The sequence below is a fragment of the Vibrio sp. 2096 genome, assembly GCF_033339595.1.
GTDB classification, from domain to species: Bacteria; Pseudomonadota; Gammaproteobacteria; order Enterobacterales; family Vibrionaceae; genus Vibrio; species Vibrio alginolyticus.
In genome coordinates, this window is the sequence record NZ_JAWOUX010000007.1 from 115344 (window position 1) to 171267 (window position 55924).

Annotated in this window: 62 protein-coding genes (2 of these 62 only partly in view); 40 read left to right on the forward strand and 22 right to left on the reverse strand. The window is 44.7% G+C overall.

Going from position 1 to position 55924, the window contains the following annotated elements; all coding sequences use genetic code 11:
- From R7Q41_RS14785 to R7Q41_RS14795, 3 genes are all read left to right on the forward strand, one after another.
- Positions 1-187: the 3' end of a M14-type cytosolic carboxypeptidase gene (locus tag R7Q41_RS14785; protein ID WP_017819760.1), read on the forward strand. 938 nt of this gene lie to the left of the window's left edge; 187 of the gene's 1125 nt are visible here — the last part of the coding sequence; the start codon falls outside the window, past its left edge; the stop codon is at positions 185-187.
- A gap of 454 nt (positions 188-641) precedes the next feature.
- Positions 642-1622 carry an OmpA family protein gene (locus R7Q41_RS14790; RefSeq protein ID WP_065275126.1) on the forward strand — a complete coding sequence of 327 codons (981 nt, stop codon included), beginning with the start codon at positions 642-644 and terminating at the stop codon, positions 1620-1622.
- Between the two features lie 200 nt (positions 1623-1822).
- On the forward strand, positions 1823-2692 hold the full coding sequence (locus R7Q41_RS14795; protein ID WP_138939764.1) for a LysR substrate-binding domain-containing protein: 870 nt from the start codon (positions 1823-1825) through the stop codon (positions 2690-2692).
- A gap of 68 nt (positions 2693-2760) precedes the next feature.
- On the opposite strand, the gene R7Q41_RS14800 is transcribed toward R7Q41_RS14795, so the two are convergent.
- On the reverse strand, positions 2761-3636 hold the full coding sequence (locus tag R7Q41_RS14800) for a LysR family transcriptional regulator (RefSeq protein WP_047102796.1): 876 nt from the start codon (positions 3634-3636) through the stop codon (positions 2761-2763).
- A 248-nt stretch (positions 3637-3884) separates the two neighbouring features.
- Between R7Q41_RS14800 and R7Q41_RS14805 the strand changes: the two genes are divergently transcribed.
- The gene (locus R7Q41_RS14805; RefSeq protein WP_005374030.1) at positions 3885-4121 is read left to right on the forward strand and encodes a hypothetical protein; all 237 of its coding nucleotides are present in this window, start codon (positions 3885-3887) and stop codon (positions 4119-4121) included.
- Between the two features lie 121 nt (positions 4122-4242).
- Here the strand turns inward: R7Q41_RS14805 and R7Q41_RS14810 are convergent, their stop codons facing one another.
- Positions 4243-5613: an L-serine ammonia-lyase gene (locus R7Q41_RS14810; protein WP_017819764.1), complete on the reverse strand. Its 1371-nt coding sequence runs from the start codon at positions 5611-5613 to the stop codon at positions 4243-4245.
- 131 nt (positions 5614-5744) lie between these two features.
- Between R7Q41_RS14810 and R7Q41_RS14815 the strand changes: the two genes are divergently transcribed.
- Entirely contained in the window at positions 5745-6587 is an 843-nt protein-coding gene (locus R7Q41_RS14815) for a YdcF family protein (protein ID WP_171342658.1), read from the forward strand.
- Here the strand turns inward: R7Q41_RS14815 and R7Q41_RS14820 are convergent.
- Both R7Q41_RS14820 and R7Q41_RS14825 read right to left on the reverse strand, forming a co-directional pair.
- Positions 6577-7233 carry a hypothetical protein gene (locus tag R7Q41_RS14820; RefSeq protein ID WP_005374025.1) on the reverse strand — a complete coding sequence of 219 codons (657 nt, stop codon included), beginning with the start codon at positions 7231-7233 and terminating at the stop codon, positions 6577-6579. The two genes, R7Q41_RS14815 and R7Q41_RS14820, sit on opposite strands and share 11 nt — an antisense overlap.
- 249 nt (positions 7234-7482) lie before the next feature.
- Positions 7483-7749, reverse strand: a complete 267-nt coding sequence (locus tag R7Q41_RS14825) for a DUF333 domain-containing protein (RefSeq protein ID WP_005374023.1) — start codon at positions 7747-7749, stop codon at positions 7483-7485.
- A gap of 277 nt (positions 7750-8026) precedes the next feature.
- On the opposite strand from R7Q41_RS14825, the gene R7Q41_RS14830 reads away from it, so the two are divergent.
- Positions 8027-8545, forward strand: a complete 519-nt coding sequence (locus tag R7Q41_RS14830) for an NUDIX hydrolase (RefSeq protein ID WP_005374021.1) — start codon at positions 8027-8029, stop codon at positions 8543-8545.
- A 435-nt stretch (positions 8546-8980) separates the two neighbouring features.
- On the opposite strand, the gene R7Q41_RS14835 is transcribed toward R7Q41_RS14830, so the two are convergent.
- From R7Q41_RS14835 to flgA, 4 genes are all read right to left on the reverse strand, one after another.
- Complete coding sequence (locus tag R7Q41_RS14835) at positions 8981-9727, reverse strand: lytic transglycosylase domain-containing protein (protein WP_042523341.1); 747 nt, start codon at positions 9725-9727, stop codon at positions 8981-8983.
- Positions 9708-10145, reverse strand: a complete 438-nt coding sequence (flgN, locus tag R7Q41_RS14840; RefSeq protein WP_005374018.1) for a flagellar export chaperone FlgN — start codon at positions 10143-10145, stop codon at positions 9708-9710. The genes R7Q41_RS14835 and flgN overlap by 20 nt, the downstream gene beginning before the upstream one ends.
- A gap of 20 nt (positions 10146-10165) precedes the next feature.
- Positions 10166-10447, reverse strand: a complete 282-nt coding sequence (gene flgM, locus R7Q41_RS14845; protein WP_005374016.1) for a flagellar biosynthesis anti-sigma factor FlgM — start codon at positions 10445-10447, stop codon at positions 10166-10168.
- A gap of 136 nt (positions 10448-10583) precedes the next feature.
- Positions 10584-11381, reverse strand: coding sequence for a flagellar basal body P-ring formation chaperone FlgA (gene flgA, locus R7Q41_RS14850; RefSeq protein WP_238972344.1), 798 nt, complete (start codon positions 11379-11381; stop codon positions 10584-10586).
- Positions 11382-11458: 77 nt separating this feature from the next.
- Between flgA and flgB the strand changes: the two genes are divergently transcribed.
- Genes flgB through R7Q41_RS14910 form a run of 12 tightly spaced genes read left to right on the forward strand, consistent with a single transcriptional unit; the run spans position 11459 to position 21449 of the window.
- Positions 11459-11821: a flagellar basal body rod protein FlgB gene (flgB, locus tag R7Q41_RS14855; protein WP_005374013.1), complete on the forward strand. Its 363-nt coding sequence runs from the start codon at positions 11459-11461 to the stop codon at positions 11819-11821.
- A 2-nt stretch (positions 11822-11823) separates the two neighbouring features.
- Positions 11824-12258, forward strand: coding sequence for a flagellar basal body rod protein FlgC (gene flgC, locus R7Q41_RS14860; RefSeq protein WP_005374012.1), 435 nt, complete (start codon positions 11824-11826; stop codon positions 12256-12258).
- Entirely contained in the window at positions 12258-12941 is a 684-nt protein-coding gene (flgD, locus tag R7Q41_RS14865; protein WP_005384410.1) for a flagellar hook assembly protein FlgD, read from the forward strand. The genes flgC and flgD overlap by 1 nt, the downstream gene beginning before the upstream one ends.
- Before the next feature lie 27 nt (positions 12942-12968).
- The gene (gene flgE / locus R7Q41_RS14870; protein WP_017635110.1) at positions 12969-14165 is read left to right on the forward strand and encodes a flagellar hook protein FlgE; all 1197 of its coding nucleotides are present in this window, start codon (positions 12969-12971) and stop codon (positions 14163-14165) included.
- Between the two features lie 12 nt (positions 14166-14177).
- The gene (flgF, locus tag R7Q41_RS14875) at positions 14178-14909 is read left to right on the forward strand and encodes a flagellar basal-body rod protein FlgF (protein ID WP_213870241.1); all 732 of its coding nucleotides are present in this window, start codon (positions 14178-14180) and stop codon (positions 14907-14909) included.
- Positions 14910-14933: 24 nt separating this feature from the next.
- Complete coding sequence (flgG, locus tag R7Q41_RS14880; protein ID WP_005374008.1) at positions 14934-15719, forward strand: flagellar basal-body rod protein FlgG; 786 nt, start codon at positions 14934-14936, stop codon at positions 15717-15719.
- Positions 15720-15751: 32 nt separating this feature from the next.
- Positions 15752-16423, forward strand: coding sequence for a flagellar basal body L-ring protein FlgH (gene flgH / locus R7Q41_RS14885; RefSeq protein ID WP_017635111.1), 672 nt, complete (start codon positions 15752-15754; stop codon positions 16421-16423).
- The gene (locus tag R7Q41_RS14890) at positions 16408-17544 is read left to right on the forward strand and encodes a flagellar basal body P-ring protein FlgI (RefSeq protein WP_411979066.1); all 1137 of its coding nucleotides are present in this window, start codon (positions 16408-16410) and stop codon (positions 17542-17544) included. Before flgH ends, R7Q41_RS14890 begins: the two co-directional genes overlap by 16 nt.
- A gap of 10 nt (positions 17545-17554) precedes the next feature.
- Entirely contained in the window at positions 17555-18103 is a 549-nt protein-coding gene (locus R7Q41_RS14895; RefSeq protein ID WP_005384422.1) for a rod-binding protein, read from the forward strand.
- Entirely contained in the window at positions 18104-19477 is a 1374-nt protein-coding gene (gene flgK, locus R7Q41_RS14900) for a flagellar hook-associated protein FlgK (protein ID WP_005374000.1), read from the forward strand.
- Between the two features lie 13 nt (positions 19478-19490).
- Positions 19491-20390 (forward strand): flagellar hook-associated protein FlgL, encoded by a 900-nt coding sequence (flgL, locus tag R7Q41_RS14905; protein WP_005373998.1) that lies wholly within the window; start codon positions 19491-19493, stop codon positions 20388-20390.
- Positions 20391-20408: 18 nt separating this feature from the next.
- Complete coding sequence (locus R7Q41_RS14910) at positions 20409-21449, forward strand: flagellin (RefSeq protein WP_171344263.1); 1041 nt, start codon at positions 20409-20411, stop codon at positions 21447-21449.
- 88 nt (positions 21450-21537) lie between these two features.
- On the opposite strand, the gene R7Q41_RS14915 is transcribed toward R7Q41_RS14910, so the two are convergent.
- A complete protein-coding gene (locus tag R7Q41_RS14915) occupies positions 21538-24201 on the reverse strand; it encodes a DUF2339 domain-containing protein (protein ID WP_411978719.1) in 2664 nt (887 codons plus the stop codon).
- A 441-nt stretch (positions 24202-24642) separates the two neighbouring features.
- Here R7Q41_RS14915 and R7Q41_RS14920 point away from each other — a divergent pair, with 441 nt between their 5' ends.
- The 4 genes from R7Q41_RS14920 (at position 24643) to R7Q41_RS14935 (ending at position 28809) form a co-directional block, all read left to right on the forward strand.
- Positions 24643-26442 carry a cation:proton antiporter gene (locus R7Q41_RS14920; protein ID WP_170890218.1) on the forward strand — a complete coding sequence of 600 codons (1800 nt, stop codon included), beginning with the start codon at positions 24643-24645 and terminating at the stop codon, positions 26440-26442.
- A 238-nt stretch (positions 26443-26680) separates the two neighbouring features.
- Entirely contained in the window at positions 26681-27700 is a 1020-nt protein-coding gene (fni, locus tag R7Q41_RS14925) for a type 2 isopentenyl-diphosphate Delta-isomerase (protein ID WP_005388695.1), read from the forward strand.
- Positions 27701-27894: 194 nt separating this feature from the next.
- Entirely contained in the window at positions 27895-28158 is a 264-nt protein-coding gene (locus R7Q41_RS14930; protein WP_005373992.1) for a DUF3012 domain-containing protein, read from the forward strand.
- Positions 28159-28410: 252 nt separating this feature from the next.
- A complete protein-coding gene (locus tag R7Q41_RS14935; protein ID WP_005388696.1) occupies positions 28411-28809 on the forward strand; it encodes a GFA family protein in 399 nt (132 codons plus the stop codon).
- Positions 28810-28902: 93 nt separating this feature from the next.
- Here the strand turns inward: R7Q41_RS14935 and R7Q41_RS14940 are convergent, their stop codons facing one another.
- Positions 28903-29253 carry a rhodanese-like domain-containing protein gene (locus R7Q41_RS14940; RefSeq protein ID WP_167415747.1) on the reverse strand — a complete coding sequence of 117 codons (351 nt, stop codon included), beginning with the start codon at positions 29251-29253 and terminating at the stop codon, positions 28903-28905.
- 267 nt (positions 29254-29520) lie between these two features.
- Here R7Q41_RS14940 and R7Q41_RS14945 point away from each other — a divergent pair, with 267 nt between their 5' ends.
- From R7Q41_RS14945 to R7Q41_RS14955, 3 genes are all read left to right on the forward strand, one after another.
- Positions 29521-29811: a co-chaperone GroES gene (locus R7Q41_RS14945; RefSeq protein WP_005373989.1), complete on the forward strand. Its 291-nt coding sequence runs from the start codon at positions 29521-29523 to the stop codon at positions 29809-29811.
- A gap of 33 nt (positions 29812-29844) precedes the next feature.
- Positions 29845-31443: a chaperonin GroEL gene (groL, locus tag R7Q41_RS14950; protein ID WP_005388702.1), complete on the forward strand. Its 1599-nt coding sequence runs from the start codon at positions 29845-29847 to the stop codon at positions 31441-31443.
- A gap of 105 nt (positions 31444-31548) precedes the next feature.
- The gene (locus tag R7Q41_RS14955) at positions 31549-31758 is read left to right on the forward strand and encodes a hypothetical protein (protein WP_005373984.1); all 210 of its coding nucleotides are present in this window, start codon (positions 31549-31551) and stop codon (positions 31756-31758) included.
- Positions 31759-31889: 131 nt separating this feature from the next.
- On the opposite strand, the gene R7Q41_RS14960 is transcribed toward R7Q41_RS14955, so the two are convergent.
- Positions 31890-32501, reverse strand: a complete 612-nt coding sequence (locus R7Q41_RS14960; protein WP_033906294.1) for a LysE family translocator — start codon at positions 32499-32501, stop codon at positions 31890-31892.
- Between the two features lie 109 nt (positions 32502-32610).
- Here R7Q41_RS14960 and R7Q41_RS14965 point away from each other — a divergent pair, with 109 nt between their 5' ends.
- Positions 32611-33501 (forward strand): LysR family transcriptional regulator, encoded by an 891-nt coding sequence (locus R7Q41_RS14965; RefSeq protein WP_005388706.1) that lies wholly within the window; start codon positions 32611-32613, stop codon positions 33499-33501.
- 59 nt (positions 33502-33560) lie between these two features.
- Positions 33561-33932, forward strand: coding sequence for a VOC family protein (locus R7Q41_RS14970; RefSeq protein WP_005373979.1), 372 nt, complete (start codon positions 33561-33563; stop codon positions 33930-33932).
- Positions 33933-34030: 98 nt separating this feature from the next.
- On the opposite strand, the gene R7Q41_RS14975 is transcribed toward R7Q41_RS14970, so the two are convergent.
- On the reverse strand, positions 34031-34252 hold the full coding sequence (locus R7Q41_RS14975; protein WP_017635120.1) for a hypothetical protein: 222 nt from the start codon (positions 34250-34252) through the stop codon (positions 34031-34033).
- Between the two features lie 122 nt (positions 34253-34374).
- On the opposite strand from R7Q41_RS14975, the gene R7Q41_RS14980 reads away from it, so the two are divergent.
- Positions 34375-34902, forward strand: a complete 528-nt coding sequence (locus tag R7Q41_RS14980) for a TetR/AcrR family transcriptional regulator (RefSeq protein ID WP_005373975.1) — start codon at positions 34375-34377, stop codon at positions 34900-34902.
- Between the two features lie 44 nt (positions 34903-34946).
- On the opposite strand, the gene R7Q41_RS14985 is transcribed toward R7Q41_RS14980, so the two are convergent.
- Positions 34947-35897, reverse strand: coding sequence for a helix-turn-helix domain-containing protein (locus R7Q41_RS14985; RefSeq protein ID WP_005373973.1), 951 nt, complete (start codon positions 35895-35897; stop codon positions 34947-34949).
- Positions 35898-36081: 184 nt separating this feature from the next.
- Here R7Q41_RS14985 and R7Q41_RS14990 point away from each other — a divergent pair, with 184 nt between their 5' ends.
- The 4 genes from R7Q41_RS14990 (at position 36082) to R7Q41_RS15005 (ending at position 41029) form a co-directional block, all read left to right on the forward strand.
- On the forward strand, positions 36082-37494 hold the full coding sequence (locus R7Q41_RS14990; protein ID WP_005388715.1) for an ethanolamine ammonia-lyase subunit EutB: 1413 nt from the start codon (positions 36082-36084) through the stop codon (positions 37492-37494).
- A complete protein-coding gene (gene eutC / locus R7Q41_RS14995) occupies positions 37487-38371 on the forward strand; it encodes an ethanolamine ammonia-lyase subunit EutC (protein ID WP_213895808.1) in 885 nt (294 codons plus the stop codon). Before R7Q41_RS14990 ends, eutC begins: the two co-directional genes overlap by 8 nt.
- 11 nt (positions 38372-38382) lie before the next feature.
- Entirely contained in the window at positions 38383-39786 is a 1404-nt protein-coding gene (gene eat / locus R7Q41_RS15000; RefSeq protein ID WP_005373969.1) for an ethanolamine permease, read from the forward strand.
- A gap of 187 nt (positions 39787-39973) precedes the next feature.
- Positions 39974-41029, forward strand: coding sequence for an NAD(P)H-dependent flavin oxidoreductase (locus R7Q41_RS15005; RefSeq protein WP_017819782.1), 1056 nt, complete (start codon positions 39974-39976; stop codon positions 41027-41029).
- 38 nt (positions 41030-41067) lie between these two features.
- Here the strand turns inward: R7Q41_RS15005 and R7Q41_RS15010 are convergent, their stop codons facing one another.
- Complete coding sequence (locus R7Q41_RS15010) at positions 41068-41547, reverse strand: peptide-methionine (S)-S-oxide reductase (RefSeq protein WP_005373965.1); 480 nt, start codon at positions 41545-41547, stop codon at positions 41068-41070.
- 217 nt (positions 41548-41764) lie between these two features.
- Between R7Q41_RS15010 and R7Q41_RS15015 the strand changes: the two genes are divergently transcribed.
- Positions 41765-42505, forward strand: a complete 741-nt coding sequence (locus R7Q41_RS15015; protein ID WP_017635127.1) for a DNA-binding transcriptional regulator YciT — start codon at positions 41765-41767, stop codon at positions 42503-42505.
- On the opposite strand, the gene R7Q41_RS15020 is transcribed toward R7Q41_RS15015, so the two are convergent.
- From R7Q41_RS15020 to R7Q41_RS15035, 4 genes are all read right to left on the reverse strand, one after another.
- Complete coding sequence (locus R7Q41_RS15020; RefSeq protein WP_005373960.1) at positions 42506-43399, reverse strand: DMT family transporter; 894 nt, start codon at positions 43397-43399, stop codon at positions 42506-42508.
- A gap of 154 nt (positions 43400-43553) precedes the next feature.
- Positions 43554-43910: a VOC family protein gene (locus R7Q41_RS15025; protein WP_042523322.1), complete on the reverse strand. Its 357-nt coding sequence runs from the start codon at positions 43908-43910 to the stop codon at positions 43554-43556.
- Between the two features lie 29 nt (positions 43911-43939).
- Positions 43940-44593 carry an isochorismatase family protein gene (locus R7Q41_RS15030; protein ID WP_005389657.1) on the reverse strand — a complete coding sequence of 218 codons (654 nt, stop codon included), beginning with the start codon at positions 44591-44593 and terminating at the stop codon, positions 43940-43942.
- A gap of 32 nt (positions 44594-44625) precedes the next feature.
- The gene (locus R7Q41_RS15035; RefSeq protein WP_005373953.1) at positions 44626-45351 is read right to left on the reverse strand and encodes an NUDIX domain-containing protein; all 726 of its coding nucleotides are present in this window, start codon (positions 45349-45351) and stop codon (positions 44626-44628) included.
- 298 nt (positions 45352-45649) lie between these two features.
- Here R7Q41_RS15035 and pncB point away from each other — a divergent pair, with 298 nt between their 5' ends.
- The 4 genes from pncB (at position 45650) to R7Q41_RS15055 (ending at position 49323) form a co-directional block, all read left to right on the forward strand.
- Positions 45650-46960, forward strand: a complete 1311-nt coding sequence (gene pncB / locus R7Q41_RS15040) for a nicotinate phosphoribosyltransferase (RefSeq protein ID WP_213911844.1) — start codon at positions 45650-45652, stop codon at positions 46958-46960.
- 320 nt (positions 46961-47280) lie between these two features.
- Positions 47281-47640, forward strand: coding sequence for a hypothetical protein (locus R7Q41_RS15045; protein ID WP_005373947.1), 360 nt, complete (start codon positions 47281-47283; stop codon positions 47638-47640).
- 214 nt (positions 47641-47854) lie between these two features.
- Positions 47855-48373, forward strand: a complete 519-nt coding sequence (locus R7Q41_RS15050) for a glycine zipper 2TM domain-containing protein (protein ID WP_238844263.1) — start codon at positions 47855-47857, stop codon at positions 48371-48373.
- 170 nt (positions 48374-48543) lie between these two features.
- Positions 48544-49323: a methyltransferase domain-containing protein gene (locus tag R7Q41_RS15055; protein WP_318144559.1), complete on the forward strand. Its 780-nt coding sequence runs from the start codon at positions 48544-48546 to the stop codon at positions 49321-49323.
- Between the two features lie 63 nt (positions 49324-49386).
- Here R7Q41_RS15055 and R7Q41_RS15060 read toward each other — a convergent pair whose 3' ends face one another.
- Positions 49387-50268 (reverse strand): DMT family transporter, encoded by an 882-nt coding sequence (locus tag R7Q41_RS15060; protein WP_005373940.1) that lies wholly within the window; start codon positions 50266-50268, stop codon positions 49387-49389.
- A 93-nt stretch (positions 50269-50361) separates the two neighbouring features.
- On the opposite strand from R7Q41_RS15060, the gene R7Q41_RS15065 reads away from it, so the two are divergent.
- The 3 genes from R7Q41_RS15065 to R7Q41_RS15075 all read left to right on the forward strand — a co-directional run bounded on the left by R7Q41_RS15065 (position 50362) and on the right by R7Q41_RS15075 (position 53869).
- Positions 50362-51246, forward strand: a complete 885-nt coding sequence (locus R7Q41_RS15065) for a LysR family transcriptional regulator (RefSeq protein WP_005387224.1) — start codon at positions 50362-50364, stop codon at positions 51244-51246.
- Between the two features lie 180 nt (positions 51247-51426).
- The gene (locus R7Q41_RS15070) at positions 51427-52041 is read left to right on the forward strand and encodes an outer membrane beta-barrel protein (RefSeq protein ID WP_005373936.1); all 615 of its coding nucleotides are present in this window, start codon (positions 51427-51429) and stop codon (positions 52039-52041) included.
- A 160-nt stretch (positions 52042-52201) separates the two neighbouring features.
- Entirely contained in the window at positions 52202-53869 is a 1668-nt protein-coding gene (locus R7Q41_RS15075; RefSeq protein ID WP_258481258.1) for an ABC transporter substrate-binding protein, read from the forward strand.
- Positions 53870-53944: 75 nt separating this feature from the next.
- On the opposite strand, the gene ompV is transcribed toward R7Q41_RS15075, so the two are convergent.
- The 3 genes from ompV to R7Q41_RS15090 all read right to left on the reverse strand — a co-directional run.
- Positions 53945-54721, reverse strand: a complete 777-nt coding sequence (gene ompV / locus R7Q41_RS15080) for an outer membrane protein OmpV (protein ID WP_017635134.1) — start codon at positions 54719-54721, stop codon at positions 53945-53947.
- 221 nt (positions 54722-54942) lie between these two features.
- Positions 54943-55476, reverse strand: coding sequence for a copper resistance protein NlpE (locus tag R7Q41_RS15085; protein WP_238970563.1), 534 nt, complete (start codon positions 55474-55476; stop codon positions 54943-54945).
- 260 nt (positions 55477-55736) lie between these two features.
- On the reverse strand, positions 55737-55924 hold the 3' end of the coding sequence (locus R7Q41_RS15090; protein ID WP_258481259.1) for a glycine betaine/L-proline ABC transporter ATP-binding protein. The gene runs 1042 nt beyond the window's last position; 188 of the gene's 1230 nt are visible here — the last part of the coding sequence; the start codon falls outside the window, past its right edge — the gene reads right to left on this strand; its stop codon occupies positions 55737-55739.

A 55924-nucleotide genomic window follows, 5' to 3' on the forward strand; every position in this document is an offset into this window, starting at 1 on the left:
AGCGAATTTGACGGTGGGTTCAAATTGGGTTGCAGAGCAGTTCAAATGCTTGTCTTACACAATCGAAATGCCATTTAAAGATAACAACAATCACCCAGATCCACTTTACGGTTGGTCTCCTGAGCGTAGTGTCTTGTTTGGGCAAGATGTATTAGCTGCAACGTTAACCGTAGCGGATAAAATTTAGCGCGACGAGTTAACGCTTTTTCATTATTTCGAAAACAGCTCATTTAAATGAGCTGTTTTTTTGTGCTCTCCAGATCCACGCTCCCCTGTAAAAATTTGTTGCCATTCACAAGCTTAAATGATGATTCTTAAATTTGAGAAAGTGGCTTTTTATGGTGATTTGCGTCACAGAAAGTTGGCTTCTTTGTGATATTCTCCGCAACGAATTGACTATGGCTAAACCAACGCAACGAACTTTGTTTTTCGGTTGGGTATGCGGATGAAGCTCATTAATAGATGGTCTTGAGGTTACCTTTTTCCGTTTTACGTCATTGGCGTTTGAATATCATTTTTGATTCTTTCCTACGCTATTTAGCTATTTCTATTCGAAGAAAAGAGAAAGTTACGGCTTCATATTTTACGGCAGTATGCTGCCGCGATGTGTTGCTTTGTGTACAAGAAAAAGGAAAAGAATAATGAAAAAAATCGCTATAGCAGTGGCTACTGTACTTGCTGGTGGTGTGATCTCAAACGTTGCACTTGCTGACACTTACATGGGCGGTAAAATAGGTTACAACTCTCTAAACGATGCGTGTTACCTAAACGAACCTTGTGACGACGACAGTTTTGCAGCATCTATGCACTTAGGCTACAGCTTCAACAAGTACGTTGCAGCAGAGTATGGTGTTGATTACCTTGGTGACTTCACTGCAAACTTCAAAAAGCCTGGCCTAAACACCGTTGATGGTGATCTTTGGGCGTTGACGCTTGCTCCTAAATTTAACCTACCACTAACGGATTCTTGGAATCTATTCGCGAAAGTTGGTGCTGCATACATGATGGCTGGTGACGAGAAAGATTTCGTACCAACTGGCTCTCTGGGTGCTGAATACCAAATCAACTACAACTGGAGCCTACGTGCTGAATACCAACGCTACCAAGATATGTCTGATGATGTAATTGAAGACATGGATTCAGATTTCTTCGGTATCGGTTTCAACTACAAGTTTGGTTCTGAGCCTGTCGTTCAAGAAAAAGCCGTTGAAGAGGTGGTAGAAGCACGTCCTGCAACACGCATTGTAGATCACGTTTACCCTGCTCAAACAACAGCGACAGTACAATTCGACTTAGAAAGTGCAGAAGTGAAAGACGCGTCGAACCTTTCTGGTACCGTTGATTTGATGAATACTTACCCACAAGCTCAAGTTGAGATCACGGGTTACAGCGATACGACAGGTTCTGCTGCTTACAACAAGCAACTCACAGAAAAACGTGCGAAAGCCGTTGCTGACGAGTTCCAAGCAAAAGGTATTGCGGCTGAGCGTATGACAGTGAAAGGCATGGGTGAAGCTAACCCAGTGGCAAGCAACGAGACACGTCAAGGTCGTCAAATGAACCGTCGTGTTGAAGTGGTTGTTCCTGCGTTTGAATACCAAACAACTGAAAAAGCAGAATAATTCCTGCTTAAGATAAAGTTCCAAAAGCCAGCGTGTATCACGCTGGCTTTTTTGATCCCGCTTAACTAACTCAGTAGTTGTGTAGAAACATAGTTATATCGGGACGCTTTGACATGTGCTCAACATACGTAAACTCAGCACCTTCATCAATTTGTCATCACCAGTTCATAGCATGACAGCCAAGTGTTTGGGAGAATGATATGCAAAGTTTACCGCCGCTCAATTTGCTCCGAGCTTTTGAAGCCACGGCGCGACTACAGAGTTTTACAAAAGCCGCAGAGGAGCTAAATGTGACTCGTGCGGCCGTCAGCCAACAGGTGAAATCGCTAGAGTCACAGCTCAATGCGACGTTATTCGAGCGCAAGGGCACTCACCTTACGCTGACCTGCTCCGCACAAGAATACTGGCCTGTGGTTAATCATGTGCTTCAAACATTATCGACCACGACGCAGCATTTATTTACTCGTCCCAAGAATACGCAAGTTAACTTACATGTCGCTCACAGCTTTTGCTCTCAGTGGTTAATGCCAAGATTGGCTGATTTTCAGCGACAATTCCCAGACATTTCCTTTAAAATCTCGACCACTGCTAATACAGTTCCAAACGCCAGTGCAATTGCGGATATCGAAATTATTAACGGAGATGGAGATTGGCAAGAGCAAGAAGCCATACGATTAACCCAAGAAAACTGGATCGTTGTCGCAAGCCCGGGCTTTATGCATTTAAACCCGATAAATGACCTCTCGCAGTTAGCTAAAGTGCCTAAAATCTGTACTAGCGGTTATCATGAATCTTGGCAAGATTGGCTTGCGCACCAAGGTTATCAAGGGAAGGTGAGCAAAGTCGTCGCCGAGTTTGAGCATTCATTGCTTGCTATTCATGCTGCGATGAATCAACTTGGCGTGTTGTTGGTAAGAGACTTTCTTGTTGAGGATGAGCTGCAACAGGGCGTATTAGTCCAGGTTGGAACTTGGCATATGCCAAGTTCTGGTGCACATTATATGATGGTTCGAGCATCCGAAAAATCACACGTAAACACCTTTGCTCAATGGTTAATACAGAGTCTTTAATGTTCGTTCAGCGAGTGAGTAGAGCGCATGTGTGGTTTGGCTATTATTAGCAGTAGCAAGTCATCAGTCTAGGACTGAGCGACATGCTTAATGACATCTAATAACCACTGATTTACCGGAGCTTGCTGTTGAGAGCGACGACAGCTCATCACGTAGCGAACATCAAGCTCTAGCCCAGCAGGAAGCGCGATACTTCGGCAACCCTTAGGAACATGTCCACTCATCGTTATGCCAAAATGATTCGTTTGCAAAAGCACTTTTTGAATCATCGCTGGGTGCTCAATTTCCACTTTAGGTGTGGTTCTAAAACCCATATGTTTGAGCCTTTCCAACACAGGGTATCGGTAGTCGTTCCATCCCGGCGTTTTAAAAAGTATAAAAGGGTATTCTTCTAGCTCTTGGGAGTTTTGAGCGGGATGATCTTGTCGAACAAAAAATACCGCTTTTCCTCGCCCCAGTTCGGTCTGAACAATTGACTGTGGCAGATCTTCATCAAAGTAATGAATCGCAATGGCGTTTTCACCGTCAATTAATCGTTTTTTTGCTTCGCTACCCCAGCGCAAACATGAGAATTTTGCTTCTGGAGCGTGCTTTAGTAACTCCAAGTAAAACTTGTCACCGAAGTACTCCCAAAACAATGTGTTGGCATAAATAGTGATTGAGCCGTCAAAATGAGCTGGTGAAAAATGCTGTGGTTTGATGGAATCAATACTGTTGATTATTTGCTCAAAATGCGCAATGTTCGCTTCCACAAAAGCTGTTGGTTCAAAGCCATTTTTGGTCTGAACGAATAGCGGATCATTGAGCTGAGTTTTCATCTTTGTCAGATTTTTGCTGATTGCTCCTGACGTTTTACCGAGTGATTCTGCGACTAACCGGACGTTACGTAACTCATACATCCGTTTTAATACCAAAATATTTTGAATATCCAGATTAACGCTCATACATTGTCTCGCTTGGCTTTTGTCGACAAATCATATCGCTGAATTTCTTAAGAAAAGACAACGCTTGGTCAATTTAAGTTGCTGCCTTATCCCTGATTTATTGAAGGTAACGATAAGTTATTCTTGGTTACATCAGTTTATTAGCATGGATTTCCATTTGGTAAATAATGGCTTTCCTCGTATGAGCGCGTTTCTGTTGTTACAGTTTTTCCACCGAAAGAAAGTAAGAACGATAATAGAGGTGATGTATGAAAAAACTAATCGCACTTGTTTTGATGGTTTGCTCAACAAACGTAGCATTTGCTGGCGATGGGTCATACACGGGCACGATTGATATGACGATGGCAACGAAAAATCAGGTTGACGTAGAGCGTGCAGATTCTCAATTGACGCTGAAGGGTCGCAATGAAATGGCCTATGGCGGTGTAACAATCCATTCGGATGCTGCAACTCAAAAAATTGAACTTCGTGGTCGACGTGATTAATCGAATAGTTTCTTGTTAAGAAAATGCCGCGAAGAACGCGGCATTTCTATATGTAATATCATCAGATCACAATTACCAGATAAGCGTATGGTGAGAAGCTAAGCGCAATGACCACTTGCCATTATTCGCATGGCGGTGCCATATGAATGACAGCTAAGCCCCCCAAAGAGGTTTCACGGTATTTTTTATTCATATCTTTACCAGTCTGATACATGGTTTCGATAACTTTATCTAACGAAATTAAGCATTTACTTGTGCGCTTTAATGCCATACGCGATGCATTAATCGCTTTCATTGCTCCCATGGCATTTCTTTCAATACAAGGTACTTGAACCAAGCCGCCAATCGGGTCACAAGTCATACCCAATGAATGCTCCATCGCAATTTCCGCAGCAATACAAATCTGCTCGTTACTGCCCCCTCTTAGCGCTGTTAAGCCAGCGGCAGCCATGGATGAAGAAACCCCAACTTCTCCCTGACACCCCACTTCTGCACCAGAAATTGACGCGTTAGTTTTATATAAGATGCCGATAGCGCCGGCGACTGCGAGAAAGTCTTTTAGCTGTTTAACATCGAGCTCTTTGATGAAGCGATGGTAGTACATCAATACCGCCGGAATCACCCCTGCTGCGCCATTCGTTGGAGAAGTAACGACTTGCCCTCCTGCTGCATTTTCTTCACTAACCGCAAAGGCGAAGAGATTGATCCAATCCATGATCTCCATCGGATCGTTTTCAACTGCAGCGTTGGCTTCGAGCTTTTTCAAAAGGTTTGGTGCTCGACGAGTGACATTTAGACCACCTTCCAAAATCCCTTCCGTATCGAAGCCACGTTGCATGCAGAGCGACATCACTTTCCAAATTTGCTCTGCTCTTTGGTTAATTTCTTCGTCTGAGCGAAAGGCGAGTTCGTTTTGGAGGATCATGCCTCCCAAGCTGAAACCGTTCGTCTCGGCTTTTTCTAGCATCTCATCTGCGGATGTAAACGGAAATGGTACTGCGACTTCATCTTGTTGCGTGCCGTTCTCTAGTTCGTCGGCGGTGGCGATGAATCCGCCCCCAATGGAGTAATAAATTTCAAACGCTACTTGATCTCCAGCAGCGTCTAATGCCGTAATCGTCATGCCATTTTCATGCAAGGGAAGGTTGTCGCTATGAAAGACGATGTCATGGTCGTAGCTAAACTCAATCTGGTGTGTACCGGCGAGCATGAGCGTATTATTGTCTATGGTATTTTGTAGCGCACTTTTGGCACTGCTCATTTTGATGGTATCAGGTTTATTTCCCATCAAACCAAGGACCGTGGCTCGGTCTGTATGGTGCCCTCGACCTGTCAGTGACAATGAGCCATAAAGGTCCACTTGCACCCGATGCACTTTCGCCATAGAGTCGCTAACTAGCTGAGTGAAATGGAATCCGGCAAGCATAGGACCATTAGTGTGGGAGCTGGATGGCCCGACACCAATTTTAAATATATCGAAAATCGACAGCATAATTGACTTCCTTTAGCAGTGAACCTTTATAAAGGTCTCTAGAACAGTGTTGTTAACTAGATGTTAAAGCTTGTGGGTCGGGAGTGAAAGAAGATTTTTGTAACACTGCCAACTAAGCGCGAGATTTTAAAATGAAGTTAGACAACATCGTCATCGTTTTAGGTAAACGCCTCGTCAATAACAGGTTGACCTCTGAGGGCATAACAAGAGTCGAAGCTTTGTCTTGTAGGACTGCATCACTACCGACAGAGCGAACGGCGATTATTTTTTGTGGCGGAGTAACGCAAGGACAAAGTGTTTCTGAAGCAGAGGCGATGTACGCGTATTTTAGAACCCTAAACGCAGACTCTGTGAATCCGTTCCCTGAACGTCATATACTCTTAGAAACGGAGTCGTTGAACACGTTTCAAAACATGCGTTATGTTTCCCAAGTTTTGTGCAAAAGTGGGTTGTTCGAGTTATGGTCGGGGCATCCGGTTGAGGTTATCTTGCTATCTAATGACTACCACCTCGAACGAATCATTGATATCCAGAATTTGATGGATGAGCAAGGCTTATTACGAGTACTTAAATCCGATTGCGAATCCATGGGGGTGACTCTCAATATTCCACTGGATATCAGCAAACATATTAGCGTGCCATACCCACATAAGGGGCTTATGGCGGAGACATTCTTGCTACTCGATGAACTCACAACCTACCGAGTTTATTTAGAAGGGGTAAAGCATGGCGTATTTTTCCGAGATTTATCAATTGTCCGAAAAAAGCCACTTATGATCGCAAGAGATGCTATTCACAAATTGCTCTCTTTCCCGCTTGATAAAGAGGCTTTGCAAGATATTGAAGAAATGAAAAAGGCCGTCGAAATGACGGCCTTGGATGAATCTGTAGGTGCTGCGGAAAAGGCATTAAGTATCTTCCATCCGATACTGACTGCATTGAACCGTCGCTTTGATCCTGAGTCTATTCATTAAGCTCGCGTTTTGTACGGACGGCGCTTAATGCGATCAAACAGTAGCAAAGCAGTTCTATACCTTCTTCTGAGATATTTTTAACATCACGGATGTAATTTTCATCCATCACTTGTTGCCAAAAACTGCCCATACCATACAAACGAGAGAAGACTAATAATAGCATTACAGCACCAACTAATAGCTTCATATGTGGCACCGTTAAAATGGTCGCCATTTCGTTCATGGTACCTTTACCACCTTGGTAAGCTTTGGCGCAAGCCAGTGCGGTGACAGCAAGTGCTGGGAAAACCCAAGAGCCATGATGAATCATGTCTGTCCAATAGTCCGTTTCGCGAATAATCAGTACTGCAAAAAATCCTGCAATCAAAATAGCCGCATGCTTTAGCTGAGGCTGTTGTTTCGATAAGCTGAAAAACGACCATGATGCAATAGCAAGCATCACAAGCTGGAGCGTTTCTGTAACGGAAAGCTCGCCAAGGCTTGATCCCAACACGACATAATCAAGACGAAGACTAAGGTTAACGAGAATACTTATAGCGACAATCATCAAGGCGTTTAAACTCGATTTATAAATAATGCGCTTTGATTTTTCAGTAACAACGTTGCTTGGGGCTGACTCGGCTTCTTTTACTATTTGTGTTTTCATCTTGCTCACCTGTCCCAGAAAATGTGGAAGAAATGTGAATTAGTGTGATCTGTGTTTGGAATTTTATTGTCCAAGTGGAAAGTTATGTCAGGGGAATGTCAAGAATAGAACACTGTTCGATATAGGGTCGATGTGCGGTAAAGTCAGAGATATGTAAAAACAACGTAAGAACACTTTGATAAATCAAATAAAAAAGGAGCCCAAAGGCTCCTAAGTGATAGAGGGAAGGTGACGTATCGATAAAAATAATTAGTAGTTGTCACCCTCATTTTCTTTGTGATTCTCGCGATAGTATTCCCATTGCTCGACGCGTTCATTGTCCGACAGCACACAGTAAGTGACACGTTCGCCGTTTTCCGACACGGTATCCAGCTCACCACCTTGCTGAACACAGTATACGGCTGCGGGATTTGCAACGGAGGTATACTCAGTTGATCGGGTCGCTCCCTCGTAAGTTGAACAACCAGCCAGTACCAATGTTGCAGCCATAGCCATCATTAAATTTGTCTTTTTCATTCTTTATCTCCGCATGGGGTGGGCGAGTATTGTATTGATTATAGGCAACTTTAAGAGATTATTGTCTTATCGATGTTAAAAGTAAGAGGGACGTATAAGAATTTAGATATTCTCATTTATTGCTGATTAGCACGTCACACTTCTGTTCTTGGCGTATTGTTGTGAAGGTCATATCAATCACTTCCTGACAAGCGCTCGAACGTACCTGGCCTACAACAATGATTTAAAGTGTGAAATTCGGTAATATGCGCACAAAACATTGACCGTGGTATTTTCGATGAGACATTTAAAATCGACCGTTCATCCAGACATAGAGCATTTGGATGACAAAATTGTTTTTCAGCGCAATGCAGCGCGAGCCATTGTACTTGATGGTGAAGATGTGCTGTTGCTCTATACAGAACGTTACCATGACTACACGCTACCAGGCGGTGGTATTGATGATGGTGAAGATGTCATTGCTGGATTAGTCCGTGAATTAGAGGAAGAAACGGGCGCCCAAAATATACATGGTATTAAGCCTTTCGGAATCTTTGAGGAGTTTCGTCCGTGGTACAAGGATGACGCTGACGTGATGCACATGGTGTCGTATTGTTATACATGTAAAATCGAACGTGAGCTAGGCGAAACGGCGTATGAAGATTACGAAGTTAAAAATGGAATGCGCCCGGTATGGATGAACATACACGAAGCAATTGCACACAATGAAAAAACGATGGCAGAAAGCCCGAAAAAAGGCATGAGCATTGAGCGCGAAACGTTTTTACTTCAGTTGATTTCTAAAGAATTACTATAAACAGCTAGTTTGCATCATTACGACTTAGCTTCTGTTGGCTCTATTGTGGGCAAAGATTTTAGAGCAATAAAAAAGTCCGGACTCCCCCCCGGAACCCGGACTTATTCCAGACGCGCAAGCGAAGCGTCATCTTGATATGTTAGATTTGTTTCGAACTATGAAAACAATAGCTGTTTTACATTTAGTGTGTAAATAATTATTAGGTCTGACCATTGGTTTTCATGTTTTTTTGCAAACGCAATGTGACGCATATCTACCCAATTGCCAAGCGCAATTGGGGCGCTTTTTAGTAAACCACTACTCTTTCTTATCTTTGAGATACCTTACCTCAACTTTTTTGCACACGTTTGCATAGAGATCACGAGTTTTCAAATTCGCCGAACAGGATCTTGTGATTTTACGTTTCTCTGACATTGAGCTCTGTCGTAGCTTTTATCACAAATTAACTAGCGGAGGCAGTCGGCTAAAGTCGACCAGCGGTTGTGAAATCATAGGAGCGTCTGGAGCAAATAAGAGTAAAGGTTGAAATGATGAGGATTGTAACTGACCGATATCTATCAACTTTTCCAATGCATAGAAGCGGCTGACATATTGGCGAGTCTCGTTAGGCAGCGTGAGTTGTTGGAAATCTCGACTTCCTGCTCGCTGAATAGCACGTGCAACACGTCCTTCTCCGGCATTGTATGCAGCTAAAGTGAGAGCCATATTTTGATCGAATTTGTTGTATAAAAACGCCAGGTACTTGAGCGCGGCCGTTGTGCTAGCTTCTGTGTCAAAGCGATCGTCTTGTTTTGTATTTATCGTTAATCCGAAACGTTTCGCTGTGGCTGGTATCAGTTGCCAAAGTCCGGCGGCGTTAGCGTGAGAAACGGCTTTGGGGTTGTAAGAAGATTCTAACATTGGCACTAAGGCTAGGCTATTTGGTAATGAGTGGTTTTGAAGCTGTTTGAAAATGTGGTTAATTACCGGTTTGGATGAATCGAGACGCTTGGCAATTTGTGGTTTGTATGGGGCTAATACTTGATACTGCGTTTGAATATCGACAGCATTTGGTTTTGCCTGGCATGTGAATGGAAGGTAGGACAGAAAGGCAATAAAAATAAAAAGGCCTACAGTACTCAGCCGAGATGGCGACTGAATCTGTAGGCAAGACGAACATCGTTTAGAACGATTTATCTTCATAAGTGTGTTGCACAGGTTGTTTGAGTTGACTGACCAACTCATGGAACGCCGCAGAGCTGTGGCCATTGCTCTGATTGTATTGTTGGCACTGACTTACCAACGTTTCCAATAGCGCCCATTGTTTTCTAGCTTGCATACCTATTTGGGCAGGCAAAGCATTGAAAATTCGTTTTACGCTGGCGTCATTACACGCTAACCCCAGCGCTCGCATACACTGGCTTCTGTCATTGGCGGAGCGGCTGAGTTTATTGAGTATCGGCATTTGTTTCTGAACATTGTCGTTCAGTGCCTCTCCATCAAACTTTAAGTACAATACCTTTTGCTGCTGAAGCAAAGGAAGCAGTTGTTGATAAAGCTTAATATCCTCAGATATAGAGCGAACAAATTGTTGAATTCGCTGCGATACTGCGCTTGCCATGATGTCTTCCTAGCGTTTTATTACTCGTGACCTGTATGGAACTGCATGATTGCCTTGGATAGCACTTTTGTATCTAGGCTAAGTTCACCACGCGCTAATGCGTTGCGTACTTGTTCTACTTTTTCCATATCAACATCAGGTAGTGATGCCATTTCAGCTTGAGCGCGATCTATCGCTACGGTATTCGCTTGAAATGCAGGCTCGTGTACTTTGCTCTGTTCGACGACGTCGACAGGCTGTTTGCTTGCTTGCTGTAATTTTGTTTGTGGGACATGACCGCCCGCGACTTTGTCGATTTTCATGCTGTGGTCCTCATCATCATGTTCTAAATTAAGTAGGCGGTTAGAATGTGATAAACATTAAATATTTTTTTTGTACTCGAAGTTCAGTGTTACTGACGAGAGCCAAAATTAAAAAATGTTACCCCGAGTCAAAAAATCAAAATTGAGTATGAACCTGGTTTAATCCAGTTACGACTGCTCTTATGACCTTGCCCGAACTTGGGTTTTCCACGTCAATTTGTTGCCCTTTCGCTCCATCTTCTAAGGCGACTCCTTTTGTGCTGGCACTAAATCCATTTTTGCTCGCAATGACTATGACTTCATTGCCTTTCTCGATTAGAGGTGGGGCCGACAAATTGGATGGATTAACCACTTGTCCAGCCCTCAAACGACGAGAGGTTTCTAAGCCTACTGCTTGCTCGGGGCGAGTATAAAAATCGTCTTGGCGAGAGATGGTTCGGGTTTCAAGCTTTATGTGTTTAGCCGTTACGACTTCATTTCGGCCAACCGTGGTTGTCGCGACTAAAACAGGCAGAGTCAGCGAAGACTTTATCGTAACGTTAATTCGCCATGGTGATGCGATATTGTCGCAGCTGACTGAGCGCTTGAGGTTACCGACTGGCAACGTGTTGTTGTCACGACCTGTGATAACTAAAGGCGATTGACATTCTGGCAAGTGATTGGCAGAACCGGGCACCCACATGTCGAAGTCCAGTTTGTACTCCCCCCACTGATTGGAGAGCGCTACGCGATCCACCTCTTGTTCGAAATCCGTTGCTACAACGGATTTTATCTCTTCAACGCTGAGGGTTTTGTCATTGGTGTTGGCGAATGCTTGTTCTGATGTCAAAGCGAGTAACGTCAGCATTATTGTTGAGGAAGTGGACACTTTCCTCTTGTTTTTAATGCTTTCCGAGAACCGGAAGTTTGGCTTCCATCCTTGTTTATAAATCATTGATATATATAGCTATTTTTTATGGCACGTATCTTGTTTGTATGTTGGCGTATTCGAGCCAACTGTAAGGAAGATGCATGGCGATCACATTTGAAAATGCTTTAGGAGTACATCCAGAGGCACTTAATTTTCGCGTTCAGCGTACCAAAGTCCTCGCCAGTAACCTAGCAAATGTTGACACCCCTGGGTATTTGGCGAAAGACCTAAGTTTCACCACCGTAATGAACCAAGTAACGGCAGGTGGTGTGAACAAACCGGTGCCAAAGTTCCAGGTTCAGGCCCAATACTCGGTGCCTTACCAGAATAGCAAAAATGGCAACACCGTAGAGCTTGGTGTTGAACAAGCAAAATTCACGCAAAACAACATGGACTTTCAAACTAGCCTGACGTTTCTCAACATGAAATTTAATGGCTTAGCGAAAGCGATTGAGGGACGTTAATTATGTCATTCACTGATATTTACTCGATCACTGGTTCCGCGATGACAGCACAAACTGTGCGTCTGAATACGGTAGCCAGTAACTTAGCAAACGCAGATGCAGTATCTGCAAATCCAGAAGATGCTTATAAAGCGCTTAAGCCAGTATTTGCGACTGTGTACCAAAAAACGCAAATGACAACAGAAAATGGAGCTTATCCCAATGCAGAAGTTCGCATTGTTGACGTTGTTAAAAATGCTGGAGATGCAGAGAAGCGTTTTGAGCCGAACAACCCACTGGCTAATGATGAAGGCTATGTGTTTTACCCAGATATTGATGTAGTTGCTGAAATGGCAGACATGATGTCCGCAACACGCAGCTTCGAAACGAATGTTGAAGTATTAGCCAATGTAAAAAGTATGCAGCAAGGTCTGCTTAGATTAGGGCAGGGTAGCTAATGAGTATTGCACAATACACCCCTTTATCGTCTGACGCTCCAGTAAATACAAAAGCAAAAGACAGCAACGGTATCTCACCAAACCCTAAAGACATGAACAGTGCTTCTTCATTGGAGAATGAGTTTATTTCTTTGATGGTGGCTCAAATTCAAAACCAAGACCCACTTAATCCCCTTGATGGTACGGAATACGTTGGTCAATTGGCTCAGTTCTCGCAGGTACAAAGTACCGAGAATATGTCTAAGACAATGCAACAGAGCATGGTGTTACTGGACAACATGCAAGTGCTATCAACAGCGGGCCTTGTTGGGCAAACGGTTTACGTCAACGCGGATGAATTTCAGCTTGGTGAAGACGTACAAAACGGAAAAATCGAACTCGCTCATAGCTCAAACCAAGTCACGTTAGTTGTTAAAGATGAATTTGGTCAATCAACTAAAGTGCCACTAGGTGCTCACGGCAAAGGTGACGTCGACTTTTCAATTAATCCTGAAGAACTTGGTCTTAAACCAGGCAAATACTCAGTGGCCGTAGAAGTGCAAGAAGGGCAAGCAAGTCCAAATGTGCTGATGGCAGGCACTGTTGAGCAAGTGCGCATTCCTAATACCGGTGGCGCAGCATTAGTCAATGTCCATGGCGTTGGCAACGTTCCTTTCTATCAAATCACTCAGTTTGGTGCTTAACCAAATACGGAAATCAGAGGTCTATTTATGAGTTTTAACATCGCACTAAGTGGTCTGGACGCGACCAACACAGAGCTAAACACAATCAGCCACAACATTGCCAACGCATCAACGTATGGTTTTAAAGGTGGGCGCACAGAATTCTCCGCTGTATACAACGGCATGCAACCTGGTGGTGTGGAAGTCGCGTCAATTTCACAGAACTTCGACAAAGACGGCAGTATCACAGGAACTGGCCGTGCGATGGACCTAGCTATTAATGGCGGTGGCTTTTTTGTTACTAAAGATAATATGGGTCAAATGTTGTACACACGTTCAGGTGTGTTCTCAACGGATAAGAACAACTTTGTTACGGCTAACAGCGGTGCAAAGCTTCAAGGTTACAGTGTCGATAGCAACAACAACCTAATGACAGGTTCTGTGGGTAATATTCAGGTATCGACTTCCTCACTGAATGCTAAAGCAACAGACAGCTTAGATTTTGTTGCGAACTTCGACGCAAGCGCGTCTGTTATTGATAAAGCCGTAACGCCATTCAATCCAAAAGATCCAAGCTCATTTAACTCGTCTTACACAACAAAAGTCTACGACTCATTGGGTAACTCGCACACGGTAACTCAGTACTTTACTAAGACTGCTTCTAACTCGTGGGAAGTGAACGTTCAAGTAGATGGCGGTACGACGCCAGTAGCAACTGTGCCTGTAACGTTTGGTAAAGATGGCTCGCTTTCAACACCAACTGCGCCGTTTAATGTTTCATTCCCAGCAGCAGGCGCGAACGCGATGAGTGTAGACATTAACCTGAAAGGCAGCACGCAATTTGGTGCAGCTTTTGGCGTAAGTACTAATAGTCCTAACGGTTACACATCAGGTGAACTTGCAGGTGTACGCGTTGAAGGTAACGGCATGGTTTACGCGACTTACACTAACGGCCAATCACAGCTACAAGGTCAGGTTGTTCTTGCTGATTTTGCAAACACACAAGGCTTAGCGAAAGTGAGTGGAACATCATGGACTCAAAGCTTTAGCTCAGGTGCTCCAATTATGGGGGTTCCGGGTTCAGGTACGATGGGTGACCTAACTCCGGGTGCATTAGAAGGTTCTAACGTTGACTTAACCAGCGAGCTTGTTGCTCTAATGACTGCACAACGCAACTACCAAGCAAACGCAAAGACAATTTCTACCAGCGACAAGCTTACTCAAGCTTTGTTTAACGCGGTGTAATGGGAGTTTTGCATGGATAGTTTGTTATTTACGGCAACGTCGGGTGCCAGCCGAGTTCTTAAAGCGCAGCACGTTCGTTCAAACAACTTATCAAATGCTGATACTGCGGGTTTTCGAGCGGATATGGAGCGTGTGCGTAGTGTAGAGATGCAAGGCCCAGGTTTTGATGGTCGCACTATGGTTGTGACCAACTCTGCCTCAACACGTTTCGACGCTGGCGATATTGTGAAAACAGGACGTCCGTTGGACGTTGCGGTTATGGGTGAGGGGTATCTCTCTGTAGAAACCCCAGCGGGTAACGAAGCTTACACCCGTGCAGGCAATATTCAGGTCGATACTTTTGGCGCTCTAACAATCAATGGGTTCCCTGTCCTCGGTGACAATGGTCCTTTGGTTGTGCCGGATTATCAAAAGATTGAAATCAGCGAGCGTGGTCAAGTCTCAGTGACCCCACCAGGTGGCGGCGCAGAAATTGTGGCAGGCACTTTGAAGTTGGTTAAACCGGAAATTAATCAACTGCAAAAAGAGAGCGATAGCTTGCTGCACAGCGTAGATGGCGTGCCATTCGCGGCAGATGAAACCGTGCAACTCTCTCCTGAGCACATTGAGGGCAGTAACGTATCTGCTATTGATGAATTGGTTAGTGTGATGTCGCTGACGCGCAACTTTGAAATGCAAGTTCGCATGATGAAAACGGCGGAAACTTTAGCAAAAGCTGGTAACAAATTAATGGCGGCGAGCTAAGTCTCGCCCCGCAAGGAGTAAAAAATGCATTCAGCATTATGGGTAAGTAAAACAGGCATGGCAGCGCAAGACACGAAGATGACTGCCATTTCTAACAACCTAGCAAACGTAAACACGGTTGGCTTCAAGCGTGACCGAGTTGTATTTGAAGATCTTTTCTACAGCATTCAGCGTCAACCAGGCGCTCAAGTAGACCAAGTTAACGAACTACCAAGTGGTATTCAGCTAGGTAGCGGTGTTCGCGTTGTTGGCACACAAAAAGTATTCACTCAAGGTAATACCCAAAACACAACGCAAGAGTTGGATCTTGCTGTAATGGGTCAGGGTTTCTTTCAAATAGAAAACTCGGACGGACAGATCATGTATACACGTAATGGTCAGTTCCATAGAAACTCAGAAGGCTTAATGGTGAACAGTCAGGGCCTGCCTTTAGAGCCTCAAATCCAGATCCCAGACAATGCGGTCTCTTTCTCTGTGGGTGTTGATGGCACCGTGACTACAACAACAGCAGACGATCCAACACCTCAGCAGCTTGGTCAAATTACACTTGCAAAATTCATCAATCCAGCAGGCTTAGAGGCCATGGGTGGCAACTTATTCCGTGAAACGGAAGCCAGCGGTCCAGCTGATGAGCTGATTGCAGGAGCTGATGGTGCCGGCATTATCAAGCAAGGTGCACTGGAAGGGTCAAACGTACAAGTAGTAGAAGAGATGGTCGACATGATCACCACTCAACGTGCGTATGAGATGAATGCGAAAGTGGTCTCTGCTGCAGATGACATGCTGAAGTTTGTTTCGCAATCAATGTAAGTATGAAATTGGTGATGATGAAGGAAAAAGCAATGAAATGGCTTTCTAAGAGTTGGGCAGTAGCCGCCGTGTTGCTGGTGGGATGTGCTGGCCGTCAGGAATTTATTCCGCCTGAGCCGAATGCTGAGGAATATGCACCACCAACGCTCGATTACACGCTGCCGGAAACCCAATCTGGTAGCCTTTATCGTCACCAATACACGATGACCCTGTTCCAGGATCGTCGTGCTTACCGAGTTGGCGATGTATTAACGGTTCAATTATCAGAAGAAACCTCATCGAGTAAAAATGCGGGTACTAAGTTCGGTAAAAGTTCAGCAATTAACTTTGTGGCGCCGACCATAGGCACGAAAACTATCGATGAGTTAGGGGTTAGCGTGGATGGCAAACGTAACTTCGATGGCAGTGCATCAAGTTCACAAGGCAACAAGCTTCAAGGTGCCATTACGGTAACGGTACATGAAGTATTACCTAATGGCGTATTGCGTATCAGCGGTGAAAAATGGCTTCGTCTGAATCAAGGCGACGAGTTTATTCGTCTAACCGGTATCGTCCGTGTGGATGATATTAACCGCAGTAACCAAGTTTCTTCTCAACGAATTGCTGATGCAAGAATTACCTACGCAGGTCGCGGAGCGCTAGCTGACAGCAACGCAGCCGGGTGGCTAACTCAGTTCTTCAACAGCCCATGGGTACCTTTCTAATGAAGACAATGCAATCTTTCTTTATGTCTCTCCTATTGGTGTTGACCTTGGGACTACCAGACACTTCACGTGCTGAAGCGGAAATTCCGATCATGGACTTGGTCGATGTTCGCGGCATTCGAGAAAACCAACTGGTTGGTTATGGTTTGGTAGTTGGCTTAGCCGGCCAAGGTGACCGAAACCAAGTGAAATTTACCTCTCAATCTATTACCAACATGCTACGTCAGTTTGGGGTTCAAATTGATGACAGTATGAACCCTAAGCTACGAAATGTGGCTTCTGTGAGTGTGACAGCGTCCGTTGATCCAATGGCAGGCCCAGGACAAACGTTGGATGTGGTTGTGTCTTCAATCGGTGATGCAAAGAGCCTTCGTGGTGGTACGTTATTGCTAACGCCTTTACGTGGTATTGATGGCGAAGTGTACGCGATTGCGCAAGGCAACGTGGTTGTGGGGGGCTTATCTGCAGAGGGGCGAAGTGGCTCCAAAGTAGAAGTAAACACACCAACGGCGGGTCGCGTTCCGAATGGTGCGACTTTAGAGAGAGAAATCAAAACCGATTTCAACCAACGTGATGAAATCACCCTAAACCTGCGCAAGCCTAGCTTCACTACAGCAAAAAATATTGCGCGTGAAATTAACAACACTTTTGGACCTAACGTTGCAGTTGCGATCAATAAAGCGCGCATTGATATGCGTGCACCAAAAGATACACAGCAGCGTGTCGTCATGATGTCGATGCTTGAAGAAATGAGCGTTGTTGAAGGCCGTAAACCTGCTCGTATTGTCTTTAACTCTCGCACTGGCACCGTGGTGATCGGTAAGAGTGTCAAAGTGAGTGAAGCAGCAGTAAGTCACGGTAACTTAACCGTGCGAATTTCTGAATCACAACAAGTTAGTCAGCCTAATGCGTTTGCAAATGGCGATACGAAAGTCGTTAACCAAACGGATCTTGATGTGAATGAAGATCTCGCTCAGATGGTGATTTGGCCTCCAGGCACGGAACTTAACACCATAGTTAATGCGGTAAATAGTTTAGGTGCCACGCCTACAGACTTGATGTCTATCCTGCAAGCTTTGAGTGAAGCGGGTGCATTGAACGCTGAATTGGTCGTGATATAAGGAGTTAAGGATGAAGCTAGACAGTACCAATGAACAAACTCAGTTAAATTCGATGCTTTATCACGACAACAGTGCATTGGCTAACATCAAGCATAGTCGTGATCAAGAAGGCGCACTTGAAGTCGTCGCAGGTCAATTTGAGGCAATGTTCCTACAAATGGTGTTACGCCAAATGCGTAGCAGTAGTGACGCTCTTGCTGATAAAGACAGCCCGTTTGCCAGTCAGCAACAAGGGGTATTCCGTGATATGTATGACGGTCAGCTGGCGATGGAACTAGCAAAGAAACAGAGCTCAGGCATTGCCAATATGCTCATCCAGCAGCTGAGCCCGTCTATGCGCGAGGTTGCTTTCGATGCTGCGCGCAACATCTCATCCGCTAACGATGGTAAAGGTTCGAATTCTGAATCTATCTCACAAGTAGATTCTAAAGAGGTGGAGAAGAATTCAAGCCTATTTAATACCGCTTCTCAAGCCGTCGCCTCTGTTAAACAGGTATTCGGTGAGGCCGGTATGACTACCGCGTTTTCTCAGCCGTTGATCAGAAAAATGGAGCTGTAAATGAACCTAGTTAATATTGCCCTTTCAGGTTTAGGCGCGAACCGTGTGGCCCTAGACGTAACCGCGCAAAACGTGGCAAACGTGAATACCGTGGGTTACAGTCGTCAACAAGCGTTGATGGCGTCTGTCGATGATGGTAAAGCCAATCGCTTAAGTCCAGGTTTAGGGGTAGAAGTCACTAGCATTCGCCGCGTTACTGATCAATTTCTGATTAAGCAAACGTGGTCGACTAACAGTATGGCGGCATACGCATCTGGATACACCAGTAACATGAGTCAGCTGGAGAATACGCTTGGTGCCGATGGTTTCAGTATATCGGCTGGCTTGGACTCGCTAAACGCTGCGCTTAACGATGCGACCGTTAAGCCGGAATCCATACCTTACCGCCAGCAGATCATTAACGAATCTGAAGCTTTGGCCCGCCGTTTTAATACGCTTACCGAATCTTTATACAATCAACATAAAGACATGAGCGACCAACGTAATGCAGCGCTTAACCACGCGAATAGCCTTATGGAAAATATCGCGAAGGTGAACAAGCAACTGGTAGAGATGCAAGGTACAGGTGGTAACCCATCACAGTTAATGGATGAACGAGATAGGTTAATCGGTGAGTTATCTCAAACCATTGAAATCAAAACAACACAGCAGCATGACGGCAGTGTTCAGGTCACACTAACCTCTGGTCAACCGCTTGTGATGGGTACGGACCATGGCAAACTGGAAGCCATTCCTGACCCGAGTGATCCTTACTTGGCGGACTTACACGTCACGTTCTCGAATCAAAGTTTTGCGATTGGTGACTCGCTTGGTGGCAAATTAGGTGCGATTAATGACTATCAAACCGAAGTGTTGAAACCAAACCAATTGGCTCTGAATGACATGGCGAAAGCTCTCGCGGATGAATACAACGCCGTGCTTGCGACTGGCAAAGACTTAAATGGCAACCCAGGTAAACCTTTGTTCAGCTATGACCCAGCAAACCCTGCAGCCAGTTTGGATATTACCAAGCTAACTCCAGATGAGCTTGCGTTCTCAAGTGATGGAACACCTGGTAACGCAGATGCGTTGCAATCATTGATCGAGTTAAGCAACAAGCCAGTGGCGGTATCAGGTTACGGCTCAGTAAGCTTGAACGATGCCTTTAGTTCAATGGTGGGTCAAACCGCAATTAAAGCACGCCAAGCTAATGCTGATTATCAAGCGAAGTTAGCCATGAACAAGCAAGCGCACGCAGCTCGCGATAATGTTAGTTCCGTAAACAGCGATGAAGAAGCGGCTAACCTAATGATGTTTGCTAATGCGCACAATGCCAACATGAAAGTGATCAGCACAGCAAATCAACTGCTCGATTCTATTCTGCAGTTATTCTAAGAGGAAAGTTTAGATGCGAATTAGTGACAATCAATTTAGTCAAATGATGTTGCACAGCTTGCAGAGCAATAGCGCGGGACTAGGCGAAGCTCTGCAACAGATGTCTACTGGCAAGCGCTTAACCAAGCTGTCTGATGATCCAATGGCTTCGATCAAGTTGCTTAACTTAGACCGAGAAACCAGTGCGATTGCTCAGTACAAAAACAACATTGAAAACGTAAAAACGACGCTATCGAGTCAAGAAACCCATTTAGATTCGATCAAAGAAAGCTTAAAAAGCATGCGAGACATCGCGCTTTGGGGTGCGAACGGCTCTCTTACTGACGAAAGTCGTGGCGGTATGATTACAGAGCTTAAGAGTTACCGTGACTCTATTGAGTCGTCTTTTAACGCGCAGGATGAAGAAGGGCACTACCTTTTCTCTGGTACTAAAACGGATACTGCGGCTGTAAGTAAAGCGAGCGGCAGCTACGTAATTGAAGGTAATAGTGACAAGCGCGTAGTAACAATTGCTAAAGGTGTCACGATGGATTCCAATATGACTGCAAAAGAAATATTGGACCTTGGGGGAGGCCATAACGTGCTTAACCAAATTGATGCGCTGATCAAAGAGTTTGAGAGCCCTACCGCCAACTTCAGAGCTGAAGTTGAGGCGAGTATCAGCGCTATCGACGATACTTTTTCAAACGTACTAGGGACCATGACTGAGATTGGTGGTCGACACAACAACTTAGATCTTGTTGGTGGCGCGCACAGTGAAAACAAGCTGTTCGTTGACAAAGTATCTGGAGACCTCTCTGCTCTGGACTATGGTGAAGCGTCGGTACGATTGAGTAATTACATGGCCGCTTTGCAAGCAACGCAAGCAAGCTATGTGAAGATCGATGGTTTGTCGCTGTTTGACCGTTTATAAGGTTAGGAAGTTCTTTTTATGGTAATGAGTACAGTAGAGGTTAGACCCCATAGCATACGCTTAGGTGGACAAGAACAAGCCTCTATCATGCCGACCCGTTCTGCAGACTCAAGTACGGCAATTAAACCGCGCCCGGCGCAAATTCAGGCTGACACTGCGTCAGCCTACTCTGTATCTGGTATTCAGCTTACGCAGGGTCAGCAGCAAGCCACGGCGGTTCAGATCGCGTCCAAATCGCTGCAGGTGATTGGCAAAGAGCTCACGCAAATTAAACGTGGTTTGACGCAAGCTATTAATCAAGGCGTACAAAATGTTCCTGGTTTGCAGGATACATTGGTTCGTTCTAAAGCCACCATCCAAAAAGTCGTTGAGCAAGCACGTTTCGATGGCCAGAAAGTCCTAAATAACGAACTGCACTTAAAACTGGATAAAGCGGACATTCGTCGCTTTTCTATTCCAGGTTTGAATGTTCATCGCTTAAGCGACAAGGCCGAGCAAATCCGTTTGGATTTTCCTCAAGGTCAAGCGGTGATGATTCAGTTTGATGGACAATCAGACGGTGAGCGAACGGTCAAAATGCTGGATCGCAGCTTGATTGCGTTAGGAATGCGAGCCTCATTAGCCGATGATGGCAGCATTTTATTTGAAGCCAGAGACAACGCTTATCAACAAATGCAGCAAAAGGTGATGGTAACGGGGGAAGGGCACCGATTCCCTGCGGGACAGCCTAACGTTTTGAACTTAAAGTCTGAGCCAGATGGTATTGCGGAGCTCGGGTTTGATCTAGGCTCACGCGACGGCATCAAGCAGACGATTGCCAAAGTAAATCAGCATCTGAAACAAGTTCAAACGAGCTTGCAAGAAGCGAAAGCTTTTCATGGTGAACTGAATACTCAAATGCGTTCTATCCAAACCAAAACCGCACAGCTTTCAGTCAATGAGGTGAATGTAAAACTGGATGGATTCATGCAAAAGTCTGGCGAGTTTACTTCGACTTTTCAGGCATTGAATGCGCAAGCAAACGTGCGTCGTCATACTGTGGTCGCTTTACTGAAGTAACGAACACTCCAATGATTCCCGGCTTTACACTGTTATCGTCCCCCAATAACGAAAACAGCGCACTGTCGGGAATCTCTCTTTGACTCGTCTAGGGCTCGAGTGCTTTTGCCACCGAACGATTCAATTTCTGGAATAGCCATCCAAGTGCTATCAAAGACGCACCTAAGCCTAAGAAGCTTATCGCTCGCCAGAACCCATCCAGAGAGCTCACATCCCATAAGAATACTTTCAGTGCGACACAGGCAAGGACCACTAGACCGACACGCTGCATCATCAGCCCCTGTTGGGTCACGCCGCGCCAAGTAAGCAATCCACCTACGAGCAAGCCAGCCACTGAATAACTGAACAACTCTGCCATGCTGGTTGGCTGATACAGCATCATCGATGTGGTTTGCCAGAATTGACGGATAGACATCCCCAACCAAATGGCTGCAAGTAAAAAGCCTAGACTAGCAATCGCAAATCGATGAACTTGCAACGTATTCCAGCGCTTAAACGTTGCGATAAGCAGGATGCAAGCTGGTAACAGCCAGCCGATACTCAGCATGTTAAAGATGGGAAGTGCTTGTGCCGAGACGTTATCAGTCACCAACGGCGATTCTGCCGTATTAAGCAAAATAATCAATATAGCGAACGCGCACCAAAGCAAGTAACTATAGATTTCGTAGATACGGCTTAAGCGTTGCGCAAATTGGCTGCGGTAGCTGTATACCAAACCCATAACTAATGCTTGATTGGCAAAGACTGCCGCACTTGTGAAGTCGATGTGCCCCAAGTAACCATATTGCCCCGTTAACCAGTAGTTAGTTTGGGTGAACAATGCCATTAAGAATACATGTAAAAACGCCCCTTCAAACCAGTTGGTCAGTTCTCGGTCCACTTGTTTTAGTGTTGAACGAGCATAAGACAAGATGAAGAGAGAAGGCATATAACTCACAAGAACCCAAGCCCAATGCCCAGCTTCTACCGGTTGCCATTCGGGTATGAAAGGTAGCAGCGTGAGTCGGATAACCAGTATTCCCATTGCCACTTTAATCGCCCAACTCGCAGGTCGAAATAACCCGACTTGAGCCTGTAAGGCCATTATCGCAACTTGTATTGAGATTGCTGTTGTTAACCAAGTATCGCTCAACCAAACAAAAGCGATACCTACGATTAAAGCATGCATAACGGCAGAGCATTCTAATGCCAACGAACGTGCACGCTGACCAAGCACAACATAGTAAGTGGCCATCAATGCGCAGAAGGTAGTCCAATACCACAGGTAGCCTTGCATAAATTCGTCAACATAAAGCAACGTAATTAAGCTCATCGCGGGAGCCAGTACCAGCAGAAGCAGCCCACTGAGTTGCGAACGGTCACTAAGTGATTGGCAATATGTTCGATAGCCGATCAGTGCAATACTCACCGCCAATGCGAATAGAATGCTAGCTTCTCGCTCTAACATATACAGCGCATCAAAAGCGATGGTAAGAACAATCAGCGCGGTTGCTGAGACGAAAATAGATGGCAAAAATACACGTAATGACCAGCCTGTACGAAGTGCTGGTAGCCAGATGATCGCAACAAGCAGCGTATAACAGTACGCCATTTGTAGAGTGTTCAGCTCCGGCATTCTGGTGACGGCAGAAAAGGTCAATAAAGCAGTTGCGAGAGCGGTAGCGGTCGGCGAGTTTGTCCACTTGCTTTGATAGTGACGAAAGCGAGGATTGAGCATCCAACCCATTCTCGGAACCGCGAAAATGAGATACAAAGTGCTAGAGAGATAAATCGCGAGCCACGAGAACAACCGTTCTGTTGGTACACTCTCAATCAACAGCAACATCCAAATGACATGTGGAATCGCGATACTTGGCGTAATCCATGCCCTACGCACTTTTTGCATCAATAAGGTCGCCGCGAACGAAATTGCGCAGATGTATCCGGCTAACAAAAAGTAGTTGGGTTCACTACCTCCAATCCACAGTGGTGCTGTGTAGCCACCAATTAAGCCAAGCACGGCCATTAACGGCCCTTGTCGCAATGATAATGCTAAACTGAAAAATGCCGCTGAAGCCAAGATGATCAACGAGATACTCGGCGTTAGCATTTGATAAACCACAAAGGCAAAAATGACGGTGCAGTAAACGCCTGTTAATCCCGTACCGGTAACAGCAGCAGGAACATACGTAAAGCCTTGGGCTCGTGCTGCCCGCTGCGGATTCTGTTGTTCTTTACGGTGAAACCACTCGCCAACAAGCACCATAAGTAATGAGATCACAAAGGCAAAGGACACTCGCATAAATGGCGAAAACTGGATGTGACTACCAATCACCTGTACGAGATAACCTCCACCGATCAGCATGGCCAATGCGCCTACCCAAACCAACCAATTTTCTTGGATGTTGCTAAGCAGGCTCTGAACTTTACTCTGAAGGAATGACTCATTTTCTTGACTAAAAACATCCAGTTGCACTTCTCTTGTCTGGGCGTACCCTTGATTCGCAGCGCTCTGGTCCAAGTCTAGGTTGGTAGCTGGATCATGTTCCCCAGAGGATGAGACATTTTTCTGTGGTGATTCTATGTGAGGTGACGTCGCTACAGATGGTGTGTCTTTTTCGATGCTGGATTGTTGGTGCGCTTGTTGGTTTGAGCCCCCATGGACACTGGCTCGTAGTGATGTGACTTCCTCACGAAGTTTGGTTAGTTCTTTTTCTAAAAGTGCAGATCGGTTGGCGGCTTTCACTCCGATGAGGATGGCGAGACACGCCATGAACAGTGCTAGTATTACGTACAATCCATTTCTCCTTGCGTACGTCGCGTGACCCACGATTCTTAACTTTGAGCACTTACGCTAAAGCTTAGTTCATGCTCTATGCCTTAGCACTCATATAGTGCTAGGTTCCGCGCTTTCTTTAGAAATCATTCTACATAATGAAACTCAATGCGTAATGATGAATTCGACAAAGTCGCACACTTGTGTGCCACTTTAAGACCTGATGAACAAAAATGAGTCGTTAAGTCATTGGGGGTCAACTATATTCATAGTTCTGATGCGATCGCCAAATGACTTCAAACATGTGCGTTTCGTAGCGATGTCATCGAAGGTCAGTCGTTTGATTTGCACGTTCGGTTGTTTCTATTTGACCGTAAGGCTGAATGTATTCGGGTATAGCGCATTCACGCGAAAAAAGACAAAAACAGGTAATTATTGATGCAAGTGGGTAATGAAGCGCTGGTGCTGTCAGCGGTTGGGGTTATTGGTTTAGGTTGCCAATGGTTAGCTTGGCGATTGCGTTTGCCAGCGATTTTATTTTTGTTGTTGGCAGGGCTGATCGTCGGACCATTTATGCAGTGGTTAAATCCTGATGAGATATTAGGTAACTTGCTCTTTCCGTTGGTCTCTTTGGCGGTGGCAGTGATTTTATTTGAAGGCAGTTTGACCTTAAATTTTAAAGAAATTCGTGGCGTGAGTGGTTCGGTATGGAGCATTGTTTCCATCGGGGCGATCATTTCGTGGGCAGCGACCAGTATCGCAACACACTATTTCCTCGGCTTTACTTGGGAGCTTGCCATGTTGTTCGGCAGCTTAACCGTAGTAACAGGGCCGACGGTCATCGTGCCACTCCTACGAACCGTAAGACCTAACAGTACGCTTGCTAACATTTTGCGCTGGGAAGGGATTTTGATTGACCCGCTCGGTGCGCTTTTTGTTGTGATGGTTTACGAGTTTATCGTATCTCACAGCGCGATAAATAGCGTCGAAGTGTTTGGGACGATCATTGCTGTCGGCGTCATGCTAGGTGCGGCCTCAGGCTATGCAGTTGCGACGATCATGCGTCGCTCTTGGCTACCGGAATATTTGCAGCCATTTGCGGTTTTGATGGTGGTTCTAGGTGTATTTTCGGTCTCTAACCACATTGAGTCTGAAGCTGGGTTACTAACTGTCACCGTAATGGGTATGTGGCTCGCAAACGCTAAAGACATCAATATTCAGCAAATTCTGCACTTTAAAGAGCATTTAACCATTTTACTGATCACCGGATTGTTCATCTTCCTTGCGGCTCGAATCAGTTTGGATGATTTTGCTGCGCTAGGTAGCGGTGCGTTATTGTTGTTTGTGTTTATGCAGTTAGTGTCGCGTCCGTTATCGATTTTTCTTTCAACCTTCCGCAGCAACTTGCGTCTTAAAGATAAGCTGTTTTTGTCTTGGGTTGCACCGCGCGGTATTGTTGCTGCTTCGATTTCGTCTCTTTTCGCGATCAAATTGACCGAATACGGCATTGATGAAGCGATTTTACTGGTCCCTATGACCTTCATGGTGATTATAGGAACGGTCGTGTTACAAAGTGCGACGGCACGTCCTGTAGCGCTGACGTTGGGCGTCGCAGAGCCAGCACCACGCGGCTTCTTGTTGATTGGTGCTAACCGAGTAGCAAGAGAAATAGGGCAGGCGTTGTCGCGTTATGACCGCCGCGTATTAATGACTGACTCAAACTGGGAGTACATCAGTCAGGTTCGTATGTTGGGATTGGATTACTATTACGGCAACCCTATTTCTAGTCACGCGGACGACAACTTGAACTTGATAGGAATAGGTCAAGTGGTTGCATTAACGCCCGATCAGCATTTCAACATTATGGCTTGCATGCAATTCGTCGACGAGTTTGGAGAAGATAAAGTTCACTGCTTACAAAAAGTGAAAACCAACGTCAATGGCAGCGAGAAGCACTCCGTGGCTCAGGAGTACCATGGTAAATTGCTGATGGGCGGCAATGTAAGCTATACCCAGCTAGCCAGTATGTTAAGTCGTGGTGCAGAGGTTAAACACACGAAATTGAGCGATAACTTCACGTATCAAGATTATTTAGCGCATCACAAAGGTAGTTCAGTTGTACCGCTGTTCCATGTAGAAGAAAAAGGAAAAATTCAATTCTGTGATGATCCAGAGCAGTTTGAACCAACGACGACAAGCACTGTTGTGTCGCTAATTCTGTCGGACAGCGTAAAGTAAACTACAGAGCAATGTGATCCATTTGCATCATGGGTATCGTACGCTGATTATCTCAATTTGAAGAGAAACTTGCCGGCTTGTTGAAAACGGAAAGCGAGTTTCTTTTCTTATAATGTCAGGGGCAGTCGAGATTCATTACTCGTTTCGGAAAAGTAATCCGGCAAATTCACAAAATTCGCATTGACGTTACTGATAAGGATCGCAATACTGCGCGACTGTTTTACTTTAGGGTGACATTATGGCTCCGCAAACTAACCGAAAAGATTTACACCTAGATGCTGTTTTACATCATGATATGAGCATGAAGCATAAAACGGCGGGTTTTGAGTCTGTCGAGTTCGAACACTGTGCGCTGCCAGAATGTGACTTTCACGCGATCGATTTATCGACAGAGTTTCTTGGTCATCAATTAGCGCTACCATTTTTGATTAGCTCGATGACTGGCGGAGCAAAAGACGCAGAAACGATCAATTGTCGTTTGGCTGAAGCCGCAAGTGAATTAGGTATTGCCATGGGTGTGGGCTCGCAACGGATTAGCTTAGAAGAAAGTCAGCATTCGGGCTTGGGTAAAACCATTCGTGAGTTGGCGAAAGAAGTACCGTTGTATTCCAATCTTGGAGCCGCTCAATTGCTCGATAAAGGTAAACTCGATAATGCGCAACGTGCGGTTGAGGCGATTCAAGCCGATGCCTTGTTTGTGCACGTTAATCCAATGCAGGAAGCGTTTCAGAAAAATGGCGACCACAATTGGGTTGGTGTTTTCCAGGCAATTGAGATGCTTAAATCTCGCGTGAAGGTTCCTATCATTATCAAAGAAGTCGGTTTTGGTATTAGCGGACACGTTGCGCAGCGATTAATTGATGCTGGTGTGGATGCAATTGACGTTGCGGGCGCGGGTGGCACAAGCTGGAGTGCGGTTGAAGGGTATTGCCAAGATAATCCGAAAATGCAGCGTGCAGCCGAGCTTTTCCGCGATTGGGGTGTCCCTACAGCAACATGTTTGGCTCAAATCCGCGCACTGCATCCTACATTACCCTTGATCGCCTCGGGAGGTGTTCATAACGGACTTGAAGCGGCGAAAGCCATTCATTTGGGTGCTAATCTCATTGGGCAAGCTGGTGCGGTATTAAAAGCTGCGACGATCAGCACGCAGTCTGTCGTCGATCACTTTGAACAAATGGCATTAGAGCTGCGTTTAGCGTGCTTTGGTACTGGCTCTTTTAAGGTTGGTGAGCTAACAAAAGCGCGCTGCCTATAGCTTTTAGAATGGCGCGCTTTACACAGAGTCGCTCAATAATTTTTCGGTGTCTTAACACGTAGACTGATAATTTCGTTATAGTTGATACAAAAGTCACTTCAGCTAGTGACGCCTTTATTCAGACACTTGAATGGGCATGTGTTGAAGAGATTGAGTTTAATTTTACTATTGTTTGCAACTGGAACCTTAAATTTATGAAAAAACTAGTCATGCTGATGTTGGCGGCTTCTGCTTTGACCGCTTGTAGTGATGAAGTGGGCACTGAAGGCTGGTGTAACGACATGCGCGATAAGCCAAAAACAGAATGGACAGCAGACAACGCGGTAGACTTTGCAAAGCATTGTGTTCTGCAAGATGGTGTCGGCAGCGAGCAATGGTGTGAAAACCTGAAAGATAAGCCGAAAGGTGACTGGACTGCAAACGAAGCGACCAGCTTTACTAAACACTGCATTTTTTAAGCACAGCGGAAAGCGCCTTTTCTGAGGCGACATTCTGTGAGGTAAACACCAAGCGTTATTGCTTGGTGTTTTTGTATCTAAAATAGCTCGATTTTTCACGTGTCGAGCGCACTTCCCTCTGAATGGAATGTTTTACATTTTCGTTTCATTTTTGAAAACCTGTATTGCCTGTCTTTAATTTTTCGTATTGCAGTGGCATGGTGTCGAGATAGCCATCTAATTCAATTAGATTCATAACAAAAAGGAATTCAAATGGAAGTACTAAAAGGCTCATGTCTGTGCGGCAAGGTAAAGTTGGAAGTGGCAGATGAATTTAAGTACATGGGAAATTGCCATTGCTCTGAATGCCGCAAGTTCACAGGTTCTGACTATTCATCTGCCGGTGGTATTGCGTTGGATAAACTGCTTATTATCCAAGGGAAAGAAGATATTCAAACTTATCAGAAAAGCGAAAATACCATGCTATGCTTTTGTCGCCACTGCGGATCAAGTCTGTATTCGAAAAAGAACAATGGGATCGTCAATATTCGCCTTGGTATCTTGGATGACACACCTTCTCACAAGCCTGATTTCCATATTTTTGTCGCGTCGAAAGCGCCGTGGCTCGAGATATCGGATAACCTGACTCAATTTGATGCAGGGCCAAAATAGAGTTGTTGTAGATAAGTATTTAGAAACAGAGCGCGTTACAATACGCTTGCGACGCGCTCTGTGCTTTTACTTTGTATATTAGAACGGAGACGACTATTTGGCGTCTTGTAGTTCTTCAAAGCCACCTGCATTGTGCAGATTCGTAAAGCCTTGCGATTGTAAGTATTGATACGCTTTGCCAGAGCGGTTACCACTGCGACAGTACAACACGATAGCTTGATCTTTATCGACGTCTTGAAAATGTTTATCAAGTTCAGATAAAGGGAAGTTGACGGCATTATCCAAATGCCCTTCAGAAAACTCTTGCGGCGTACGCACATCGACAATCATCGCGCCCTTGTCAATCAATTGCCACCCTTGTTCAGCGCGTTCAGAAGCCGACACGTTGGGGGAGAGGAAGCTCACGCACAACGTTGCAAGAAATAGAGATACGGCCTTTTTCATTGTTTGATTATCCTTTTTAAGAGTACGTAACCACTCTAGATTTGATTGAGCATATTTTCCATCATAAAGAGATGCTAAGTGGTTGTGAATGCGATAATTCGATAGAAAATTTTATTTAATTTAATAAAAAATTTTTATCAAATTCACCTCTTGAACTCTCATTTTTCGACCTTATTATTTTCATCGAAAGCGAGCTGTCGACTCGCAAATCCATCTTGATGTTTATTTTGTCTTTTATTTTTGGTTCCAAGTAGGAGGCACTTAAAAATGAAAATTCGTCCTTTAAATGACAAGCTAATTGTTGAAAGACAAGAGGTGGAAAATAAATCTGAAGGGGGAATCGTTTTAACTTCTCAATCGGTGAAAAAATCAAACCGCGGGAAAGTCATTGCTGTTGGTTTAGGTAAACGTCTTGAAAATGGCGAACGCGCTGCGATGGAAGTCAAAGTGGGCGACCAAATCATTTTCAATGACGGTTACGGCGTGAAAACCGAGAAAATTGACGGCGCAGAATACTTAATTCTGTCCGAATCTGATGTGTTAGCAATCGTTGAGTAATTATTTTTGTAGTAGTTTTTTGAGGAGATAACCATGGCTGCAAAAGACGTATTATTTGCTAATGACGCACGTCAAAAAATGCTGAAAGGTGTGAACTTACTGGCGGACGCAGTAAAAGTGACACTAGGCCCGAAAGGCCGCAACGTTGTGCTTGATAAATCTTACGGCGCGCCAACCATCACCAAAGATGGCGTGTCTGTAGCGAAAGAAATCGAACTGAAAGATAAGTTCGAAAACATGGGCGCACAAATGGTGAAACAAGTGGCGTCCAAAGCGAATGATGAAGCGGGGGACGGTACAACGACCGCTACCGTACTGGCGCAATCTTTCATCAATGAAGGTCTTAAAGCGGTAGCCTCTGGCATGAACCCAATGGACCTAAAACGTGGTATCGACAAGGCCACTGAAGCGGCGGTTGAGAAACTACGTGAAATGTCTAAGCCATGCAGCGACAAAGAATCTATCACCCAAGTGGGTAGCATTTCTGCAAACAGCGATCGCGCGATCGGTGAAATCATTGCAGAAGCGATGGAGAAAGTGGGTCGCAATGGCGTGATTACGGTTGAAGAAGGCCAAGGTCTAAACAACGAATTGTCTGTGGTTGAAGGTATGCAATTTGACCGCGGTTACTTGTCGCCATACTTCATCACTAACCAAGAAAATGGCAGCGTCGAGCTAGACAACCCTTACATCCTATTGGTGGACAAAAAAGTCAGCAGCATCCGCGAGCTATTGCCTGTACTAGAAGAAGTGGCGAAATCTTCTCGCTCGCTATTGATCATTGCTGAAGACATCGAAGGTGAAGCGCTAGCGACATTGGTTGTGAACAACATGCGCGGCATCGTGCGTGCGACCGCGGTGAAAGCGCCTGGCTTTGGTGACAACCGTAAAGCGATGATGGAAGACATTGCGGTACTAACTGCTGGTACGGTCATCTCTGAAGAAATCGGCCTAGAGCTCGAAAAAGCAACGTTAGAGCAACTAGGTAGTGCGAAGAAAGTGACCATCACCAAAGACACAACAACCATTGTGGGTGGCGCAGCAGAAGCAAGCGCGATTGCTGATCGTGTGGCTTCGATTGAAAAACAAATCGAAACAACCACCTCTCAATACGATAAAGACAAGCTTCAACAACGTGTTGCGAAGCTTTCTGGCGGCGTAGCGGTGATCAAGATCGGCGCTGCAACCGAAGTTGAGATGAAAGAGAAGAAAGATCGCGTGGACGATGCGCTACACGCTACTCGCGCAGCGGTTGAAGAAGGTATTGTTGCTGGTGGTGGTGTTGCCCTAACTAAGATCGCGAAAGAATTGGCGGATCTAAAAGGCGACAATGATGACCAAAACGTGGGTATCCGAGTTGCGCTACGTGCAATGGAAGAGCCTCTTCGTCAAATCGCAACTAACGCAGGTGACGAAGCTTCTGTTGTGGCGAACGCTGTTAAAGCGGGTGATGCCGATTACGGTTACAACGCTGCAACAGGTGAATACGGCAACATGATCGAAATGGGCATCTTGGACCCTGCGAAAGTAACACGCTCAGCGCTTCAATTCGCTGCGTCTGTTGCTGGCTTGATGATCACCACTGAAGCGATGATCACCAACCACGTTGAAGACAAAGAACTTGATATCTAACGTCATTAATCGTTAGTGATTAAGTAAGCGTTAAAACAACAATAACATTGCAAAACCTAAGCGGGCTCGCTTGAGCCCGCTAATCAGTCATTTGAGGTAAGTGTTATGACCCGTTTACCTGCGTTTTCTTTCTCAATATCTGAGCCGGGCGGTAATGAAGCTTCGTCAACGTGGCCGACTGCTATTCACTTCCCCCTCGTTCCAGCTGGGCCAGAGTTTTCGATCGAAAATGCTCTGCCTAAACGTCCGACAGTGACGATATTCACTATCGATCTGTCTCAGTTATTTAAAGGGGACGCTCGGGTCATCCATTAACTGTATCGAAACAGCCAGCGTACGTTGGCTGTCTTTTTCTAATTTAAAGTATTGATAGTGTAGATTTTTATTTGATTACTGCCACTTGTTCAATGATCAATTTGAATTGGGGTAATCGGACCGCAAGCGTACTACACCTTTAAGCCCAGCATCGCGCCGAAAATGATCAATCCCGCCCCACATGCTTGATTGAGTCGATGCTTAATCTTCAACAAGAAAGCTTGTAGCTGGGATGACGTGAATAAAACAGCAACGATAGAAAACCAAATACCATGCAGCGCAATCATATAAATCCCGTAAAAAAAGGCGATGTGTTGCTGACTAGAGTCGGGAGAAATCACTTGGCTAAAAATACTCAGAAAAAACAGCATCGTCTTGGGATTGAGTAAATTACACAGAAATCCCTGCATGAAAAATCGCCACATTGAATACTCGCTCTGTTGAATGGTTTCTGAGTTTGACGCAGGCTGCGAGGAGAATATTCCTTTAATCCCAAGGTAGACAAGATAAGCGGCCCCAAGATAGCGCACGAGATTAAACAACCATTCATTTTGTGAAATTAAGTAACTGATCCCCAGCATGGAGTAAGCGATGTGGATGCTGATCGCCATGCTGATACCAATCGCACTGTATACGCCTGCTTTTCGTCCTTGATTTAAGCTATTTCTTAATACCAAAACAAAGTCTGCGCCAGGGCTAATGACAATAAGCACACCTAATAACGCAAGAGTTACAAATTCCATATCGATTTCCTGTTTGAATGATGAAGTCTGGGATGTAGCGAAATTGTAGGCGTCTTTATTACTGACTATAATCGAAAAACATTCCCATATTGGTGAGAAAAACTCACAGGTGCGTCACCTGAAATCTTTTTATGTCTTCCACGTTGCGGCGAGTTCTTCAAGCTACACTGAAGCGGCTGACAAACTGAACATTACCCACGGAGCCGTGAGTAAGCAGATCAAGCAACTTGAGCAATATCTGTCTCAACCTTTGTTCTTCAAAGAGGGCAGGAAAGTCGTGTTGACGGCAGAAGGCGAATTACTCAAGACATACACAGAAACGGCATTCCAAACGCTAGAAACAGGCGTGAATACGCTTATTCAAGAGAAGCATCAGCATCTTGAAGTGTCTTGTGAACCGACATTAACCATGCGCTGGTTGATGCCAAGGTTGGCCGCGTTTAATGATGAACACCGTGCTGATGTTCGTTTGTCGACGGCTGGTGGCCCGGTAACATTAGGATCAACTGGGCTTTCGATGGCGATTCGTCGAGACGATTTTGCGCAGCATCACGATTACGACAAAACCATTCTTGTGGAAGAGTGGGTGGGGCCGGTATTTTCTCCTGAGTATTGGCAATCCATTAAAGACAATTTGAAAGCAGCTCGATTGTTGAATAGCCAAACCAGACCGAATGCTTGGGCGGATTGGCAGCAATCAACACGTTGTGAAACTTTCAACGGCAACACTCAGCAATCATTCGCGCATTTTTATTTTTGCATACAAGCCGCAGTGGATGGCTTAGGCGTCGCAATGGGATCGTATCCTTTTGTCATGGACGATATTAAGCGTGGTAATTTGGTCGCACCATTTGGGTTTTCTCCATCAAGTTGCAATTACGTTTTATTGAGTCAAGATAAAAAGCGTACAGAACTCGAACATAAATTTATCACGTGGTTACAAACGCAAATGGCAGAGTGTGTGCCACTGTCATCACAGCAGATCACGCAAGGCGAATAGAAGGCATAGAGCGAGATTACGTCAGTCAGTTTTATGGAAAAAGGCTTAGGAAATTGGAAATGGAAAACCTCAATATTGTTGAAATCAAATCATTTGTTCCGGCGAAAGATTACGCGCTATCAAAACGCTTTTATGAGGCGATTGGCTTTGAAATGGCGTCGGACTTCGGTGATGTAGCATACTTCTCTCAAGGTAGCTGCGCGTTTCTTTTACAGAATTTTTATGAGCCAGAACACGGCAATAACTTCATGATGCACTTGCTCGTAGAAGACGCAGAAAGTTGGCATCAGCACTTATCCAAAGTGGGTCATGAGGAATTTGGTTCGCGTTTGACAGAGCTAGTCGAGCAACCTTGGGGCATGCGCGAATGTTGTTTGTTTGACCCTAGTGGCGTTTTATGGCGAATTGGCCAGAACATGAATACTGACTAAAGCCAGTCTTATTTTCACCGCATCTACGCGCAGGTATTGAGATCTCGATATCTGCGCGTTTTCTTTTTTACTTAGCCTTGCCAACGTTTGTAGCGCACTCACGCCTTTTTCGAGGTGGTGTGCGATGGGCTAACGCCAAAAAACTCCTCAAGCAGCATGGCTTTGAGTTCCGCTCTGACTTCTGCGCCACCGATTAACGCCAAAAGTGCGAGTCCTCCTGGAATAAGGATGACCATTAATATCGGTCTTAAAATATACGAAAAGCAGAAGATGGTCGGGAAGAAAATCAATCCTTGGCCTAGTTTGTTTAATACGTACATGAGCGATTCCTTTTGTTTTTATATAAAATGAGCATGCTCAATTTTATAAATGAGCGCGCTCAATTTGTCAATCTCAACCACGCAAGGTATGATCCTTTCAGGCTCATTAAGCAGACACATCAATGACGAAGCGACAACAAACCAGAGATAAAATTCTAAAAGCCGCATGGGCATCTTTTGCTCAAAATGGCTATGACATGACGACCACAAGGCAGATAGCGAGAGAAGCAGGAGTAGCCGATGGTACAGTGTTTAGCCATTTCCCGACTAAACTGTCGATTTTGCGCGAAGGGATGCTGGCGCAACTGCAACAGATCAGCCAAGAAACGCTAGTCAGTGTGGAAGGTAAAACCGATATCGACATTGGTTTGGCACTGACGGAGAAATACTATCGCTACTATTTTGCGAACGTTGAGCTGAGCCGAGCTTTGTTGAAAGAAGTGATTTGGGATTTGGATTATTATCAGTCGTTTAACCAAGCTTTGTTTCAATCTGTAAACGGAAGCTCCGTCCTTGAGGGAAAAATACCGCTGATTTTTGACTGCTATTTTATGACGTTAATCTCGCACTTGAGCCGTGCAGAACCGGATGTTGAAGCGGCACTTGAAGAGCTTCATGCTAAGTTTCAGCAAATCATTGCGACTGCATAACATGGCCCCAACGCAGGATCTGAAAGAATATACTGCCTGTCATTTTATTTGCTGGGCTCCCATTTTCTCGTTTCAGTTGGCGTCTCACCAAATAGCCGCTTGTAGCTTTGACTGAACTGCCCGAGATGGAAAAAACCAAAGTCAAAAGCGATTTCTGCAATTGTTCGATTATCTTCAGGGCTTTGTAGCACTCTACGTACTTGATTCAGGCGCATTCGATGTATGAACTGCTTTGGGGAAGTATTACAGCAATGTTCAAAGGTGTACTGTAGTGTGCGACGACTGACGTGTACTGCGTCACACAGTTCACTGACGGTTATCGGTGTACGGTAGTCTAGATCCTGTAGCTGTTGTTTTATACGGTGCATCACGTGTTGACGATGAGAGATTGATATCGGATGGCTCGTGTGCAGTGAACTGAGTGAGAACAACTCCAGCACAATATCTTTTAAGATTGCTTGATGTGTGGTTTCAGACCATCTTGGCTCGGCGGAACCAAGTAACGTGCCTAAGTAGTATTTAAGTTGTTGAATGTGTTTTTCCGTCAAACCCGTTAAGTGTAATGTGTTGTTTTGGATACTCCCAAGCTCAAGTTGATTTTCTATGATGTGAACGAAGTTTTTGTCGAGCACTATTCCATAGATAGAAAACTGCTCCGGTGTCATTAACTCAAAATCAGCGCCACCTTGCCTAAGCAAAAGTTGGCTTGAATTAAACTGACTGTGATTTAGGTGTAGCGGCTTATTTTCCGCACTCAAACCCAACCAAATACCTCCCTCTTCAACCCTGCATTGCTGTCTTAGCGAGCGGTTACTGTCTTCACGAAACACATGGAAATTGGGAAATCGTCGTTCTCGAATTTGACCTAAAAATCGACCATCGCTGAGTTGGTCATATTCCTGTTGCCAGTTTATCAGACTCGCAGCTTGTTGGTTTGCATCCTTAGTGTGATGGATGCACAGCATTGGTGCAGTTTGGGGCATTTGGTTACTCATCCTTGTGATGCTCATTCCTTTTTTGTGAGTCATGTTGGAGCAGTATTTACATAACTCATTGTTTATTATTGGTTTATAAATGTTGCCAGTTTTTGATAACGCTACGGAACACATTTGGCAATACTTTCTTAAAGCTTATTGATAGTTCAGCAAAAAGCGAACCAAATAGTGAAGAGGAAGAGCAATGACGGCAACTTATCGTCGGCAACAAGGCAGTAAAGTCTATACCTTTAAGTCATTGGCTGACTTGATGGCGAAAGCGACACCGGAGCGCTCAGGCGATGCGTTAGCCGGGGTTTGTGCTCAGTCAGCGGCAGAACGTGTAGTCGCACAAATGGCGCTATCTGAGTTACCACTTAAAACGTTTCTTAACGAGGCGGTTATTCCATACGAAAGCGACGATATCACTCGCCTAATTATCGATACGCATGACCTTGAAGCTTTTAAACCGATTGAGCACTTGACGGTCGGAGATTTTCGAAATTGGCTGCTGAGTGAAGAAGCCGATGGTGAAACGTTGGCTAAAATTCGTCAAGGTTTAACACCAGAAATGGTGGCCGCAGTCAGTAAGATTATGCGCAACCAGGATTTGATTCTCGTTGCTAAAAAATGCCAAGTTGTCACGGCTTTTCGGAATACGATTGGTTTGCCGAGTCGCCTGTCTACTCGCTTACAGCCGAATCATCCCACTGATTCTCTCAACGGTATCGCAGCGACCATTTTTGATGGTCTGATGTACGGAAATGGCGATGCGGTTATCGGTATCAATCCGGCAACAGATAATGTACCTCAAGCTATTAAGTTAATGAACTTAATGGATGAGGTGATTCAACACTATCAAATACCGACTCAGTCTTGTGTGTTAACTCATGTCACGAACACGATCGAAGCCATTGAAATGGGTGCACCAGTCGATCTCGTTTTTCAGTCGATAGGCGGCACGCAAGGGACGAATGATACCTTCGGAATCGACTTGTCGATTTTGAAAGAGGCCCATGAAGCCGCGTTGTCTTTGAATCGAGGTAGTGTAGGAAACAATGTGATGTATTTTGAAACCGGACAAGGTACAGCGCTGTCTGCGAATGCATTTCATGGGGTCGATCAACAGACTTGTGAAGCCCGCGCTTATGCTGTCGCGAAACAGTTCGATCCTTTGTTGGTTAATACTGTCGTTGGGTTTATTGGCCCTGAGTATCTGTTTGATGGCAAACAGATCATTCGTGCTGGGCTTGAAGATCATTTCTGTGGGAAGTTGCTTGGTTTACCTATGGGTTGCGATATCTGTTACACCAATCATGCCTATGCCGATCAGAATGACATGGATAACTTGCTGACACTATTAGGTGTGGCCGAGTGCTCTTTCATCATGGGTATTCCAGGGTCTGATGACATCATGCTCAACTATCAAACTACCTCATTTCACGATGCCCTTTACGCAAGAAAAGTACTCGGTTTGAAGCCAGCACCAGAGTTTGAACAATGGTTAATGGAGATGCAGATTTTCGAGAGCGTGCAAGACGTTCGGTTAAGTGAGCAAATCTCTCGCTCGTTTTCGGGAGCAATTAACCAACTGAATAAGGGGTATTCTCATGGGTAAAGTAATCACCATTGCTCAGTCCCCACAAGATGAGTCTGAAGTTGTCACACACAACCCGTGGGGCAAGTTACGCGACTTCACCTCTGCTCGGATCGCTCTGGGTCGTAGCGGGAACAGTGTACCAACCAACGAGTTACTCTCATTTCAGCTGGATCACGCCCAAGCTATGGATGCAGTGCATTGCAGTTTGAATATTGAGTCTCTCGTTGCTGGTTTGTCGGACTCTTACTCGATTCTTGAAAATACCTTAGAGCCTCCAGTGGTAGTGAGCAGCCAAGTGAGTGATCGGCTTATGTACCTGCAAAGGCCCGATTTAGGAAGGCAACTCGATGAATCTTCTTGGCAAACGCTCAACTCGATAGCAAATGAGCATAACACTGACATTGATCTTGCGATTGTTATTGCTGATGGACTTTCTTCCGTCGCAATTCAAAACCATGCCGTGCCTGTTGTTACTCGATTGATTTCTCTTTTAAGCGCTGATGATGAACATCAATGGAAATTCGCACCTATCACAATCGTAAAGCAAGGAAGAGTAGCGGTAGGGGATGATGTTGGTGAATGTTTTAACGCCAAGGCCGTGCTGGTTTTAATTGGAGAGAGGCCCGGCCTAACTTCTCCGGATAGCATGGGTATGTATCTCACTTGGGGGGCTAAACGAGGCTCTAAAGATTCCCAAAGAAACTGCATTTCCAATGTGCGCCCTCAGGGGCTCAACTATGACGATGCCTGTGAACGCGCATTTTACTTGCTCAAGGAGGCTCGAAAATTACAACTGTCAGGAGTGAATCTGAAAGATCGCTCCGATATCAATGAGCCAAGTGGCGCAAGCGTTGAAGATAAACACAGCGACAACTTTTTAATTTCATCAAAGTAGAAGGATTTACTATGTCTAAACATCAGGAGTACTTGGCCAAAAGGCAGCTAAAAAGAGGCACCGCAGGTTGGATTTTACTTGCTGGCTTAGGTGTCTCGTATGTTATATCTGGTGACTTCGCCGGTTGGAACTTTGGCATCGCTCAAGCAGGATGGGGAGGCTTTCTTATTGCTGCTATCGCGATGGCAGTAATGTATTTCACGCTAGTATTGTCTTTAGCTGAAATGTCTGCGGCTATTCCTGCTGCGGGTGGTGGTTACAGCTTCGCAAGACAGGCGATGGGGCCGACAGGTGGCTTTTTCACTGGCTTATCAGTTTTGATTGAATATGCGCTAGCGCCTGCTGCGATAGTGATTTTTATTGGCTCAGCAGTGAATGAATTGGTTGGTATCGATGGCCCTGTTGTTTACGCACTTTTCTACGCCGTCTTTATCGCTATTCATATGGCAGGTGTTGGCGAAGCTCTCAAAGTAATGATGGTCATCAGTGGTTTGGCTGTGCTAGCTATTCTCATTACTGCTGCTGTGCTTATTGGTCACTTTGACGTTAATAACTTATTCGATATTGCTCCGGCGACGGCTCAGGCAACAGAAATCTTGCCGTTTGGGTGGTATGGCGTATGGGCTGCGTTGCCATTTGCAATGTGGTTGTTTCTTGCGGTTGAAGGTGTGCCTTTAGCGGCAGAGGAGGCAAAAAATCCGGCAAAAGATGTTCCCAAAGGCATCATTGGTGCGATGCTGTTTTTATTGCTAACCGCAACTCTCGTAGTTGTCCTTTTGGCTGGTGCGGTTGGCTCAAAGGTCATAGGCGATAGCGCGGTGCCATTAGTTGACGCCCTAAAGCTTACGGGCAATTCAACGGTAGCAATGGCCGTGAACTTACTCGGGTTAGCTGGTCTTATCGCTTCTTTCTTTTCTATCATTTATGGTTACAGCCGCTTGGTGTTTGCGCTTTCCCGCGCGGGTTATTTACCGCAAACTTTGTCATTAACCAGTGACAAAAAAGTGCCTTCTCGTGCGCTGTTGGTTCCGGGCGTTTTTGGGTTCTTGGTTTCACTTACGGGTGAGGGGGACTTAATCTTGGCGATGGCTGTTGTCGGTGCGACTGTATCGTACGCATTAATGTCCTTGAGCCATATTTTATTGCGAATTAAACAGCCTGAATTAACTCGTCCATATAAAACGCCTGGTGGGATAATTACGTCGAGTATTTCTCTGGTGCTTTCTTTGATCGCAATGACAGGTGTTTATGCTTTTGATCCCTCGGCCTTTTTCATGACAATGGGATTGTTTCTTATCGGTGGTGTTTATTATGGGTTATACAGCCGCAACAAATTGGTGGCAGCAACCGCCGAGGAAGAGTTTGCCATGCTGTCTGTAGCAGAGCTAGAGCTTGAATCAGATGTCGTACGATAGTCACTCTGATTCTTGTTATTCAGCATATTAAGGGAGCCATAGGCTCCCTTTGTCATTTCTATCAAAAGTGCATAGCGCACAAATGCATCACTTTAACTTTATAAGTGGTTAATCATGTGAAAGTCTAGTCTGGATAACGATGGCGCAGATCCATCACAGGTAAAGGTTAAGTTTTCAAGGAAAGGTCATGATAAATAAGGTATTTAATACACTTTTGGGAACAGAGTTACCGATTATTCAAGCGCCAATGGCCGGTGTGCAAGACAGCCAAATGACCATAGCCGTCAGTAATGTTGGCGGGCTTGGCTCGTTACCTTGTGGAATGCTGAACAAAGACGCCATCGTAAAAGAACTTCAACTTATCAAGCAGGCAACTAACCGACCGTTTAACCTCAATTTCTTTTGCCATGAAATGCCGGAGTATGACGCCAACAAGCACGAAAAGTGGCAAAAAACGCTGCAACCGTATTTTTCCGAGGTTGATGCAACCGTTCAGGCTCAGCCAAACGCTCCGACAAGGATGCCTTTCAATCATGATATTGCTGACGCGATTGAACCATTTGCACCGCCAGTGATCAGTTTCCACTTTGGTTTGCCAGACGATGATCTGTTAGCTCGAATTAGAGGGTGGGGAGGGAAGATCCTTTCGTCAGCGACCACGGTGGACGAAGCACTTTGGCTAGAAGCAAAAGGCGTTGACGGTATTATCGCCCAAGGCTTGGAGGCTGGTGGACACCGAGGTATGTTTTTATCGGATGATTTAACTACTCAATTAAGTTTGATGGCGTTATTACCACAAATCGCCAAACGGGTGAATTTGCCTGTTATTGCTGCAGGCGGAATCGCTGATAGAAGTGGGGTGGAAGCCGCGTTGAGATTAGGAGCGAGTGCCGTTCAAGTTGGCAGCGCCTATTTGTTGTGTGATGAGGCGAAAACATCGTCTTTACATCGATATGCCATTGCCAGTGAACGCGCGCAACATACCGCTGTGACCAATGTTTTCTCGGGCCGACCAGCGAGAGGCATTGTGAATCGCGCGATGTCGGAGCTAGGCTACATCAGTGAGTTTGCGCCGAAATTCCCATACGCCTCCATTGAAATGGCTCAACTAAGAGCGCTTATGGAAAAGCAAAACCGAGATGAATTCACACCGTTGTGGTGCGGACAAAACTCGTCGGGTTGTAAGGAAATATCGGCGGCAGAAATGACATTGTCATTAGTGGACGGCATCGATTTAAACTGATATGCATCTTGCCTTTTAAAGCGATGCTGACTGAATGGTTACGAGTTATCCCTGTATTTATGTAGTAAATCTAATGGGATGTGGCAGTAATCATTCGGAAAGTTTGTGAGTCTGTCTTGGTGCTCATCATCACTTGGCACATAATTTGTGAGTGGCAGTACTTCTACGGCGATCTTGTCGGCGTCCGGTCGTACTGCGATAAACGCTTTCGCCATGGTGAGATGCTGTTCGTTTTGGCTATAAACACCAGTACGGTACTTCTCACCTACGTCTTCACCTTGCTTGTTAACGCTGTAAGGGTCGATTATCTCAAACAAATACCCCATTAAAGTTTCAACCGAAACTTGCTCAGGGTCGAACTGGGTTTTCACGCACTCTGCGTAGCCATCGTATTCGGATTGAGTGTTATCCGTTGTGCCATTTGCTCGCCCGGCTTCTGTGTTGATTACGCCCGGAAGGTGGCGCATAAATTCTTGCACGCCCCAAAGGCAACCGCCTGCGAAGTAAATTTCTTCCATTACTTTTATCCTAGTCTTTACCGTTGTTGGGATGTAGGGAGTTAACCCCTCTTCTTCCATCCCATTTTCGTTGCCCTATTATCTGTTGATGGGAGCGATATTCGCAAGGTACAGCTTGGCTAATCAGACCACGCGTTTTTTCCTTTTTACTTTCAAGTTCTTTTCATATGAAACATCAGGTGAGTATACTGTAAGCTCATCAATAAGGAGCGAACCTGTGAACCCAAGACAAAATGAAATTCTGCAATTAGTGAACGACCGTAAACGCGTTCAAGTCACGGAGCTTTCTGACATCATTGGCGTGTCGGGCGTGACCATCAGACAGGATTTGAACTTTCTGGAGCAACAGGGCTACCTAAAGCGCGTTCACGGCGCAGCTACCGCGTTGCAAAGTGATGACATTGATGCCCGCCTGGAAGTACGTTTCGATATTAAACAATCGCTCGCAAACCAAGCTGCGGATTTGGTCGCACCGAATGAGACAGTGCTGATTGAAGGAGGCAGTGCCAATGCGTTGTTGGCTCGGACATTGGCTGAGCGCGGCGATGTGACCATCATTACGCCATCGGCGTATATCGCCCATCTCATCCGTAACACTTCTGCCAACATTATCTTGCTTGGTGGCGTGTATCAGCACCAAGGCGAGAGCTTGGTCGGACCGCTGACTAAGTTGTGTATTGAGAACATTCATTTCAGCACGGCCTTCTTGGGTATTGACGGCTTCCATCAAGACACTGGCTTTACTAGCCGCGACATGATGCGCGCTGAGATCGCAGAAACCATCATTGCGAAAAAAAGGCGCAATATTGTTCTAACGGATTCTAGTAAATTTGGGCAAATTTATCCCTCATCAATTGGTAAGACTGACGAAATATCAGTGCTGCTGACTGACAAAGCCGCTCCGAAAAGCGACCTTGAACAAATCAAAAAGCGAGGTGTGGAAGTTATATTAGGCTGATTAAGCCACGCTTCGTTTTCGCTTCGCGAGCATTGCTGTTGGGGAGAAACCGGTGACTAGCATAGTGCCGCTAAGCACTAGAATTGTTCCTATGATGGTGTTAGAGCCGACGGGCTCATCTAGCACCAAGTAGCCCCATAAGATACCAAAAACAGGAACAAGAAAAGTGACAGTCAGTGCTGACGCTGGGCCGATATCAGAAACTAAGCGGAAATAGAGCAAATAAGCGAACCCTGTGCATACAACGCCGAGCGTGACAACAGAGCTCCATTCGAAATGACTTGGTTCTGCACGCATTGGTAAGAATGGTAGCAGCGGCAGTACCCAAATAACCGCCGCCCACATGCTGCCGTGAGCATTGTCAAAAGCAGGCACTTGTGGCGCATTTTTAGTGTAGTTGGTAGCAATGCCATAGCTGAAAGAAGCCATCAAACTGGCGGCAATAGGGAGCATGGCTTCTTCACCTATGGTTGAAGTATCTAAGCCGACCAAGACTGCAACGCCTCCAATGCCTATTAGCATACCGAGAACAGATTTCGCTGTGAGTGGGCTGCGGTACCAAACAAAGCCAACTAGTGCTCCCCATATTGGGGCGGTTGAGTTCAATATTGCTAAAGTTGATGCATTCAGTGTCTGGGCTGCGTACGCAAAGAGTAAAAATGGAACTGCGCTATTGAATAAGCCAATAATAAAGAAGTGTTTAGTATGCGCAGTTAACGTGAGTTTCTTCTTCAAATATACGGCGATCAATAACAAAGCGACGGCGGCAAATGTAACTCGAAATTCGATTAAGTAAGCCGGCCCGAATGTGTTGGCGGCGACTCGCATAAACAGAAACGAGCCACCCCAAATAGCAGCGAGGCAGAGTAAGCGAAAAAAACTGACGGCAGTCATTTGACATCCTTGGTCGAGGTCTAGCGCCTCATCGATTAATTGTTGCGCTAACAGTGAATTAAACCAAGGATGAGGTCAACCAGAAATGTAATGCCAGTTCCGGATCTGGCTAGCTTGGGCTCACGTTGATGGTGTGTTGTTGATTTGTGATGACTTAATGGCTCTCTGACCATACTGCGAATTCATTTCCACTCGGTTCAGTGAAGTGGAATCGACAGCCGCCGGGGAATTCGAAAATAGGGCGGATAATTTTTCCACCATGCTGCTCTACTTTTGTCTGAGTGGCCTGAATGTCTGAGCTATAAAATACTAAAAGTGCGCCACCATTTGCGGTTTGGTTTATAAACTCAGATTTGAAGAATCCGCCATCCAACCCTTGTCCTGAAAATGCAGAATATTCTGGACCATAATCGGTAAAGCTCCAGTCAAAAGCACGCTCAAAAAATTGTTTGGTCGCACTGACATTAGTGGAACCAAATTCAACGTAATTCAATTTTTCATGTTGATGCATGGTGAAATCCTTCTCGGTTACTATCGTTTCTAGGCGAACTTTTCTACGATGATGTCGTCCGCTTTTTCGACAAATAATGCGCCATTATCTCTGAGCTCTGTCAGCACATTCTCTACATTATCAGGCAGCACCGCACGAGTTGAAGCAAGATTAACTACCACATTGTAGCCAAGTTCCAGCGCTTGCATGACGGATTTTTTCACACAAAAGTCTAAGGCAAGGCCACCGATAACTAAGGTATCAATCCCGTTGAACTTTAGAAATTCATGCGCGCCTGTCGTTTTGGTGTCGGCAATATCATGGAAAAAAATACCGTAAGGGTGTGCGTCAGGATCCATACCTTTATTAACTTGAAAATCATAGTCCAACACGGGTGGTAAGCCATCTAGCAGCTCAGAACCTGTTGTGCCAAGCACACAGTGGCGGTTCCACTTTATATCCACATTCGGTAAACCAACGGGCTCAAGCATATTGGCTGGCGATTCTGCATCCCATTTTGCTTTCGGTGGGTGCAAGTCACGACTGACCAGTTTTAATCGGCCTTTGGCATGATTGTTCAAAAGTTCCGGTACGATTTCCAACGCACCTGCAACGGGCAGTTCATCTGGACATAACTCACTAAAGCCTTTCTCTGGATCAACGTCGATCACTGCTGTAGTTTGATAGTTTACTCGAACAGTCATGGCAGACTCCTTGTCTGTCTGATTGTCTGCGTTTATCCACGCAAACAGTTTTGAAAAAAGGTTACTTCGTCGCTAGTCAGCGTATATACCATTGCGGGTTTTCCACCTTTGCCTTTGTTGGTTGAAGCGACTTTATTAGTGGGTTTTAGTACGCCTGAATCTATCAAGCGGCGCTTAATCGTCATTCGGCTGATATCAATACCAAACTCTTGATAAGCAGAAATGATGTCCGCAACCAAAAACTCTTTGTCTAATGCAAACAAAAGAACCGATGTGTATTCAATGGATGCACGAAGCTTTTGCCACGCTTTTTCAATGGTTTTTTGATGATCAAATGCGAGGGTTTCTTCTCCATTGAGAATAGCCTGTAGCGAAAACCATTTAAGTTGGCATTCCGGTACACCTGCATTATTTATTTGCTCTACATTGTTACGATCAACTAAGGCGTAGTGCGTAATGTTTAAGCTCCAGTCTTCTGGATCGCGCTTTGGATCACCGTCGATAAACGCTTCGCTAAAATGGCGAGGGTAGGTATGGATTTTCTCACGGCAAATTCGGCGACGCGCCGCTTCAAAGTTTTCATCGGCCGGGCGTCCGCCTTCACTGGTTAAGTCTTTATCAAAGACAAATCCGCCCGGTAGTGCCCAGACTCCATGGTATGGCCGATTTGGATTTGAACGTTTAATCAACAACACTTCCAATCCCTTATCGGCACAGCCAGATAGCCTGAATGGAATAATGTCGACAGATACGATCATGGTTGGGTCCTAATATTGATTTGTAAGTAATCTAGCGCATAACAAGTGGTCAATCAATGGGTAAGTAACGAGTTGTTAGAAACGTTTTCGGTAGTGTTCTTAATACGGTTTGAGCATAAATTTACGGATGACTCTGACTTATTCACAATGTTTGCTCGAATTCTAGACAAAAAAACCTTATAAAAATGAGTGGTTAGTAACAAAAGTTGACAAACTATAGATGGGTGTTTATTGTTTACGCAAATTAGTTAGTAACAAAAAGTTATATACCCAGGAAGGGCATGTAGAAGGGCACCTAATGACCACCAAACTATTTTCTTCCCGCATCATTCAAAGCGCTTTGGATTTCGATGTCTACAAAGTCAATATGATGAGCGCTGTAACAGCGCTTTACCCTGATGCGATGGTGTCATATAAGTTTATCGTGCGCAGTGAGGAAGACCTCTCTGAGCTTTTGCCTGAGGTAAAAGCCGAAGTCCTTAAACTGCAAGATATTCAATTTACGCAAGAAGAAATTGAATATATTAAGCGTGTCGCGCCTTACCTGAATCCTGACTTTGTTGATGCACTGCGCCATTTCCGTTTCAACCCACAAAGCGATGTCTCTTTCCATAACAAAGCCATGGCTGATGGCTCAAGCCAGTTAAGAATTACTATTAACGGTTTGTGGCGAGATACCATCTTGTACGAAACGATCATCATGAGCATCGTGTCTGAAGTTCGTAGCCGTCAGCGTTGGTCAGATATCCCTGTTGTGCAATTTACCACTGTTTTAGAAGAGAAAATTCGGCACCTAAAGTCGGAACTAAAACGTCGTAACATCACTAACTTTAAATTTTCTGACATGTCGACGCGTCGACGTTTTTCCTTCCAAGCTCAGCGCACTATGCTGGAATATTTGTGCCAGGAAGTGCCGGAATGTTTGACAGGAACAAGCAACTATCACTTAGCAAAAGAGCTGAATTTGACGCCTATCGGCACCGTTGCTCATGAATGGTTTATGGGACACCAAGCTCTGGTGAATGTGCGAGATTCGCAAAAAGTGGCGTTGCAACGTTGGCAAAAAATGTTTAATGGTGCACTAGGTATTGCGTTAACCGATACGATTGGTATCGATGCTTTCCTTAAAGACTTTGATGAAGAACTAAGTAACGCGTACTTCGGTGTACGTCACGATAGTGGTTGCCCTTATAGCTGGGGTGAAAAAATGATTGCACACTACCAGTCGCTGAATATAGACCCATTAACAAAAACACTGGTGTTTACCGACGGACTTAACTTCGAACAAGCGTTAGATATTTGCGAGTATTTCCAAGGACGTATTCAGGTGAGTTTTGGTATCGGTACTTTTCTTGCCAATGATATGGGTGATTATGTCAATAAAGATGGTGAAGCCTACCAGCCACTTTCTATCGTGATAAAAATGGTCACGTGCAATGGTTCACCGGTCGCCAAAATCAGTGACGAACCTGAGAAAGCCATGTGTGAAGATATCTTCTTTTTGATGAATCTCAAGCGCCGCTTTGAACAACCTCTTGATTTAAATGAGTGTCGTAAAATGATTGATCGTTTAGAAACTGAAGGTCAAAATTATCTCATCGACGCGTAGGCGTTATCCTCTCTCCATGATAAGCACCCTCTATCGTTACGACAAATTTATATAGGTAAACGTGGAGGGTGATTTCGTTATAGTAATATACAGAAGTAACCAGATACAGCGCAGGAAAGCACTCAAAAGTTGATGTGTTATCTGCCTTTGATTGGTGTAAATCGATACGTTACAGCATCGTGGACGGTGTATCTCATCCGACACTAAACTCAGTCTAATCACGTAGTTTATTCCCACGTACCATGAGCTCACTCGGGTATAGACGTCTATCTGCTTTTATGACTTTGGGCTTCACGTAGTTGCTTGAATCAGGAGTCAAAATGAACCTAGTAGTACATTTGCAAAAGAAAGCGATCCGAAAATATGGCTATGAGATGGCCACTCGCCAAGCATGGAAGTGTGGTATCAAGGCAAATCTTGTAAAGCGCGTGATTGGCCTTTTTAAAGGACAAATTGTTTGTGTGGTTGAAGGTTGCCGAGCAGAGTTTTCTTCTCCTCTTAATAACCCCCTTCACGAAGATGACAAGCAGGGGCGATATGTGTTTGTTGGCGGTGTATGCTGGGAACCAAATAACATTATAGCGCCTGGTTTCCCTGATTTTATGTTTATGCACGTGCGTAATCTAAGCCACCGTCATAAGTATTTAACGGATGACGAACTATTTTTGAGCTTGGCTTAAAAATAAATCTCATAGACTAGTCCAGCCCAATCATAATCAGTAGTGATACAGTTTTAGCTCTGTTGACATTCTGCTGAGTGTTTCTTGACGTACCTCTTATAAAACAGTGTTTCTTTACTTGTTAATAACAGAGGGTTTGTTTTCGTCTGATGTGATTTCCCTTTTGCGATTTACCATAACGCTCATCAAAGCAAACCATACTGGGATGTAAATCATGAATATGAAATCTATCGCAATTGCAACGGCAGTTGTTGCTGTACTAGCAGGCTGTAAAGACAAAACGCCACCAGCTCCAACTCAAGCAAACATTACTTTGGTTGAAGCGGTGACTGAAACGGTGAAAAAGCCGCACCAAGTATGTAAAGACGTGGTAGTAACCGAGCAAGTTGCCCCTGCGGATGACAATAAAATTATTGGTACGGTTGGTGGCGCAGCAGCTGGAGCAGCGCTGGGCAACCAAATCGGTGGTGGCTCAGGTAAAGTGATTGCAACTGCAGCTGGTACGATTGCTGGTGCAATGACAGGTCGTAAGATCCAGGAGAATGTGCAAAAAGGTGATGTAGTAACAACGACGAAAAAACAGTGTCATACAGAATATACGACATCTGATAAAGTAGTGGGTTACGACGTCACTTACGAAGTTTCAGGTGCACCAACGACGGTTCGTTTGGCGAGCAAGCCAGCGACAAAAACGTTCCCAATTCAAGATGGTAACGTTGTTCTACCACAATAGTTAGCGACTTAACCGAAGCGATTAACAAGCCCTTTTATCTTTGAGATGAAAGGGCTTTTTCACATAAGCGGCGTTTTCATCTGTTTTCCCATTGGAATGTGCGGCCAGAAATACCCGTTAATTTCCGCGTTCGATACAATCACTTTTCTTAAAGTACGAACGGAAAAAACATGGAAGATTTTTACCTGACCGAGCACGGTCTGGCTGGTTATTTCGAAGCGCAATGGTTCGACAAGTTCATTGAGGATCAACAGATTGAGATGATAACCAGTCGCTCAAAACAAGTCCCATTTTCTTTTTTGTCATCACCTCACTGCTCCCAAGCTGCTGATTTTATTGCGCAGGCGGTAATCGAAAGCAGCGTTCAGCCGTATTCCCTACTTGAGGTTGGGGCGGCGCTGGGAAGAAATTATTATGAGTTAGTGCAACGCTTACCTAACCTTAAAGAAGCGACGCTTGTGGAGCCTTCAAATAGGTTAATGGATGGCTTGAAGCAACTATTAATAGAAGAACAACGCGTCGAGCTTACTTACCTTCACGATGTGAACACCTTAAACACTTTAGAGGTAGAGAATAGAGATATCGTACAGAAATGTGCTCATGTTGATTTGACGCTAATTAACCAGCCTTTTGAGCTCGATACTCTCCAATCTCGCTTTGATTTAGTCGTATGTTTAAATGTGATTGATCAATGTGAGTCGCCACTTAGCGTGATCAATGCTCTAAAAAAAACCACCAAGGTGGGTGGGCTGATCGTTGTCTCTTGCACTTATCAGTGGAACGCGAAACACATCAAAAATAAAGAAGAGGCGGTTGATGATATCAAAGAATACTTTGCTGAAGGCTGGCGTCTAGTGTCGGAAGCCGAGCATGAATATCGCATCCGGTTTAATGATCGCTTTGCAAGGCAGTTTTTATCTCACGTAGTCGCTTACGTAAAAACCGATTAGAGCCACATAAAAAAACCGAGCACTTACGGCTCGGTTTTTTAGTCTTTGGGTTAGAGCACAACTTTAAGTAACGTGCGCTTCTTGTTGCTCTTGCAACTTTTTCTTGCGACGCTCTCGTTTAGAAAGCCAAACCAGAGGCACAACAATCATAATGGTTCCTATTGCCATAAATATGTCTGGCACTTCTCCAAACCAAATCAATCCCACAAACACGGCACCAATTAAGCCACTGTATTCAGCGCTGGCAATTTTGTTGCTATCGATCGAGCGGTAAGCGATGACACATGTTGCTGCATAAATCATGATGAACAAACTTGAGCCAGCAGCAACAGGGAAAGCACTCCAGTCCCAAGGTTCTGCTTCGATCAGAACAAGCAAGAAGGCTACTGGAATACCTGCCAAGTTTGTCATCAATAACGTTTGCATCACAGACTGATTTTTTGGCAGTTTTCGAATGAGCAAGTTATTGATTGCTAAAGTAATTGCAACAACTAAAGCTGAAATAGCTGCCCAATCGATTTGGTCTGGACGAATGATGACCAATACACCGGCAAAGCCCATTATCGCTGCGGCGACCGATTGCTTAGACAACTGTTCTCCAAAAAAGATTGCTGCAAGTGGCAACATGATCAATGGCGCGGCGTAAAAGATCGCGTTCGCAGTTGCGAGCGGTAAAGATGAGATCGCCAAAACCATGAATATTGCACCAAGTAACCATACGTGAGCGCGAACAGCATGCCACTTAAACCCTTCAAGAAAAGGCGCATTTTTTGTTAGCAAGTAGACTGGCAGCAGGAAAAGCACCGCTGAAATTTGTCGGAAAAAGACAAATTGAAAAATAGGCACTTCATTTCCGACACTTTTAATTAAAGAGTCCGAAAGCACCGCAATGAGGTTTCCAACAATTAATAGCAGCATCGCTGCTCCGACCGATGTAACTTTCACTTTTTCCTCTCCTCTTTCTTTGCCAAAGAGTAGGTGATGTCATAGGATGAAGTGAAGTGATATTTATTAGTTTAAGTATGAGATTTTTAGATAATGAAATTGCCACCACTCAGAGCGGTTCACTGTTTTGAATCTGTTGCCAGAAACTCGAGCTTTTCGCTTGCTGCTGAAGAACTCAATGTGACGCAAAGTGCCGTTAGTCACCAGATACGACTATTAGAAGATTATTTGGGTGAATCATTATTTATCCGTCAAGGCAGAAAGCTCTCTTTGTCCGATACGGGCACCCGCTATTTAGAGGATATTAGCCCAGCAATTAGCTCAATTGCGATGGCCAGCCAAAAGGTGCGAGAAGGGGACAAAGGCAGCATACGGTTGGCGATTTATAGCTCGCTTGCCGTAAAGTGGCTTATTCCTCGTTTGTCTGATTTTAAGCGCTTACATCCAGAAATCGATCTGACACTCAATATGGTCGTTGGTGATCCTGAACAGACAGACAGCGTTGGCGATTGTTTTATCACGGTAGAAAAGCCAAAGCGAAACTACATGTCGGTAAAGTTATACGCGGAGACGCTGTATCCGGTCTGCAGCCATAAAATTTGGAAAGAGTTGCAAGATCAACCGATTCCAGAAGCGCTTTGGCGATACCCTATTTTGTCGACAGACTCAATTTATCGTGAGAGAGGAAAAGACTGGGCTGAGTGGTGCAGAGCGGGCGGTTACACCTTGCCGAAAGATGTCGATGTTCAACATTTTAGTCATATGTTGTTGGCAATAGAGGCGGCGCGTTATGACCAAGGCATCGCATTTGCGAATGATTTTATGCTCAATGAAAGAGATAAAGCGCACGATTTGGTGTACATCCCTTCTCATGGATTGGAAACCGGAGACAGCTTTTATTTTATTCATAAAAAGAGTCGAGCCAAGCAAGCGGAAATCATCAAACTCACTAACTGGTTGAAGCAGCAATGCTTGTGAAATGACTAAATTGTCAAAATTAAGAAAGAAAGTGGCAAAGTTGTGTCTAAATATTTCATGTTTTATTGAGTTTTTATTCATTAACATCCACTTGGTTTTGAAACCAAGTGAAATGGATAGCATGGCATGCTTAAGGATGGGCAAAACACAACCTCAATAATTAACAGGCAGTGAAATACAATGTTTAAAAAAACATGGCTAATGACAGCCCTTCTAGCAACATGTTCTGTTGCAAACGCAGCTCCTTACGTTGGTGCATCTGTAGGTCAAGCATCGTTTGGTGATGTTAATGGCTCTATCAATGGTGGTGGTACTAACGCTAGCACTAAACTTAAACTTGAAGATGACTCAAGCCTTTCAGGCAAAGTATTCGGTGGTTACAAATTCAACGAATACATTTCTCTAGAAGCAGCCATTGGTGGCTACGATGCTTTAGACGGCAAAGTTGTTACTGTTGGTGATATGAAGTATCTATCGATTCAGCCAAAAGCGACTCTACCGATTGGCGATCGTTTCAACCTTTTTGCTAAAGCTGGTCTTTCTTACTTCAATGCTGAATTCAAAATTAGCAACTCTGTGATTGACGGTAGCGCAGGCCATACCACCATTTCTGACAGCACTGTAACAGGCATGTACGGTTTAGGCGCAGAGTTCGCTATTACTGAAAACTTTGCTCTACAAGTTGAATGGGAATACATGATGCCTGAGCTAGACATTGCGAAATTTGGCAATGAAAAAGTAACGGTTGATGCAGACATCAATGTGTTCTCTGTAGGTATGAGCTACCGTTTCTAAGAATACTTATTCAAGTTACCTCTTGGCTTAGTAAACGTTTTTGACTTCTGTTGGTCGAGCTGAGTCCAAGCTTTGAATTTGTTTAGATATAGCACAGGAAGTTTAGTTGCTAAGCGTCCTGTGCTATTTTTTTGCTTTGGAATAACTCTTAGGAATCTTTGTGAACGATGTCAATCTTAGGTATCTGGATCTACTGTTAAAGCACTTTGAACCTCACCAGTATCACCTTGTTACGCTTTCTGAGCTAGAAGCGGTGATTTGCACGTCGAGGCGCAATGTTTCTATTGTGATGAAAAAGCTTGCCACTTACGATTGGGTCGATTGGCAACCTGCGATTGGCCGAAGTAACGCTAGCCGTCTCAGTATTAATATTTCCCTCCAACAAGCGATGACCGAGTTTTTGGTTGAGGAGCTTGGCAGAGGAAGAATGAACTCAATAACGAAACTTATTGATTGGTTCGGTCAAACCGCGGTTAGAGCACTAACTATCGCTTCTGAAAAAGTGAATCGATTGAATGAATCAAATAACGCTATTTTGATTTCTTCTTACCCTTGGGTATCCAAAATCGACCCTGCGAATACTTACCGTCACACTGAATTACACGTCGCGAAAAGCGTTTATGACGTATTGCTGACCCAAAATTCCAATGGTGGTATCGAGCCATCGTTAGCACACGAATGGAAAATGGAAGGCAAGGTAATGACGTTATGGTTGCGGCCAGGCATATATCGCCATGATGGCGAGCCCCTTAACATACAGGATGTGGTTTGGAGTATAGAAAGACTTAGGGAGATAAAAGGACCAGTTCACGAGCTCTGGCAGTGTATTGATAGCGTGGTTGCAGAAACATCTAACTGCTTAAAAATTATATTGAAGTATCCGAACAAGTTGTTTCCATACATGCTAGCAACTCCTCATGCGTCTATTCTGTGTCGAGATGTCGTCTCTTTCGGTTCTAGTTATTCCTACCACATAGGGACTGGACCATTTAAAATCAGCGGCTGGAACCAGGAGAGTATGACTCTTGAAGCGCACAAAGAGTATTTTTCAGCACGCGCATTGTTAGATCAAATAACGCTGTCTCATGGTGATGTTAAAACCTTAAATATGTTGAGCTTTAACCAAAGCTCCGATCACGTTGAAGTGGAAAAAATTAGCGCATTTTCATATCTGACCTACCGCGAACGCGTGGAATCCCAACTCACAAAAGAGACTTGGTATCAACTCGCTGATTACATCCATGTGCAAAAGCGAATTTATGATGCGCTAAGTGCCGTTGACAGCATTCAGTTAGAGACTCATGAGCAAGATTTATCAATAACAGATGGTGGTGTGATACCTAAACTGAAAGGTAAAGTGGTATTAGCTGAACCTGTCTGGACGATACCGAGTCTAATTCGCCATTCCGAATGGTTGCACAGTGTGATACGTGCAACGGGATTGGAGTTGGAGATCGTCGTTATTGATGACATTAGTTTTCCTGAGGTAGTGTCTCACCAAGCAGATTTGCTCTTCATTGAGGAAGTCATGGAAGCACCATTTGAATATGGCATCTTCGAATGGCTGTCGATAGCAACTGGGCTGCGTTTTAGTTTTGATCAAAGCCAGATGTTAAGCCACAGAGAAAAGGTTCGCAGGGCGATGGCAGATGATGACTCGCTTCAGTCTTTATTAAACCTAGAGAAAGCGTTGCGCGATCAGTACCTATATTTGCCTTTGTTTGTTGGCTACGAAGAAGTGACAAAAACACAGCAAGTGCGAGGTGTGCAGGTGAAGAATACAGGCTATAGCGATTTACATAGGTTATGGATTGCTCATTCACACTAGAGTCTGTGTTCAAGATTATGCAAATGTCCAACGCATAAAGCCATCGAAATGATGGCTTTATAAGGGCGTATCGGATTAGAAGTTGTACGACACACTTGCGCCAACAACCCATTGGTTTGCACTATCAACGATAGATGAGTCGCTGATACCGCTGCCTAGGCGCGTGTATTGTGTCATTTGGCTTACTTGCCAGTTGTCGTTGATTGGCATAACAAGTTTGTAGCCCACACCATAGCTTACCGTTGAATCACCTTTGTATGCTTTGCGGTTTGCGTTTGCTTCGCGTTGTTTTACACCAAAGTAGTAATCTACGTAGTCTTCACTTTGATAAGTTAGGTTAGCAAAAGGAACAAAATCAACACTACCGAATTTCATGATGTGGAAGTAAGTCGCGCCCGCTAAGTAACCTTTGTAAGCGCCACTGATATCGTGCTGAAGGTACGTAGAAATGACGTTGTTTTGATCCAGTGTAAAGTCTGCGTTTAAACCTAGATCGACGGCGAAGCGGCGTTTATCTGTGCCTTTCAGGCTTTTCGCTGTATCACCGTCGCGCATTACACCGCTACCTACAAGGTAGGCACTCATGTTGATTAACTCATTGGTGTTGCCGAAGAAGCGGTAGTTAATGCCACTTAGGTCGGCATTAAAGTCGTCACCATGGTAACCACCGTTGAGAATTGGTGCTGTATTATGCTTTTGATCTTTGAAAAGATCGCTGCCTTGAGCCACACCAGCTTCTACGTTCCAACCGCCTTCGTTGTTGTAGATGTTACCGTTACGAATGTAAGTATCGCCAGCGAAAGCTGAGCCAGCAGCTGTCAGAGTAAGTAGTGCAATTAATGTTTTTTTCATCATTTTTCCGAGTTGTTCTGTTTTGTTTTGAACACTGTACAAAATGACGTTGTAAGCATCTATCGGCAAAGCGTATGGAAATGTAATGAACAATCAGGGTAAGAAGCAGAATGTTGCTTCAGAATAGAAAGGTTGCTGGGATAGCTTTCGTTAAAATAACGAAAAATCCGAGCTGGGGTGGCTCGGATTTGGGGTATTTATCAGGTATTGATACTAACTTCTTACTGTTTCGTTAAGTTGTATAGTGGTGCTAGGTCACCCGTTACTTTTTCGCCATTCATGTCTAGCTTCATAAGTACGTTTTCACCAACAAAGTATTGGTTTGGTGCATCTTCATTTGTCAACGTTACGATGCTGCCATTAGCGTCCCAAGTGAATTGACCTTCAGATTTTGATTGACCGTCTTCTTTGTCTTGGTAGCTTTCTTCAAGTACGTAAGTGCCATCTTGATTTAGTGTGATGGTCATATCTATACCAGCACAATCCGCGCAAGGTAGTGTTCCTTTGTAGGTGCCGTTCCAGTCCAGAGCACTTAGTGCGTTGTGTTCAGAGTCTACAAACGTCTCTTCAGTAATTACCTGTTCTTCTTCTACTGGTAACGTGTCAATTGTCTCAGTCGTAACGTCTGCACTGGTGGTGACTTCAGTTTCCGTTGCCTGAGGTACTTCAACTGCGCTTGTTTCGGCAGGTTTCTCATCTTGACAGCCTGCAAGAATGATTACCGCGCCTGTTAGTGCCAACATTGTCTTTTTCATTTTATCCCTCTTTAAATCAAGATTTTGTATGAGAGTAATAGTAGACATTTATCGGGGATTTGCGTCATCAAAAAGCAATAGAATGATCTAACTATGTCAATAAAACCGGATATGAGCATGAAATTGTCAGGAAAATCAGAACAATGTAAATGTTGATTTGGGTATCAAGCTTGAGCCCACAGACAAATATCTAAAAGGGGATTGGGAGCGAGTTAATTGATAACAGCCCACATTGTTGTGAGCTGTATTATCAACATCATCTAAGAAACGTTATTGAAGCTTGAGCGTGAAGTGCCCCGTTTTGTGCTTCGTTGATCAGAAAATAGCTCCGCAATAACCTGACGATTTAATTCGCCTTTCAAATGGCCGTGCTCATCGATGACGGGCAGTGAATGTTCACATGACATGACTTCAGTTAGCACTTGCTCAATGGCTAAATGTGGAGAGA

Bases quoted from the DNA above. Each gene is read 5' to 3' on its own strand.
- R7Q41_RS14790 (WP_065275126.1), top strand. From the start codon at position 642: ATGAAAAAAATCGCTATAGCAGTGGCTACTGTACTTGCTGGTGGTGTG.
- R7Q41_RS14795 (WP_138939764.1), top strand. From the start codon at position 1,823: ATGCAAAGTTTACCGCCGCTCAATTTGCTCCGAGCTTTTGAAGCCACG.
- R7Q41_RS14800 (WP_047102796.1), bottom strand. From the start codon at position 3,636: ATGAGCGTTAATCTGGATATTCAAAATATTTTGGTATTAAAACGGATG.
- R7Q41_RS14805 (WP_005374030.1), top strand. From the start codon at position 3,885: ATGAAAAAACTAATCGCACTTGTTTTGATGGTTTGCTCAACAAACGTA.
- R7Q41_RS14810 (WP_017819764.1), bottom strand. From the start codon at position 5,613: ATGCTGTCGATTTTCGATATATTTAAAATTGGTGTCGGGCCATCCAGC.
- R7Q41_RS14815 (WP_171342658.1), top strand. From the start codon at position 5,745: ATGAAGTTAGACAACATCGTCATCGTTTTAGGTAAACGCCTCGTCAAT.
- R7Q41_RS14820 (WP_005374025.1), bottom strand. From the start codon at position 7,233: ATGAAAACACAAATAGTAAAAGAAGCCGAGTCAGCCCCAAGCAACGTT.
- R7Q41_RS14825 (WP_005374023.1), bottom strand. From the start codon at position 7,749: ATGAAAAAGACAAATTTAATGATGGCTATGGCTGCAACATTGGTACTG.
- R7Q41_RS14830 (WP_005374021.1), top strand. From the start codon at position 8,027: ATGAGACATTTAAAATCGACCGTTCATCCAGACATAGAGCATTTGGAT.
- R7Q41_RS14835 (WP_042523341.1), bottom strand. From the start codon at position 9,727: ATGAAGATAAATCGTTCTAAACGATGTTCGTCTTGCCTACAGATTCAG.
- flgN (WP_005374018.1), bottom strand. From the start codon at position 10,145: ATGGCAAGCGCAGTATCGCAGCGAATTCAACAATTTGTTCGCTCTATA.
- flgM (WP_005374016.1), bottom strand. From the start codon at position 10,447: ATGAAAATCGACAAAGTCGCGGGCGGTCATGTCCCACAAACAAAATTA.
- flgA (WP_238972344.1), bottom strand. From the start codon at position 11,381: ATGATTTATAAACAAGGATGGAAGCCAAACTTCCGGTTCTCGGAAAGC.
- flgB (WP_005374013.1), top strand. From the start codon at position 11,459: ATGGCGATCACATTTGAAAATGCTTTAGGAGTACATCCAGAGGCACTT.
- flgC (WP_005374012.1), top strand. From the start codon at position 11,824: ATGTCATTCACTGATATTTACTCGATCACTGGTTCCGCGATGACAGCA.
- flgD (WP_005384410.1), top strand. From the start codon at position 12,258: ATGAGTATTGCACAATACACCCCTTTATCGTCTGACGCTCCAGTAAAT.
- flgE (WP_017635110.1), top strand. From the start codon at position 12,969: ATGAGTTTTAACATCGCACTAAGTGGTCTGGACGCGACCAACACAGAG.
- flgF (WP_213870241.1), top strand. From the start codon at position 14,178: ATGGATAGTTTGTTATTTACGGCAACGTCGGGTGCCAGCCGAGTTCTT.
- flgG (WP_005374008.1), top strand. From the start codon at position 14,934: ATGCATTCAGCATTATGGGTAAGTAAAACAGGCATGGCAGCGCAAGAC.
- flgH (WP_017635111.1), top strand. From the start codon at position 15,752: ATGAAATGGCTTTCTAAGAGTTGGGCAGTAGCCGCCGTGTTGCTGGTG.
- R7Q41_RS14890 (WP_411979066.1), top strand. From the start codon at position 16,408: ATGGGTACCTTTCTAATGAAGACAATGCAATCTTTCTTTATGTCTCTC.
- R7Q41_RS14895 (WP_005384422.1), top strand. From the start codon at position 17,555: ATGAAGCTAGACAGTACCAATGAACAAACTCAGTTAAATTCGATGCTT.
- flgK (WP_005374000.1), top strand. From the start codon at position 18,104: ATGAACCTAGTTAATATTGCCCTTTCAGGTTTAGGCGCGAACCGTGTG.
- flgL (WP_005373998.1), top strand. From the start codon at position 19,491: ATGCGAATTAGTGACAATCAATTTAGTCAAATGATGTTGCACAGCTTG.
- R7Q41_RS14910 (WP_171344263.1), top strand. From the start codon at position 20,409: ATGGTAATGAGTACAGTAGAGGTTAGACCCCATAGCATACGCTTAGGT.
- R7Q41_RS14915 (WP_411978719.1), bottom strand. From the start codon at position 24,201: ATGGCGTGTCTCGCCATCCTCATCGGAGTGAAAGCCGCCAACCGATCT.
- R7Q41_RS14920 (WP_170890218.1), top strand. From the start codon at position 24,643: ATGCAAGTGGGTAATGAAGCGCTGGTGCTGTCAGCGGTTGGGGTTATT.
- fni (WP_005388695.1), top strand. From the start codon at position 26,681: ATGGCTCCGCAAACTAACCGAAAAGATTTACACCTAGATGCTGTTTTA.
- R7Q41_RS14930 (WP_005373992.1), top strand. From the start codon at position 27,895: ATGAAAAAACTAGTCATGCTGATGTTGGCGGCTTCTGCTTTGACCGCT.
- R7Q41_RS14935 (WP_005388696.1), top strand. From the start codon at position 28,411: ATGGAAGTACTAAAAGGCTCATGTCTGTGCGGCAAGGTAAAGTTGGAA.
- R7Q41_RS14940 (WP_167415747.1), bottom strand. From the start codon at position 29,253: ATGAAAAAGGCCGTATCTCTATTTCTTGCAACGTTGTGCGTGAGCTTC.
- R7Q41_RS14945 (WP_005373989.1), top strand. From the start codon at position 29,521: ATGAAAATTCGTCCTTTAAATGACAAGCTAATTGTTGAAAGACAAGAG.
- groL (WP_005388702.1), top strand. From the start codon at position 29,845: ATGGCTGCAAAAGACGTATTATTTGCTAATGACGCACGTCAAAAAATG.
- R7Q41_RS14955 (WP_005373984.1), top strand. From the start codon at position 31,549: ATGACCCGTTTACCTGCGTTTTCTTTCTCAATATCTGAGCCGGGCGGT.
- R7Q41_RS14960 (WP_033906294.1), bottom strand. From the start codon at position 32,501: ATGGAATTTGTAACTCTTGCGTTATTAGGTGTGCTTATTGTCATTAGC.
- R7Q41_RS14970 (WP_005373979.1), top strand. From the start codon at position 33,561: ATGGAAAACCTCAATATTGTTGAAATCAAATCATTTGTTCCGGCGAAA.
- R7Q41_RS14975 (WP_017635120.1), bottom strand. From the start codon at position 34,252: ATGTACGTATTAAACAAACTAGGCCAAGGATTGATTTTCTTCCCGACC.
- R7Q41_RS14980 (WP_005373975.1), top strand. From the start codon at position 34,375: ATGACGAAGCGACAACAAACCAGAGATAAAATTCTAAAAGCCGCATGG.
- R7Q41_RS14985 (WP_005373973.1), bottom strand. From the start codon at position 35,897: ATGAGTAACCAAATGCCCCAAACTGCACCAATGCTGTGCATCCATCAC.
- R7Q41_RS14990 (WP_005388715.1), top strand. From the start codon at position 36,082: ATGACGGCAACTTATCGTCGGCAACAAGGCAGTAAAGTCTATACCTTT.
- eutC (WP_213895808.1), top strand. From the start codon at position 37,487: ATGGGTAAAGTAATCACCATTGCTCAGTCCCCACAAGATGAGTCTGAA.
- eat (WP_005373969.1), top strand. From the start codon at position 38,383: ATGTCTAAACATCAGGAGTACTTGGCCAAAAGGCAGCTAAAAAGAGGC.
- R7Q41_RS15005 (WP_017819782.1), top strand. From the start codon at position 39,974: ATGATAAATAAGGTATTTAATACACTTTTGGGAACAGAGTTACCGATT.
- R7Q41_RS15010 (WP_005373965.1), bottom strand. From the start codon at position 41,547: ATGGAAGAAATTTACTTCGCAGGCGGTTGCCTTTGGGGCGTGCAAGAA.
- R7Q41_RS15020 (WP_005373960.1), bottom strand. From the start codon at position 43,399: ATGACTGCCGTCAGTTTTTTTCGCTTACTCTGCCTCGCTGCTATTTGG.
- R7Q41_RS15025 (WP_042523322.1), bottom strand. From the start codon at position 43,910: ATGCATCAACATGAAAAATTGAATTACGTTGAATTTGGTTCCACTAAT.
- R7Q41_RS15030 (WP_005389657.1), bottom strand. From the start codon at position 44,593: ATGACTGTTCGAGTAAACTATCAAACTACAGCAGTGATCGACGTTGAT.
- R7Q41_RS15035 (WP_005373953.1), bottom strand. From the start codon at position 45,351: ATGATCGTATCTGTCGACATTATTCCATTCAGGCTATCTGGCTGTGCC.
- pncB (WP_213911844.1), top strand. From the start codon at position 45,650: ATGACCACCAAACTATTTTCTTCCCGCATCATTCAAAGCGCTTTGGAT.
- R7Q41_RS15045 (WP_005373947.1), top strand. From the start codon at position 47,281: ATGAACCTAGTAGTACATTTGCAAAAGAAAGCGATCCGAAAATATGGC.
- R7Q41_RS15050 (WP_238844263.1), top strand. From the start codon at position 47,855: ATGAATATGAAATCTATCGCAATTGCAACGGCAGTTGTTGCTGTACTA.
- R7Q41_RS15055 (WP_318144559.1), top strand. From the start codon at position 48,544: ATGGAAGATTTTTACCTGACCGAGCACGGTCTGGCTGGTTATTTCGAA.
- R7Q41_RS15065 (WP_005387224.1), top strand. From the start codon at position 50,362: ATGAAATTGCCACCACTCAGAGCGGTTCACTGTTTTGAATCTGTTGCC.
- R7Q41_RS15070 (WP_005373936.1), top strand. From the start codon at position 51,427: ATGTTTAAAAAAACATGGCTAATGACAGCCCTTCTAGCAACATGTTCT.
- ompV (WP_017635134.1), bottom strand. From the start codon at position 54,721: ATGAAAAAAACATTAATTGCACTACTTACTCTGACAGCTGCTGGCTCA.
- R7Q41_RS15085 (WP_238970563.1), bottom strand. From the start codon at position 55,476: ATGAAAAAGACAATGTTGGCACTAACAGGCGCGGTAATCATTCTTGCA.